This is a genomic window from Lysobacter ciconiae, from assembly GCF_015209725.1.
GTDB classification, from domain to species: domain Bacteria; phylum Pseudomonadota; class Gammaproteobacteria; order Xanthomonadales; family Xanthomonadaceae; genus Novilysobacter; species Novilysobacter ciconiae.
Genome location: NZ_CP063656.1, coordinates 2,492,662 through 2,549,231 on the forward strand (window position 1 = coordinate 2,492,662; position 56,570 = coordinate 2,549,231).

Here is a 56,570-nt window from a genome sequence, read left to right on the forward strand (position 1 = left end):
GGCTCCGTCGCTGATGATCCAGCCTGCTGCATCGGCAGCAATCTGCGCGGCAGCCGCGGCAGCCGCCGCGTTGGTCGCCGTGGACTGAGCGACCGAAGCTGCGGTGCTGACGGTGCTGAGCTGGCCGAAGTTCACCGCGTGGTGGCTGGCGGTGCCACTGGCCACGCCGGTGATCACCTTGCCGCCGGCATCAATCCCTGCGGCGGTCACGCTGGGGCCTGCACTGATGGTGAGGCCGGTGTTGTCAAGCACGACATTGCTGCCGATCGCCACACCGCTGCCATCCACCCGTGTGTCGCCAATCGTGACACTGCCATCGACACCGAGATCAATATCGTCGTCGAGGGTGATCTCAATGACGCCGGCGTCATCGGCTCCCGCCTGCGCGACATGGATGTTGCTGTCGCCTTGGAACGTCACCGTCCCACTATCACCGATCACGGCGCCGTTGCTGCCGTCGGTCACGGTCCAGCTCGGCGCATGCTGGGCAAACGCCGGCATGCCAGCCAATGCCGTCAGACCCAGCACTAATCCGATCGCCAAGGCAAGCGCGCCCGGTCGCCGTCCACTTGCGGCGGTGCCGTCGTGCAACGTGCCTGCACCGCCGCCGCCCTTGGCGAGCTCCGAAGCCACTACCATCCGGCCCAGCTTCCTGCTCCAAACTTTGCTATGGATCTTGTTCAATCTGAATTCCTCTCAGTGATTCGAAATAGGGATGCGAGAGCCCGCTGTACGAAACGCTGCGCCATGCGTGGAGTCGCCGCTGGCCCAACTCAAATGGGAGAGCGGGGCTACCTGGATAAACACCATTACGCTCGCCCTGTTTTCGTCACGGCGCGCACGAAAACGCCCGTCCCGGCGAGCCGGAAGGCCCGCAGAATGTCCGGTAAATAGGGTCGGCTCGGCTGCGCGTGGAAACTACGCGCACTCAAAGTCGCTGCAAAACGCAAACCCACCCGATTGGGGGCGCAGCATATAGACGGGCGTCACGAAAAACACTCGCGCTTCATTGCGAAACACGAAGCGTTGGATATAAAGCGAAAGCTTTTGAAATTAAACGAAAGGCGGTGCCGTTGGGCCCGCTAGCCCAACAGGACGTATCCCACGCCACGAACGTTTTGAAGGGGCAACGACTCTCCCTCCGCGGCAGCCTCGGCTTTGCGACGGAGCCGGAACACCAGCATTTCCAGTCGTTCTTCTTCGAAATCGCTGATCTTCGCCGTTAGGCCCTCGATGATGCGTTTGCGCGGGACGACCTGCCCCGAAGCGTCCAGCAATATCCGTAGCAGCTCGCGCTCGGCAATAGAGAGCTTGACGGTCGAATCGTCGGGCGTGAGCAAACGCCAGCGATCAAGGTCGAATGTCCACCCGCCCACACGGGGCAACTGGGGAACGGTCGGCGTATTGACCGGCTCGGTGAATGCCCGGCGAGCGACGCTCCGCAGCGTGGCCACAAGAACAGCGGGATCCACAGGTTTGGTCAGATATGCGTCCGCGCCCATTTCAAGGCCATGCACCTTATCGGCCGGCGCATGGCGGCCGGTCAGAAGAATCATTCCCGCGTGGGTCACACCGCGTAGATGACGCACGACGTTGAATCCGTTCTCGTCGGGAAGACCCACATCGACAACGAAAAAGTTGAATTGCTGGGTCAGCATGGCGCGGTACATCTCCAACGCGCTTCCCGCCGCAGCGACGTGGAACCCCGCTTGCGTCAGCGCCGGGACAATAACTTGTTCGCGCAGCTCGAGGTCGTCCTCGACGACCATCACCCAGGGTTTGACCGAACTATCCATTCCTTGCTCCAGCCTCTCCCGGGGCGTTCGTGGGCGGGCGCACTACGTTAACAGGCGCGATCGCGCCTAGTTGCAAGATTAATGGGGGCGATGACCTCCCACTAGCGGCGCTCGCGTGGCCGGACGACCGTGGATGCGGCACGGCCGCGTTTGACCCCGATCAAGGCGCACCCCCGCGGCCGTCGATAGCCTGAGCGTCATGTCCAGTCCCCTCCAGTTCGACGCGTCGCTGTTGCAGCGCTACGACCGGCCCGGTCCGCGGTACACCTCGTACCCGACCGCGCCGCAATTCTCCGCTGAGTTCGGTGAGGAGGCGCTGCGCGAGGCCATCCTGGCCAGCAATGGCGATCCGATCCCGCGCCGGCTGTCGTTGTACGTGCACGTGCCGTTCTGCATGAGTCCGTGCTTCTACTGCGGCTGCAACCGGATCATCACCCGCGACCTGGCGCGTGGGGAGACTTACCTGGTCCGGCTGTACCGCGAGATCGCGATGACGGCGGCGATGTTCGACCGCGACCGCGAGGTCATCCAGCTGCACTTCGGCGGTGGCACGCCGAACTTCCTCTCGCCGGCGCAGCTGGGCGAGGTGGTGGACTCGCTGCGCAGCCATTTCCATTTTTCCGACTCGCCCAAGCGCGACCTCTCGATCGAGCTGGACCCGCGCTTCGTCAAGCCCGCCGACATCGCCGAACTGGCCGCGATCGGCTTCAACCGCGCCAGTTTGGGCGTGCAGGACTTCGACCCGGCCGTGCAGCAGGCCGTCAACCGGATCCAGTCGGTCGAGGAGACTGTCGCGATCATCGATGCCTGTCGTCAGAGCGGGATGCGCTCGGTCAACGTCGACCTGATCTACGGCCTGCCCAAGCAGTCGCTGGAGGGCTTCGCCGAAACGCTGGACACGGTCATCACGGTGCGCCCCGACCGGCTGGCCGTGTACAGCTACGCCCACCTGCCCGACCTGTTCAAGGCCCAGGGCCAGATCAATGCCGAGGACCTTCCCTCGCCAGAGGTCAAGCTGGGGCTGCTGCAGCTGGCGATCGAGAAACTCACCGATGCCGGCTATTCCTATGTCGGCATGGACCATTTCGCGCTGCCCGAGGATGACCTGGCCACTGCCCAGGACCGCGGCGGACTGCACCGCAACTTCATGGGCTACACCACCCATTCCGATACCGACCTGATCGGGCTGGGCGTCAGCGCCATCAGCCATATCGGCGACAGCTTCAGTCAGAACCCGCGAGACCTGCCGAGCTGGCAGATCGCCTTGGACGAGGGCCGGCTGCCGGTGTTCCGCGGCATGCGCCTGAGCGAGGACGACCAGCTGCGCGCCGACGTCATCCAGCGCCTGATGTGCCAGGGCGAGATCCCCATCGACCCGCTGGAGCGGCGCTACCTGATCGACTTCCACGACTACTTCGCCGACGCGATCGCCCAGCTGGAGCCACTGGTCGCCGACGGGCTGGTCAAGGTGGAGCCGTCCCGCATCACCGCAACGTCGCGCGGACGCCTGTTGCTGCGTAACATAGCGATGTGCTTCGACCACTACCTGACCCAACCGACCGCCTCGCCCCGCTTCTCCCGCGCCATCTAGACGCGGCGTGGTGGCGCGCGTGAGCCCGACCGCGTTCCCGCGCCAGGACGCGACCACGATGGCGGACGACGGCGATGAGCTGACGTTCTGCTCGACCTGCGCGTTCTCCCAGGCCTGCCTGGCCGAGGGCATGGACAAGCGCTCGCTGATGGACCTGCACGTGCTCGTCGAGCACGTCGGTCCCTTCCACGCCGGCGAGCACATCTTCCGCGAGGGCGACCCCTTCGAGGCGATCGCCGCGGTCCGCGCCGGCACGGTCAAGACCTACATGATCGACCGCGACGGCCGCGAGCACGTGCTCGGCTTCCACCTGCCCGGCGAGGTCATCGGCCTGGACGCGATCGACGGCGAGACCTACCCGTGCAACGCGGTCGCGCTGGATACGGCGATGCTGTGCCGGTTCTCGTTCCCGAAGATCGCGGTGCTGGCGACCAAACTGCCGGGACTGCAGCGCCACCTGTTCCGGCTGCTCAGCCGCGACATCGGCCGCGCCGCGCTGCTGGCCGGCGACTGGTCGGCCGACCAGCGTATGGCGGCGTTCCTGATCGGCCTGTCGCGGCGGCTGGCGGCGCGTGGCTTCTCGGCGCACCGCTTCCAGTTGACGATGGCGCGCACCGACATCGCCAACTACCTGCGCCTGGCACCCGAAACGGTCAGCCGCGTGCTGCGCCGCTTCCAGAAGGACGGCCTGCTGATGGTCGATCGCCGCGAAGTGGAACTGCTGGACCGCGACCAGTTGGCCGCGCTCGCCGACCCGATCCTGCACCGCTGAGGCACCGCCTCCGCGCGTGCGTTTTCCCGAAGTGGATCACGCAACGCAACTGAACCACGCACGCCGGTCGCACTATGCGAGCGGCGGGGTTGCGCCTGCGCCGGCCACACGGCACCGTTGGGCGCGGGAAGAAAGGACGCTGTGCCCGAACTCCCGATCCACGCGCGGTTTTCAATCCGCTGCAACGGGCGTCCGGGCTTGCTGGACGTGAGCGGAGGCGAACGCGCGTGGATCGTGGGTTGGGTGCTTGATCCAGGTCAACGAGACCTGAACTCCGACTGGCCACTATGACGGCCATTATCCGGGAGAAGCATCGATGGAACCAAAGAGCGTGCAGATAACGAGGCGACTATGGCTGGGCCTGGGGGCCCTGCTCATCGTCAGTTTCGGAATCATGTTGTGGATCGGCAAGGACCTGTACCAGACGGCGCCGCCGATGCCCGAGCAGGTGGTCACCGAAAGTGGCGAGGTGCTCTATACCAGGGCTGACATCGAGGCCGGACGACGCGTCTGGCAGGAGATGGGCGGTCAGCAGAGCGGCTCGATCTGGGGCCACGGGGCGCTCGTCGCTCCCGACTGGTCGGCCGAGTGGCTGCACAAGGAAGTCGTGGCGATGCTCGACATCCGCTCGCGGATCGAGTTCGGCATGCCCTACGAGCAGCTCAACGAGAGCGAGCAGGCCAAGCTGCACGCGGAGATCAAGCCCGAGATCCGGGCCAACACCTACGATCCCCAGACCGGCTCCATCGTGGTCAGCGACGAGCGCGCGCAGGCGATCTCGCAGGTCGCCGCGCACTACATGAGCGTGTTCTCCAACGATCCGGCCACGCATGAACTGCGCGAGGCCTATGCGATCCGCGAGAACCCGGTGCCCGACGAGAACAGCCGCCGCCTGATGACCGGCTTCTTCTTCTGGGCCTCGTGGGCGACCGTCACCAACCGGCCCGACGACGTCAAGTCCTACACCAACAACTTCCCGCACGAACCGCTGGTGGGCAACGTGCCCACGTCCAGCAGCTTCATGTGGTCGATGTTCTCGATCCTGTTCATGATCGCCGGCATCGGCTTGCTGTCGTGGCACTACGCCGCGTATCACGGCAAGGAAAAGCCGCTGGCGCCGCCGTCCCAGGATCCCGCGCGGGCGATCGTGGTGACCCCGTCGATGCGCGCCACCGCCAAGTACTTCTGGCTGGTGATGGCGCTGTTCCTGGTGCAGATCCTGATGGGCGCCACCACCGCGCACTACCAGGTCGAGGGCCAGGAGGCCTACGGGTTCGCCCTGTCCGAGTGGCTGCCGTATGCGGTCACCCGCAGCTGGCACACGCAGCTCGCGATCCTGTGGATTGCGACCGCGTGGCTGGCCACCGGCCTGTACCTGGGGCCGGCGATTTCCGGGCATGAGCCGAAATACCAGAAATTCGGCGTCAACTTCCTCTTCATCAGCCTGATCATCATTGTCGTGGGCGCGTTTGCCGGCCAGTGGATGGCGGTGATGGGCAAGCTGGGCAAGATCCCGAACTTCTGGTTCGGCCACCAAGGCTGGGAATACGTCGACATCGGCCGCTTCTGGCAGATCTACCTGTTCATCGGCCTGATGCTGTGGCTGACCCTGGTCGGTCGCGCCCTGTGGCCGGCGATGCGGGCCAAGAACCAGACGTCCTCGATCGCGGGCCTGCTGTTCCTGTCCACCGTGGCCATCGGCATCCTCTACGCCGCCGGCCTGATGTGGAAGGAAAACACCCACATCTCGATCGTCACCTACTGGAAGTTCTGGATCGTCCACCTTTGGGTGGAGGGCTTCTTCGAGGTGTTCGCCGTCGCGGTGATCAGCTTCATCTTCGTCAAGCTCGGCCTGGTGCGCGGGCGCTCGGCGACGATCAACGTGCTGTTTGCGACCATCGTGTTCATGGCCGGCGGCGTGCTGGGCATGTTCCATCACCTGTACTTCGCCGGTGTCACCACCGGGGTGATCGCGCTGGGTGCGAGCATTTCCGCGCTGGAAGTGGTGCCACTGGCCTTGATCGGCCTGGAGGCGCACGAAACCTGGAAGAGCAGCCGCGCCACGCCATGGATGCAACAGTACAAGTGGCCGATCATGTTCTTCCTGGCGGTCAGCTTCTGGAACCTGATCGGTGCGGGCCTGCTGGGCTTCCTGATCAACACCCCGCTGGCGTTGTTCTACATGCAGGGCACCAACCTGACCGCCGCCCACGGCCATACCGCGCTGTTTGGCGTGTACGGCATGCTCGGCATCGGCCTGATGCTGTACTGCCTGCGTGGCCTCAAGCCGGACCTGGTCTGGCGCGAGGGCCTGCTGCGCAGCGGCTTCTGGGCGCTCAACATCGGCCTGCTGCTGATGATGACGCTGACCCTGCTGCCGATGGGCGTGCTGCAGCTGGAAGCCAACCTGGAGAACGGCTACTGGTACGCACGTTCGGCCGAGTTCATGACCCGTCCGATCATCGACGTGCTGGTCTGGCTGCGGGTGCCGGGCGATACGGTCTTCGCTGCCGGTGCCTTCATGATCGCGCTGTTCGTGCTCTCGCTGTGGCTGGGGCCACGGCGGGCACGCGAGCCGATCGCCGGCGTGCTGGAGACCGAGTCGAGCCTCTGACCGGCCCGACTGCTGACAAGTGAAGGGGCGGCTCAGGCCGCCCCTTTTTCATGCGCGTGGTTTCATGCGCCTGCTTGTATCTGCACGCTCATGCAAGCGCGCTCATGCACGCCGCCCGGCTGACCCAGGTCAATAACGCCAGCACCCATCAAAGGCACACTGACGCCCATGGACAATCATCCCGAACCCAGGCCCGCTGCGCTCTCGCCGGGCCGACTTGCCATCGCACCGCACCGCCTGATGTTTTTCATCGGCTCGATGAACCTGCTGATCGCCATGGCGTGGTGGGCGGCCTGGCTGGTGGGTGCCCGTTGGCCCGATCTGGCCATACCGCAGGCACCGCTGCATACCGGCTGGGTGCACGCCTTCGTGATGCAGTACCAGGTGCTGCCGAGCTTCTTCTTCGGCTTCCTGCTGACCACCTTCCCGAAATGGCTGGGCCTGCCGGACATCGACCGCTGGCGCTACGTGCCCGTCGGGCTGGGCATCTTTGGTGGCCAGATCGCGACCCTGCTGGGTGCGCTGGGCTGGGAGGCCGGGATCATCGTCGGGGCCCTGATGACCGCCGCTGGCTGGCTCGCCGGCCTGACGGTGATGGCGCCGCTGCTGTGGCGCGAGAGCGGCACCACCTGGCATGCGCGTTCGTGCTTCGCCGCGCTGTGCCTGGGCTTCCTCGGCGTGCTGGCCTGGGGTGCCTACGTCCTGGGCGCCTCGCCAATCTGGGTTTTCGCCAGCATCAAGATCGGCAGCTTCGGGCTGCTGCTGCCGGTGTATTTCACCGTGGCGCACCGGATGTTCCCGTTCTTCGCCAGCCGGGTCGTGCCCGGTTACCAGCCGTGGCGGCCGATGTGGCTGCTGGCCGCGGCCTGGCCGCTGTTTATCGGCCATTTGCTGCTGGAGCTGTTTCATTTCTACGGCTGGCTGTGGCTGGTCGACCTGCCCCTGCTGGCGCTAACGGCGACAATGGTGTGGCGCTGGTGGCCACGCGGAAAGAATCCGGGCCTGCTGTCGGTGCTGTTTGTCGGCCTGTCGTGGTTGCCGCTGGCATTCGCGCTGTATTCGGCCCAGAGCATCAGCTACGCCATCACCGGCGTGTACTGGCTGGGTCGAGGCCCGGCGCATGCGCTGTTCATCGGATTCTTCGGCAGCATCCTCATCGCGATGGTGACCCGGGTCACCGAGGGGCACGCCGGCCGGCCGTTGACGATGTATCCGGCGGCCTGGTTCGCCTTCGTCGCGATCCAGCTGGTGGCGGTGATCCGCGTCGCAGCAGAGGTTTTTCCCGACAGCACGGCCTGGCAGGCAGTCGCCGCGGTGGGCTGGCTGGCCGCCTTCCTGCCCTGGGTCGCCCATGTGGGGCGGATCTATCTGGCCCCACGCTCCGACGGCCGTCCGGGCTGAGTCACGCACAGGAAACCCCATGATCGAGTTCTACCCGCAAATCAAAAGCATCCACATCGCCATGGCCATCACCAGCGGGCTGATCTTTGCCCTGCGCGGAGCCGGCGTGCTGGCCGGCATGCGCTGGCCGCACTGGCTGCCGGTGCGCTGGACCAGCTACACCGTGGATACCGCGCTGCTGACCGCTGCACTGATGCTGCTGACCATGCTGCCGGGCGCGATGTTCGCCAACGGCTGGTTGACGGTGAAACTGCTGCTGCTCGTCGTCTACATCGTGCTGGGCGTGTTTGCGATCAAGCGCGGCCGCACCCGCCTGGCCAAGGCGGGTTTCTACGTCGCCGCCCTTGTCACCTTTGGCATGGTCTATTCGATCGCGCGCGCGCACAGCCCGTGGGGGTTCCTCAATGCCTTCCTCGGCTGAGCGGGCCGCTGCCGCGGGTTCCGGCAACGCCCTGGCCCTCGCCGCCAGCACCCCCGGGGTCGCCGATCCGGACCGGCCGATGCTCGATGCGTTGTTCCTTGGCCCCTACGGCGAGAACGACACCCTGCTGGAAAAGCTCGTCGTGGAGTTCCTGCGCGACCACGTCTACTGGCGGCGCAACTTCCACCCCGAAGACCCGCCGGCGATCCCGACCCACGCCGCCCAGCATCCCGACTACAAGGCGTTCGAGTCGCGCCTGCGGCGGGAACTGCACCAGCTCTCCGCCTCGCTGAAGCGCTCGGTGCCCTTCCACAGCCCGCGCTACATCGGCCACATGGCCTCCGACCTGCTGCTGCCCGGCCTGGCGGCGCAGATCCTCACCCTGCCCTACAACCCCAACAACGTCAGCGAGGACGCGGCCCCCGTCACCATCGACCTGGAAGTCCAGGTCGGGCTGCAGCTGGCGCGGATGCTCGGCTACCCCGATGACACCGACCGCCCCGACTGCGCGTTCGGCCACCTGACCTCCGGCGGCACCGTCGCCAACTACCAGGCGCTGCGCCTTGCCTTGGCACTGAAGGCGTTTCCGGTCGCCCTGCGTGCCGCCCAGGTGCCGGGTTTGGCGCTGCCGGCCGATGACTGGGAGGCATTCAACCTTGGCCCGGACGCCGGCATCGAGCTGCTCGGCCAGTGGCAGCTCTGGCTGGCCGGGCAACCCGCGCGCGATCGCCGGCGGTGGCGCGACGCGGTGCAGACCCAGCGCCTGGAGCATCTGGGGATGGTGGAGTTCTTCGCCCGCCACCGTGACCTCAAGGTGCCGCTGGTACTGGCCCCGATCACCGCCCACTACTCCTGGAGCAAGGGCCTGAAGCTGCTCGGCCTGGGCCGGGAACAACTGCGCCTGTTGCCGGAAAAAGGCATGCGTCTGGATGCGCAGGCGCTGGAGCAGACCCTGGAGCAGTGCCGGCGCGAGCGCCAGCCGGTGCTGATGACCGTCGCCGTGCTGGGCACGACCGAGTACGGCACCGTCGACCCGGTGGATGCGGTGGTCGACCTGCGCGATCGGTTCCAGACCCTGGGGCTGGGCTTCAGCGTGCACGTCGACGCCGCCTGGGGCGGCTACCTGGCGACCCTGTTCCGCAACCCCGACGGCAGCCTGCGGGGCATCGACGAGGTCCGCGCCGGCTTCGCCCATTTTCCCCAGCCCGAAGTGCACGCCGCGTTCGCCGCACTGGGCCGCACCGACTCGGTCACCGTCGACCCGCACAAGCTGGGCTACCTGCCCTACGGCGCCGGTGCGTTCATCTGCCGCGACCACCGCGCCACCGCGCTGCTGGCGGAGGCTGCCGACTACGTCTTCCACGACACCCGCGCCACCGACTACCTCAGCCGCTACCGCCGACTTGGCCAGTTTGTCCCGGAAGGCTCCAAGTCCGGGGCGGCCGCCGCGGCGGTGTATGTCACCCACAAGGTGCTGCCGCTGGACCACGCCAACTTCGGTCGCCTGCCGCGGCAGACGGTGCTTGCCGCCGAAGCGTTCCACGCCCGCGCCGAACGCCTCGCCGTGGAGCTGGATGGCATCGCCCGCGTCACCGTGCCTTTCGCGCCCGACAGCAACCTGGTGTGCGTGGCCATCAACCCGACCGGCAACGCGGACCTCGCACGGGCCAACGCCTTCGTCCGCCGCCTGCACGATGAGCTGCGCGCCGACGCCAGCCAGCCCCTCCAGCTCAAGCAATTCTTCGGATCGATGACGACCCTGCGCCCGGAGGCCCTCGGCGAGACGGAGATGAACCGGATCCTGACGCAGTTGCAGCTGGACCCTGCGACACTGGTCGATGACGACGAGGACACCGATGCCGATCGGCTGGTGATCCTGCGTCACACCCTGATGAACCCGTATCTGATCGATCACGAGAACGGCATCAGCTACATCGACCTGTATCTGGCACACCTGGGCCGAAGGATCCGGGCGTTGCTGGGGAGCCCAAGCCCATGAGTCCCGACGCATTCCATCCAGGCAATGACTTCCTCCCGGCCAGCGCGGCCAGGCCGCCGGCCACCGTCTGTGACAGCGCGACGATGCGCAGCTGGACCGCGCGGGCCCTGTTGTGCCTGCGCCAGGAGGCGGCGCGTTCGGCGGACACCCACCTGCTGCGGCTGGAGTTTCCCGGCTTCCCGGGCATCGAGTTCTACTTCAAGGACGAGGCGGCGCATCCCACCGGCAGCCTGAAGCATCGGCTGGCCCGCTCGCTGTACCTGTATGCGCTGTGCAATGGCCGGCTCAGCCCGGGCCAGCCGGTGGTGGACGCGTCCTCGGGCAGCACCGCGATCTCCGAGGCGTGGTTCGCACGACTGCTCGGCCTGCCCTTCACCGCGGTGATGCCGACCGCGACCGCACCGCGCAAGATCGCCGACGTGCATGCGCTGGGCGGCCACTGCGACCTGGTCGACGATCCCGCGCAGGTGCACGAGCGCGCCGCCTGGCATGCCGCCAACGGCGCGTGCCACCTGGACCAGTTCGGCCTCGCGGAGCGCGCGACGGACTGGCGCGGCAACAACAACATCGCCGAGTCGATCATCGGCCAGCTGGCCTGCGAGCCGCACCCGCAGCCGGCGTGGATCGTCTGCGGCGTCGGTACCGGCGGCACCTCGGCAACGATCGGGCGCTACATCCGCTACCGCGCGCTGGAGACCGGCCTGTGCGTGGCGGAACCGGCCGGCAGCGCCTTCGTGCACGGCTGGCGCACGCGCAACCGCAGCGCGATCGCCAGCCAGCCGACCGCCGTCGAAGGCATCGGCCGGCCGAGGGTGGAGCCGGGCTTCCTGTTCGAGGTGGTGGACGAGGTGATCGAGGTGGCCGACGCCGCCTCCGTGGCCGCGATGCACCTGCTGGAAGAGCAGCTGGGCCGTCGCTACGGCGGCTCGTCGGGGACCAACCTGGTAGCGTGCCTTGAACTGGCTGCGCGGATGCGCGCCGCCGGCGAGCGCGGCAGCATCGTCAGCCTGTTGTGCGATCCCGGCGAGCGCTACGACCAGACGCTGTACGACCCGGCGTGGCTGGCCGAGAACGGCATCGACCCGGCCCCGGCGCAGGTCGCGTTGCGCGCCACGCTGGCCAGCGGCGAATGGCATCCGACCAGCTGACGGCGGCGCGCCACTATTGGGCCGGTTCAGGCCGGCCCGGGCCGATCAGAGCCCGGGCCGGTGTCGAAGCACTCAGTGCGCGACGTGCTCCCCGCCGGTCTTCGCATCGCTGAATTCCGGATCGTCGAACAGCCGCGGATAGTCCGCCAGCGCCGCGCTCATGTCGGCAACCGGTGCCGGATCGGCCGGATCGGCGTGGAGGGCTTCGGCCCCCGCCATCAGCCGGGCGAGGACGCCGTGCAGGGCCACGTCGGGCTCCGCCTCCAGTTTGCAGTTGGCGAACATGTACGCCGCCGCCTCGTCCACCTGGGTGGCCAGCTGATCGACCTGGGTATCGTTCAGGTGTCCCATCTGGTGGTGATGCAGGCCGGCCATCGCCTCGCGCATGCGGCGCATGCCTTCCATCAGCGGCGCGTCGGGCTCCCATTTGACGTGGTCGGCCGGGATCGGCATCACCGCTGCTTCGGGGTGATGGTCGGCATGGGCGTGGGTGTCGCGCTTTTGGGTGTCGTGCGCGTGGGTGTCTTGCGCGTGGCTGCCATGCGCTTGCGCCGCCGCCGTCTCAGGCTTGGCCTGCTCGTGCTCGGCGTGGCTGTGCGTCTTGTCCTGCGCCTGGGCGGCCGACGGCGCGATTGCCGCGCCGAGTCCGATCGCGGCAGCGAGCGCAACGGCCAAAGTGGTCTGTGTCTTCATACGATCCATCTCCTTGAAAAACGGGGGCGCAATCAGACCCGCGCGAACACGAGGCTGGCGTTGGTACCGCCGAAACCGAAGCTGTTGGACATCACCGTGTCCAGCGTCGCATCGCGGCTTTGCTGCACGATCGGGAAGCCTTCCACGCGCGGGTCCAAGGTGTCGATGTTGGCCGAGCCGGCCATGAAGCCCTCGCGCATCATCAGCAGGCAATAGATCGCCTCATGCACGCTGGCGGCGCCAAGCGAATGGCCGCTGAGCGCCTTGGTCGACGAAAGCGGCGGCACGTCGTCACCGAACACGGTGCGGATCGACTGCAGCTCGACCACGTCGCCGACCGGCGTGGAGGTGCCGTGGGTGTTGAGGTAGTCCACCTTGCCGACCGGGGTGCCGTGGATGCCGGCCATGGCCATCTGCATGCAGCGCACCGCACCCTCGCCCGAGGGGGCGACCATGTCGACGCCGTCGGAGGTCACGCCGTAGCCAACCAGCTCGGCAATGATGTTCGCGCCGCGGGCGACGGCGTGCTCGTACTCCTCCAGCACCAGCATGCCGCCACCACCGGCGATGACGAAGCCATCGCGGTCCGCGTCGTAGGGACGCGAGGCCTTTTCGGGAGTGTCGTTGCGCTTGGTCGACAGTGCGCCCATCGCATCGAACTGCGAGGTCATGCCCCAGTGCAGCTCCTCGCCGCCGCCGGCAATGATGATGTCCTGCGCGCCGTGGCGGATCAGGTCCGCCCCGGCGCCGATGCAGTGCGCTGAGGTCGCGCAGGCAGCGGAGATCGAATAGCTCAGGCCGCGGATACCGAACGCGGTCGACAGCGTCGCCGACACGGTCGAACCCATCGTGCGCGGCACCATGTACGGGCCCACCTTGCGCACGCCGCGGTTGCGCAGCAGGTCGCCGGTCTCGATCTGCCACTGCGGCGATCCGCCACCCGACCCGGCGATCAGCCCGGTGCGCACGTCGCGCACCTGCTCGTCGCTGAGGCCGGCATCGGCAATCGCATCGCGCATCGCGACGTAGGCGAACCCGGCCGCGTCGCCCATGAAGCGCTTCACCTTGCGGTCGATCTCCTCGGTGAGATCGATCTGCGGCTCGCCGGCGACCTGGCTGCGCAGGCCCAGTTCGGCGTACTCGGGAATGAAGCGGATACCCGGGGTGCTGCTGCGCAACGCCGCGGTCACGCTGGTCTGGTCGTTGCCCAGGCAGGACACGATGCCCATGCCGGTCACCACCACGCGCCTGTTTGCCACACCGCCCATGCTCAGAACCCCTCCGTCGAGGTGAACAGTCCCACCCGCAGGTCCGAGGCCACGTAGATCTCGCGCCCGTCCACCAGGGTGCGGCCGTCGGCGATCACCAGTTCCAGCTTGCCGCGCATGACCCGGCGGATGTCCAGTTCGTAGGTCACCAGCTTCGCATCGGGCAGCACCTGGCCGCTGAACTTCACCTGGCCCACGCCCAGCGCGCGACCGCGGCCGGGGGCGCCCAGCCACGGCAGGTAGAACCCGCACAGTTGCCACATGGCGTCCAGCCCAAGGCAGCCGGGCATGACCGGATCGCCCTCGAAGTGGCACGGGAAGAACCACAGGTCCGGGCGGATATCCAGCTCGGCGCGCACGAAACCCTTGCCGTACTTGCCACCCTCGGTGCTGATCTCGGTGATGCGATCGAACATGAGCATCGGCGGCGCCGGCAGTCGCGCGTTGCCGGGGCCGAACATCTCGCCGCGGGCGCAGGACAACAACTGCTCGCGATCAAAGGAAGAAGGTCGATTCATGTAGTCACACAGCGCAGGGGAAACCTTGGATTCTGCCGGTTTGGCGAAACAAATGTGTTGACCGGCATCAATGCACTCCGCCGTACGTATCCGTACGTGACCGCGACGCGGTGCGGCGGAGCGACCGCACCGGCGACATGCGCCCAGCCGGTCCTTGCGGGTCACTTTACGCTCGCGCACCGGGTTTGCCAGCGAAGCGGCGAGGAACACGCTGCCACGTGACCCCGGTCAAGAACCGGGCGGATACGTGCGTCCCACGGGTGCAAATTTGATCCGGATCAAATTACCCGGCGCGCTTGCTGCGACGCTAGCGCGAACCCGGCGTCGAGCCCTCCAACTCCAGCGAACTCGCGACGCCCCATCATCCATCGTCCAGCACAGAGAGCCCTGCATGAAGCGCAAGACCATCTACGTGATACCGCTGCTGGCGGCTCTGGCATTGGCATTGCCAGGCTGCGACCGCTCCGGCCCCGCCACCGACAACGCGTCCGCCGGCGCCAGCCAGGACAGGATCGTCGGCTCGCGCAAGGGCGACTTCGGTCCGCCGCAGGGCGAGCCGGTCAACGCGATCCTGACCAGTCCGCCGATGGTGCCGCCGGCCACCGGGCGCACCGCGCCGGCCAAGGTGATCGTCGAGCTGGACGTGATCGAGAAGGTCATGCCGATCTCCGAGGGCGTGGACTACACCTTCTGGACCTTCGGCGGCACCGTGCCGGGCAGCTTCATCCGCGTGCGCCAGGGCGACACGGTCGAGTTCCACCTGCGCAACATGCCCGACAGCAAGATGCCCCACAACATCGACCTCCACGGCGTCACCGGTCCGGGCGGCGGCGCCGCATCCAGCTTCACCGCGCCCGGCCACCGCACCCAGTTCACCTTCAAGGCGCTCAACGCCGGCCTGTTCGTCTACCACTGCGCAACCGCGCCGGTCGGCATGCATATCGCCAACGGCATGTACGGCATGATCCTGGTCGAGCCGCCGGAGGGCCTGCCCGAGGTCGACCGCGAGTACTACGTGATGCAGGGCGATTTCTACACCACCGGCAAGTACCGCGAGAAGGGCCTGCAGCCCTTCGACATGGAAAAGGCGATCGACGAGAACCCGACCTACGTCCTGTTCAACGGCTCGGAAGGCTCCACCACCGGTGACAACTCCCTGACCGCGAAGGTCGGCGAGACCGTGCGCATGTACGTCGGCAACGGCGGCCCCAACCTGGTGTCGAGCTTCCACGTCATCGGCGAGATCTTCGACAAGGTCTGGTACGAGGGCGGCACCAACTACCAGGAAAACGTGCAGACCACGCTGATCCCGGCGGGCGGCGCGGCGATGATGGAGTTCCACCTGGAAGTCCCCGGCAGCTACGTGCTGGTCGACCACAGCATCTTCCGCGCCTTCAACAAGGGCGCGCTGGCGATCCTCAAGGCCGACGGCCCGGAGAACAAGGCGATCTACTCGGGCCTGGAAGTCGACGAGATGTACATCGGCGATCGCGCCGGCGACAGCCTGGGCGCGGTGGCGGTGGCGGCCAAGGCCGAGGCCAGCGGCGAGCTGACCGTCGAGGAGCAGATGGCGGCGGGCAAGGAACTGTTCATGGGCACCTGCTCGACCTGCCACCAGGGCAACGGCGAGGGCATGGCCGGCGTGTTCCCGCCGATCGCGGCCTCGGACTACATCAAGGCCGATCCGAAATCGCTGCCGCGGGTCATCCTGCACGGCCTGCAGGGCAAGGTCACCGTCAACGGCGAGGACTACGACTCGATCATGCCGCCGATGAATCAGCTCACCGACGACGAGGTGGCCAACATCTCCACCTACGTGCTCAACAGCTGGAACAATCCGGGCGGCAAGATCAGCAAGGAAGAGGTTGCCGAAATCCGCAAGCAGAAGCCGGCCAACGCCTCGGCGGGCCACTGACGTGATCCGCGTGATCGCCGCCGCGGTACTGGTGGCCAGCCCCTTCGTCGGCGCGCTCGCCGGCGAAGGGAGCTACCTGCCGATACCCTCCGGCCGGTTTGCCAGCGCGCTGAACTACGAAGACGCGCCCGGCAAACAGCCGGTCGCGGCCTACTCGATGATGCGCACCCCCGTCACCAACGCCGAGTACCTGGCGTTCGTGAAGGCCAACCCGAAGTGGCAGCGCGGCCGCGCCCCGACCGTCATGGCCGAGAAGCGCTACCTCTCGCACTGGGTCGGTCCGCTGGAGCTGGGCGATACCGCCAAGCCGGACCAGCCTGTGGTGCAGGTCAGCTGGTTCGCCGCCGATGCCTACTGCGCGGCCCAGGGCGCGCGCCTGCCGACGTGGACGGAGTGGGAGTACGCCGCGGCCGCCGATGAGACGCGGCGCGACGCCCGCAGCGACCGCATCTGGCGCGAGCGCATCCTGCGCTGGTACTCGCGTCCCTCCAACACCGCCCTGCCCCGCGCCGGCCTGCAACCGGCCAACGTCTACCGCGTGCAGGACCTGCACGGGCTGGTCTGGGAGTGGACCGAGGATTTCTCATCGATGCTGATGGACGCCGACAACCGCAACCAGGGCGACGCTGACAACGCGCGCTTCTGCGGCGCCGGCGCGCTGTCCATGAACGACCGTGACAACTACGCGGTACTGATGCGCGTGGCGATGCTGTCCTCGCTCAGCGCCGAGGCGACCACCGCCAACCTGGGTTTCCGCTGCGTCAAGGACACACCATGAAATCACTGGCCCTTTCCATCGTGCTTGCCGTGCTCGCTGGCGCTACGGTGGTGACCCCTGATGCGGCCTTTGCCGCCCCACCCGCTGCGCAGAAGGCGCCCCTGCCCGGCAATTCGGTCTACCAGCTGGACGTGCAACTGACCGACCAGGCCGGCCGCACCAGCGCGTGGCGCGACAGGCGCGGCAAGCCCCAGCTCGTGTCGATGTTCTACACCTCCTGCCAGTACATCTGCCCGCTGATCATCGACAGCGGAAAGGCGGTGCAGAAGCAGCTCAGCGACGCGGAGCGCGCTCGGCTCGGCATCACCCTGATCAGCATGGACCCGGCCCGGGACACACCGCAGGCGCTCGCCAAGGTCGCTACCCAGCGCAAGCTCGATCCGGCGCAGTGGACCCTGGCCAGTCCGGCGGCCGAGGACGTGCGATCGGTGGCCGGCGTGCTCAACATCCGCTACCGCGCGCTGGCCGACGGCGAGTTCAACCACACCAGCGCCCTGGTCCTGCTCGATGGAGAAGGCCGGATCCTGGCGCGTACCGAGAAGATGGGCAGCAAGCCGGACCCCGAGTTCGTCGAGGCAGTGCGCAAGGCCCTCAGGTAAACCCCGCGCCACCCGGGCCCGCCGCGGGTGGCGCCTATTTCGCCACAGCCCGCCGCCGCGCGGGGTGCGCGAGGCTGCGCTTCCTCTGCGCGATCATCTACAATGTCCGTACCTGGCCGCGCGCAGCGCTGGTCTCCAGCGGCGGCAGGAAGGCGGGCAGTCAACGCGCCCAGCCGGTCCATCACGGCGATGCGGTATGCGTTCCTCCGTGCTGATGCCGGTGCGCGCCAAGACGTGCCACGGACTCATCGGAAAGTGGTCGGCCCCGGCATCCCGCAGGCACCCCTACCACCGACCACACCCCACCGGATTGATCCAGATCAAGTACCCGACAGCTTGCATTCGGGAAAATAGGTGCTAACGCAAATGAAGGTCCATTCATGACTGTGCATCACGATGCCATGGCAAGGCCGGGCGCTCCCGGCGTGCCCGAGGCTGCCGCTCCGCGCGGCTACTACAACGACAAGGTGGTTCACCAGTTCGTGGTGGCGACAATGTTCTGGGGCATCGTGGGCATGGCGGTCGGCGTGTTCATCGCCGCCCAGCTGTACTGGCCGGCGCTCAACTTCGACACGCCCTGGCTCAGCTACGGCCGGCTGCGTCCGCTGCACACCAACGGGGTGATCTTCGCCTTCGGCGGCTCGGTGCTGTTTGCCACCAGCCTCTACGTGGTCCAGCGCACGTGCCATGTGCGCCTGCTGTCGGACAGGCTCGCCAGCTTCGTCTTCTGGGGCTGGCAGCTGGCCATGGTCAGCGCGGTGATCACCCTGCCGCTGGGCATCACCCAGAGCAAGGAATACGCCGAGCTGGAATGGCCGATCGACATCCTGATCGCGGTCGTCTGGGTGGCGTACGGCTGGCTGTTCTTCGGCACCATCGCCAAGCGCAGGGTCAAGCACATCTATGTCGCCAACTGGTTCTACGGCGCCTACATCATCGGCGTGTGCATGCTGCACATCGTCAACAACCTGGCCATGCCGGCCGGGCTGTTCAAGTCCTACTCACTCTACACCGGCGCCGTGGATGCGATGGCGCAGTGGTGGTACGGGCACAACGCGGTGGCCTTCCTGCTGACCGTGGGCTACCTGGCGATGATGTACTACTTTGTCCCCAAGCAGGCCCAGCGCCCGATCTACTCCTACCGCCTGTCGATCGTGCACTTCTGGGCGCTGATCTCGGTCTACATGTGGGCCGGCCCGCACCATCTGCACTACACCGCCCTGCCCGACTGGGCGCAGTCGGTGGGCATGGTGTTCTCGGTGATCCTGCTGGCTCCCAGCTGGGGCGGCGCGATGAACGGCATCCTGACCCTGTCTGGCGTGTGGCACAAACTGCGCACCGACCCGATCCTCAAGTTCCTCATCGTCGCCATCAGCTTCTACATGATCGCGACCTTTGAAGGCCCGCTGCTGTCGATCAAGACCGTCAACTCGCTCAGCCACTACACCGACTGGACCGTGGGCCACGTCCACGCCGGCACCCTGGGCTGGGTGGCGATGATCTCCTTCGGCTCGCTGTACTCGCTGTATCCGCGCCTGATCGGTGCCAAGGAAATGTTCTCGATCAAGTGGATCGACGCGCACTTCTGGCTGCACACCATCGGCGTGGTGTTCTACATCGCCTCGATGTGGATCGCCGGGATCACCCAGGGCCTGATGTGGCGGGCGACCAACGCCGACGGCACGCTGACCTACAGCTTCGTCGAGTCGCTGGCCGTCACCTACCCCTACTACCTGGGCCGCCTGCTGGGCGGGGTGATGGTGCTGGCGGGCGTCTGCCTGATGTCATGGAACATGTGGCGTACGCGCCAGAGCGTGCAGGTTCCTGCTGCACACCCGGTACTGCCGCCGCATGCGGCCGAGGCACAGGGCTGAGGACGAAAAGATGGCTATCGGACACGAAAAAATCGAGAAAAACGTCGGCCTGCTCGCGGTGCTGGTCGCCGTGGCGGTCTCGCTTGGAGGATTGGCGGAGATCGTGCCGCTGATGTACCAGGCCGAGGCGATCGAGCCGCTGCCCGGCGTGAAGCCCTACCCGGCGCTGCAACTGGCCGGGCGCGACGTGTACGTGCGCGAGGGTTGCTACAACTGCCACTCGCAGATGATCCGCACGCTGCGCTTCGAGACCGAGCGTTATGGGCACTACTCCCTGGCCGGCGAGTCGGTCTACGACCGCCCGTTCCAGTGGGGTTCCAAGCGCACCGGGCCGGACCTGGCCCGGATCGGCGGGCGCTACTCCGACGACTGGCACCGCGTGCACATGGTCGACCCGCGCGCGCTGGTGCCCGAGTCGAACATGCCGGCCTTCCCGTGGCTGGCGAAGAACGAGGTCAGCGGCGCCAAGATCACCCGGCACATGAAGGCGCTGCAGCGTCTGGGCGACCCGTACACCGACGAGGAAGTCGCCAGCGCCGCCGAGGACGTCGCCGGCAAGACCGAACTGGACGCCGTTGTCGCCTACCTGCAGGGCCTCGGCCTGCATGCGCCGCGCGGAGGTTGAGCCATGCTTTCCGGATTCATCACCGTCTTCCTGATGCTGGTCTTCATCGGCGTCTGGATCTGGGCCTGGCGCCCGGAGAACAAGGCGTCGTTTGAGGAGACCGCCCGCCTCGCCCTCGAGGACGAACCGGACGACCTTGGCGTCGCTGCCCACCATGCAAGGAAACAGGACGCATGAGCACCAGTTGGTCGTGGTATGTCATTGCCCTGGCGGCACTCAACCTGATCGGTATCGCGTGGCTGCTGTGGTGGACCTCCAAGCGCCGCCCCGGCGACCCCAAGCCCGAGGAAACCAGCCACTACTGGGACGAGGACATCACCGAGTACAACAAGCCGATGCCGCGCTGGTGGATCCAGGGCTTCTACATCAGCCTGGTGTTCGGTCTGGCCTACTTCTTCTGGTATGGCGGCCTGGGCAAGTACCCCGGCTTCAGCGGCTGGAGCTCGGCCCAGGAACACGCCCAGGACAAGGCCGTCTGGGACGAGACCCTGGCCGAAACCTTCCGTCCCTACGAGGGCCAGCCGATCGACCAGCTTGCCGGTGATCCGGTCGCGCTCAACCTGGGCCGCTCGATCTTCGCCAACACCTGCGCGACCTGCCACGGCTCCTCCGCGCAGGGCGCCATCGGCTACCCGAACCTGACCGACGACATCTGGCACTGGGGCGGCGAGCCGGAGACCATCCTGGAGACCATCCTGGACGGCCGCGAAGGCGTGATGCCCGAGTGGGGCAAGGTGCTGACCGGCATGGGCGGCGAGAACGCGGTCGATTACGTGATCGCCTATGTCCGCGCGCTCGGCACCGCCGACCAGTCAACCCGCAACGACTTCATGGCCGCGCGCGGCAAGAAGCTCTACGACGGTGTCTGCGTCGCCTGCCACGGGGTCGAGGGCAAGGGCAACCAGGCCCTCGGCGCGCCCGATTTGACCGACGACTACTGGATGTACGGCGACAGCAAGGAAAGCCTGTACGAGACGATTGCGAACGGGCGCCATGGCGTGATGCCGGCGCACCGTGACCTGCTGGGCGAGACCCGCACGCGTCTGGTCGCTGCCTACGTGTGGTCGTTGTCCAACAAGCCGGCGGCGACCGCGCCATGAGCCGGTACGCGCAGCCCACGCCGATGGACCACCCGCCACGCCCGATGGCGCAGCGGGTGGGGGCGATCCTGTGGCCGAGCTTTTTCGCCGCCGGAGTCGCCACGATGGTGTTTTTCGCCCTCGTCGATCCCCTGCAGCTGCGCGACATGACCTTTCCGGAGGTGTCCATCACCTCCGGGCTGGGTTACACGATCGGCTTCTTCATGTTCTGGCTGGCGACCGCGTCGTCAAGCCTCTTCACCTGGCTGCTGCTGCGGCCGGCAAGCCGGTTCAACCAGTCGTTACCCCCGAAGTAAATCCAATACAGGCAGTCTGCGGTGAGCAAGAAAATCGACATCGACCTCCTTGACGACGGCAGCGGAAGCTCCGTCTACGTCAAGGAGCGGAAGGTCTATCCGCGCGATGTCACCGGCCGGTTCGACCGCCTGCGCAAGGCCGCGGTGTTCTGGCTGCTGGGCATGTACTACGTGTTTCCGTGGCTGCAGTGGGACGGCCACCAGGCGGTCCTGTTCGACCTGCCGGCGCGCAAGTTCTACGTCTTCGGGCTGACCTTCTGGCCGCAGGATTTCACCTTCCTGGCGATGCTGCTGATCATCCTGGCGATGGTGCTGTTCTTCGTCACCGCCCTGGCCGGACGCATCTGGTGCGGCTACGCCTGCCCGCAAACCGTCTGGACCGAGGTGTTCCTGTGGATGGAGCGCTGGACCGAGGGCGACCGCGCCAAGCGCATGAAGCTTGATGCCGGGCCGTGGAACCGCAACAAGATCCTGCGCAAGGGCAGCAAGCACGCCCTGTGGATCGTGTTCGCGCTGTGGACCGGCTTCACCTTCGTCGGCTTCTTCACCCCGATCGTCAGCCTCGGCCAGCGCATCTGGCCGTTTGGCTGGAACGGCTGGGAGACCTTCTGGGTGTTTTTCTACGCCCTGGCCACGCTGGGCAACGCCGGCTTCCTGCGCGAGCAGGTGTGCCGCTACATGTGCCCGTACGCGCGCTTCCAGAGCGCGATGTTCGACCGCGACACGCTGATCATCGCCTACGACCCGATGCGCGGCGAGCCGCGGGGCCCGCGACGCCGTGGCCTGGGCGACGTGGTCTCGCGCGGCCGCGGGCTGCTCGACAAGGTGCTGGCCTATGAGCTGGTGTTCCGCGCCAGTGGCCACGACGCCGCCGGCAACGCCATGGAAGTGGCGCGCGCCGATGCCGGGCTGCCCAACGACGCGGAATTTGGCGCCAGCCTGGAGGTCGCCCTGCCGCGTCCGGATCCCGAGCTGGCCGGCGACTGCATCGATTGCACCCTGTGCGTGCAGGTCTGCCCTACCGGCATCGATATCCGCAACGGCCTGCAGTACGACTGCATCGCCTGCGGTGCCTGCGTCGATGTGTGCGACGAGGTGATGGACAAGATGGGCTACCCGCGAGGCCTGATCCGCTACTCCACCCAGAACGCGATCGATGGCAAGCCGGCCCGCGTGCTGCGCCCGCGCGTGCTCATCTACGCAACGCTGCTGGTGGTCCTGGTCGGTGCCTGGGCGTGGGGCATCGCCGCGCGCAGTCCGTTGATCGTCGACGTGCTGCGCGACCGCAACGCGCTCTACCGCGTCACCGCCGACGGGGTCGACAACGGCTACACCCTGAAGCTGGTGAACAAGACCGACCTGGAGCAGGCGTACCGCATCACCCTGGAAACCGACACGCCGGGGATCCAGTTGCGCGAGGCGGGTACCGACGTGCACGTGCTCGGCGCGCAGGTGGCGTCGGTGCCGGTGGAGGTGACCGCGCCGTCCAGCGTGCACGGCCGCCACGAGGTGCGGTTCATCATCGAGTCCACCGACGGCAAGATCCGCCAGGTCGCCGACAGCAGCTTCTTTGGACCCAACCCATGAGCAACTCCCCGGAAAAACGCGGCGCGCCGGTCGACGGCGGCGACAAGCCCGAGTCGCCCTGGCGCATGCCGATCGTCTGGCTGGTGATCGCGCTGCCCGCGGTGGTGGTGATTGCCAGCATCGGCCTGATCTTCATCGCCGGCGGCGATGGCAATGACGTGGTCCGCGACGATGTCCAGCGCACCGCGCAGATCCAGACCGCCGACCTGAGCGCGGATGCGGTGGCCGGGGAGCAGAAGCTCAGCGCGATCGTGCGTACCGACCTCGAAGGCGGCTTCATCGAAGTGCTCCCGGTCAGTGGCAACTTCGACCACACCGCACCGCTGCGGCTGACCCTCGCCCACCCGGCCGACTCGGCGCGCGATACCGTGCTGTTGCTCGCCCCGGGCGAGCTGGGCTGGCGGGTCGACGCCAGGCTGGACGACAGCCACGACTGGAAGGTCGAGCTGGGACCGGAAGACGCGCACTGGCGCCTGAAAGGGCGTCTCCCCAAGGGCCAGCAGGCCACCAACCTGCGGCCGTCCCTGCAGGCCGAGTAGCCGTGCGATGGCTGCCGCGATGAGCGCAGGCGCCAGCGGGCGCAGCGATTCGCTGCTCGCGGAGACCGACGGCTGCTACCACTGCGGGGAAGAACTTCCCGTAGCGCCCGCACGCGTCGAACTGGATGGCTCATCGCGCCGGTTCTGCTGCGACGGTTGCGCCGCAGCCGCGCAGTGGATCCGCGAAGCCGACCTGGGCGACTACTACCAGCTGCGCAGCCAGCACGCCGGCCGGGTCGATGCCGATCCCGTCGACCTGGCGGTCTGGGACCGCGACGAGCTGCTCGCTGAACACGCCCACGACATCCCCGGCGGCCGCGAGATCACCCTGCTCACCGACGGCATGCGCTGCGCGGCCTGCGCGTGGCTGATCGACCGCGTGCTGGCACGCGAGGCCGGCGTGCTGGAGGCCGGCGCGAACGCGGTCACCGGCCGCATCCGGGTGGCCTGGGATCCGGCGCAAACCGCGCTGTCGGCACCCCTGCAGCGGCTGGTGGCGCTGGGTTACCGGCCCTATCTGGCCAGTGGCGAGGCGCGTGAGCGCGCGCATCGGCGCCAGCGCAACCGCGACCTGATCCGGATCGGCGTCGCCGGCCTGGGCTCGATGCAGGCGATGATGCTGGCCGGCTCGCTGTACCTGGATACGACCGGCTCGATGCCGATCCCGACCCGCGACTTTTTCCGCTGGCTGACCTTTCTGGTCTCCACGCCGGTGGTGTTCTACGCGGGCTGGCCATTCATCAGCGGGGCCTGGCGCGAGCTGCGCCACCGTCAGCTCGGCATGGACACGTTGATCGCCGGCTCCACCCTGCTGGCGTATTTCGCCAGCGTGGTCGGCACCGTTCGCGGCAGCGAACACGTCTGGTACGACGCCGCGGTGATGTTCGTGTTCCTGCTCTCGATCGCGCGGATGCTGGAGCAACGGGCGCGCAACATCGCCAGCGCCCAGGTCGATGCGCTGGCCCGTGCACGTCCGGCGTTCGCCACGCGCGAGCTGGCCGATGGCAGCCGGGAGTCGATCCCGTTGCCGGCATTGGTGATCGGCGACATCGCGTGCGTGGCGGTGGGCGAGGTCGTTCCCGCCGACGGCCGCCTGCTGGATGCCCACGCACGCTTCGAGGAAGCGCTGCTCACCGGTGAGTCCAGCCCGGTCGACAAGTCCGCGGGCGATCCGGTGTACGCCGGCACCGTCTGCCGCGAACACCCGGCCCGGCTGGCGGTCACCGAAACCGGCAGCGCCACCCGCCTGTCGCAACTGGCGCGGCTGGTCGAACAGGCGCAGGCGCAGCGCCCGGCGCTGGCCCGCACCGCCGAGCGGATCGCCCACTATTTCGTCAGCGGCCTGCTGCTGGCGACGGTCGCGGTGTACGTCGGCTGGCGCGCCTACGACCCGTCGCGCGCCTTCGAGGTCACCCTGGCGCTGTTGGTGATCAGCTGCCCGTGCGCCTTGTCATTGGCCGTGCCCGCGGCGCTGGCGGCAGCGCACGGCGCGCTGGCCAAACTCGGCGTGCTGGCTGTGCGCGAGAATGCCCTGGACCGGCTGGCCGACGCGACCGACATCGTGTTCGACAAGACCGGCACCCTCAGCGACGGCAAGCCCGCGCTGGCCGCGGTCGAGGTATCCGCCGATCTGGATCGCAGCCAGGTGCTGCGCATCGCCGCGGCGCTGGAGCGCGACAGCGGCCATCCGATCGCGCGCGCGTTCGCACGCGTGGAGCACGCGCCGCTGGCCCGCGAGGTACGCGCCGTCCCCGGCCAGGGCATCGAGGGCGTGGTCGACGGCCGGCGGTGGCGCCTGGGGCAGGCGGGCTTCGCCGCCGATGCCAGCGACGACGGCTGGCTGTGGCTCGGCGACGGTGCCCAAGCCGTGGCCCGTTTCCAGCTGGCCGAGTCCGAGCGCGCCGATGCGCGCGTCGCGGTGGCATCGCTGCGCGAGTTGGGACTCTCGGTCCACCTGTCCAGCGGCGACGCCGTCGGCGCGGTGGAGCGCTTCGCGCGCCAGGTCGGCATCGAGGACGCGCATGCGCGGCAGAGCCCGGAGGACAAGCTCGCCTACGCCCGCGCGCTGCAGGCGCAGGGACGCATCGTGGCGATGATCGGCGACGGCCTCAACGACGCGCCCGTGCTCGCCGGCGCGGATGTCTCCCTGGCGATCGGCGAAGGCGCCGCGCTGGCCCAACGCGCCGCCGACCTGGTGCTGACCGGCTCCTCACTGTCGCGCATCCCGGAGGCCATTTCGGTCGCCCGGCGGACGCGTCGCATCATCCACCAGAACATTGCCTGGGCGATCGGCTACAACGTGCTCGCCCTGCCGCTGGCGGCGGCGGGCATGGTCACCCCCTGGATCGCCGCGCTGGGCATGGCGCTGTCCTCGCTGATCGTGACCGCAAACGCACTGCGCCTGACCCGCGCGCCGGCCAGCGCACCGGCGCTGCCGCGTCCCCGACTGACGGCCGCGGAGGGTCGCCCATGAACATCCTGCTGTTCCTGATTCCGGTCAGCATGCTCGGGCTGGGCGTCGCCCTGTGGGCCTTCATCTGGGCGGTCAAGCGCGGCCAGTTCGAGGACATGGACACGCCTGCGCTGGATATCCTGCGCGAGGACGAGCACGACCGGCCGGTTGCTGGTCCGCGCACCGACAAGGTTCATCCGCCGGGCGCCGGGGCGCCTGCCGCGGCGCCGCCTCTGGCCAGTGCCGGTGCCGACGGGGACGCCGCCGCGCAGGACCGGAACGACTGACGATGCCCCTGGATTGGCTGACCCTGGGCGCCGCCCTCCTCACCGGCCTGATGGGCGGCGTCCACTGCGCCGCGATGTGCGGCGGCATCGCCACCGGCTTCTCGGCAATGGGACCGCGGGCGAGCTGGAAATACGCGGTCGAGCCGAACCTCGGCCGCGTCCTTGGCTACACCCTGGCCGGCGCGCTGGTCGGTGGCTTCGGCCACGGCATCCTGGATCTGGCGCGGGTGGAATGGCTCGCGATGGCGCTGCGTGCCGGAGTCGGGCTGGTGCTGGTGGTGGTCGCCATCCGCCTGCTGGATCGCATGGGGCGCCTGGCATTCCTGTCAGGCCCCGGCACGGGGACGTTGTGGTCGAAGCTGCGGCCATTGCAGCGCCGCCTGCTGCCGGCCAACACCAGTGCCAAGCGGATCGGCCTGGGCATGCTGTGGGGCTGGATGCCGTGCGGCCTCAGCACCACCATGCTCGCCGCGGCGTGGCTGCAGGCCGATGCGCGCAACGGCGCCTTGACCATGGCCGCCTTCGGCCTGGGCACGCTGCCGCTGATGGTTTCGCTGACCTGGTCGGGTGCACGGCTGGGCCAGCGTCTGCAGCGCGGCGGATGGCGCATGGGCGCGGGCCTGTTGGTGCTTGCCGCCGGCCTGCTCACCATCGCCTCGCCGTGGTTGATGCAGGTGCCGGCGCTGCACGGGCTGCTGAGCGCGCTCGGCTGCCTGCCGCGCACCGCCTCCTAGCCGTCTGGGACAACGCCCACGCGCAACGCCCGCGCGACGGGGTCGTGCAGTCGATTCAGCCGGTCGCGCCGCGCTTGACCGGGCATGGCAGCTCGCCGCCCTGCGCCAGTCGCTGCAGCTCCGCGGCATCGAGGATTTCCACCTTGCGCCCGACCACGGCGATCACGCCATCGTCCTGCAGCCGGCTGAAGCCGCGGCTGACGGTTTCCAGCGCCAGCCCGAGAAAATGCGCGATGTCCTCGCGGCTCATCGGCAGGCGGAATTGGGTGGCCGATTCGCCGATGTTGCGCAGCCGCTCGCACAGGCCGACCAGGAACAGCGCAATGCGCTCGTTGGCCTGGCGCCGCACCAGCATCTGCAGGTGGTCCTGGTCGCGCGACATGCTGTGGCCGATGACCCGCATCAACTGCTGCTGCAGGCCTGGCACCTGGGCAGCCACGGCAGTCAACTGCTCGAACGGCACCTCGCACACATTGGCCGAGGTCAGGGCCACCGCATCGCAGCGGTGGACCCCCTCGCCCAGCGCATCCAGGCCGATCAGTTCGCCGGCAATATGGAAGCCGACCACCTGCGTGTCGCCCTCCTCGCTGGTGCTGACGGTCTTGAACGCGCCATTACGGGCGACGTACACCGCGCCAAGCCGGTCGCCGGCGCGGAACAGCAACTCCCCGCGCTCGACCGGGCGCCGGCGTTTCACGATTTCGTCCAGCTGCTGCAGGTCGGTGGCGCCGATCCCCGCCGGCAGGCAGAGCTGTCGCAGCGAACACTGGGCGCAACCATGGCGCAGCGAGGCCAGGTCGATGACCGCGGTCGGCTTGGATAGGGTTTCCATGTGCGCTCATCTTGCCACCACACCGGCGCGCGCGACGAATCGCCCTGCTCGCCAGTTCAGCGTGTGGAACCGGGTGCGCGGCGTCCTGCCGATACAATGGCGCCATGAACATCTTCAAGAGCTTCACCCTCGAGGCGGCGCACCGCCTGCCCAACGTGCCGGAAGGCCACAAGTGCGCGCGCCTGCACGGCCACTCCTTCCGTATCGAGATCCACGTGGAAGGCGAGCCCGGCGAGCACACCGGCTGGATCATGGATTTCTCCGACATCAAGGCCGCTTTCCAGCCGCTGTATGACCAGCTCGACCACCACTACCTCAACGAGGTGCCGGGGCTGGAGAACCCGACCAGCGAGCGTCTTGCGTTGTGGATCTGGGACCGCCTGAAGCCGGCGCTGCCCTTGCTTAGTGAAGTGGTCGTGCATGAGACCTGCACCTCGGGCTGTCGTTACCGCGGCTGATCGCTCCCGCGAGTTCGCCGACACCGCTGAAACCCTTGCTGAACGGACCTGAACGCGATATGTTGCATCGCACCATACGTCGCGATATGCTGCAACGCACAAATCGACAAACCTCTTGTCGAGAATCACAGGAGAGTCCGTCATGTACAGCCAATTCAACGAGCAGTTTGCCGCCGCTACCCGCGAGTTCGCCGATGCCGCCGCCCAGGTCAACCGCCTGGCGATCGAAAGCACCGAGTCGATCTTCGCCCTGCAGCTGGCCGCCATACAGGACCGCGCCAACGCCACGTTCGCCTTCCTGGGCGAAGCGGCCGAAGTGCGCGACGCCGACGGCATCAAGAACATCTGGCCCAAGGGCGTGCAGGTGGCGCGCGAGAACCTCGAGCGTGGCGTCGCCGTCAGCCAGAAGATGATGGAGCACAGCAGCAAGACCAACGAGCAGATCGCCGACATCACCAAGTCGCAGCTTGCCTCGGCCGCGCAGACCGCCCAGTCCAGCGCCGAGCAGGTCGCCAACGCGGTCAACGAGAAGAGCCAGTCGTTCGCCAAGGGCGCCGGCAAGGCCTCCAAGGCCAAGTAAGACTGGCCCGCTTCCCGCCCCGGCGGTAAGAACGAACCCGGAAGCGCAAGCCTCCGGGTTTTTTATTGTCAGCTAGACTGGTTGCCATGTTTACAGCCACCACGCTTTCCGGCAGCAAGCCGGAGCAATACGCCGAGCTGGCGTCCCAGGCGCGCTCGCTGCTCGCCGGCGAACGCGACCGTATTGCCAACGCCGCCAACCTGTCCGCGCTGGTCTATCACGCGCTGCCCGCGCTGAACTGGGTCGGGTTCTATTTCTATGACGGGAACGAGCTCGTGGTCGGGCCGTTCCAGGGCCAGCCGGCATGCGTCCGCATTCCGCTGGACAAGGGCGTGTGCGGTGCCGCGGCCAGTACCCGGCAGACCCAGCGCGTTGCGGACGTCGACGCCTTCCCCGGCCATATCGCCTGCGATTCCGCGTCGCGCTCGGAGGTGGTCGTGCCGCTGGTCGCCGGTGGCGAGTTGATCGGCGTGTTCGATATCGACAGTCCACAGCTCAACCGCTTCGACGCCGATGACCAGCACGGGCTGGAGACGCTCGCCGCCGTTTTCGTGGACTCGCTGGCTTGAAGGACAAGCTGCGAAACATCGGCCCCAAGTCTGCTGCGTGGCTGCATCAGGTCGGCCTGCGCAGTCGCGAGGAGCTGGTGGCGACCGGCCCGGTCGAGGCCTTCATGCGGGTCAAGCGCGCGGGTTTCCGGCCCACGCTCAACCTGCTGTATGCGCTGGAAGGGGCGCTGCAGGAGTGCCACTGGCAGGACGTACCGCTGGCACGGCGCAGCGAACTGGTCGCCGCCGCGGAGGCCGCGATCGACGAGCTGCCGCCGCCGCGTCATGCGCAACCCGCCGGTCCGGTTACCACCACGGTGCTGACCGCCGATACCGTCGCCCCGCGCCCCGACGATCACGATCCCGACTGAGCCCGTGCGCGATGGCGTACAATGCGCCCGCTTCGAGGTGACCTGACGGCGTCATGCCAACGGGTTGAAACGGGAAGCCGGTGACGTCGCCAAAGCGGCCATGCCGGCACTGCCCCCGCAACGGTAAGCGAGGGGATCGGCCACATTGGCAGGTCCCGTCACGGCTCACCGCCACTGTGCTCCGGCATGGGAAGGCGCCGTGGTTGGTGTCGTGGTTCTGACGCCCCGCAAGTCCGGAGACCGGCCACGAAGTCGACTGGTTGCGATGCGGAGGGCATGGCGGCGGCGAGATTGCGCCCTGCGCCCGCCTGCTGCCCGGTTCCCGCGTTGCGACTCCCGCAATGCAACGCATCGCCACCCCGGGGACGGAGGGGCATGCGCAAGGAGAACCACCAATGCGATCCACCCCCACCGCGCTTGCCGCAGCCATTGCGGCCGGCCTGGCCGTAGCCGCCTTCGCCACCGCCGCCAACGCGGCACCCACGCCCGCGCCGCTGGCGCAGGCCACCGACCTGGACCAGGTCATCGTCACCGCCACCCGCACCGCCAACCCGGTCGCCGATGTCCTGGCGCCGGCGGAGGTGATCGACCGCGAAGCCATCGAGCGCAGCCAGGCCCGATCCGTGACCGACCTGCTGCGCGGACGCGCGGGCATCTCGATCTCCAACCAGGGCGGTGCCGGCAAGCTGACCAGCCTGTTCCTGCGCGGCGCCGATTCCGACCACACCGTGGTGCTGGTGGATGGCGTGCGCATCGGCTCCTCGACCTCGGGACTTGCGGCCTGGCAGAACCTGCCGGTCGAGCTGATCGAGCGCATCGAGATCGTGCGCGGGCCGCGCTCCAGCCTGTACGGCGCGGACGCGATCGGCGGCGTCATCCAGATCTTCACCCGCCGCGACGGCGACGCCGGCTTCGCCCCGCGCATGCACGTGGGCGGCGGCAGCAACGGCGCCCACGAGTTCGGCACCGGCTTTGGCGGGCGTACCCAGCGCAGCTGGTTCGGCGCGGACTATGCCTTCCAGCGCACCGAGGGCTTCAACGCCTGCGATCCCGCGCCCAGCCCGTTCGGCGGCTGCGGCCTTGCGGCGCCCGAGCCTGACAAGGACGGCTACATCCAGAATGCGATTTCGCTGCGCGGCGGCTACGACTTCAACGACGCCTGGCAGCTGCAACTGCACGCCATGCGCAGCGAAGGGGAGAACGAGTACGACGGCGACTACACCAACTACGCCGAGACCGTGCAGCAGGTCGTCGGCGGCAACGTGTCGTGGAAGGCCAGCGAGCGCGCGAAGCTGAGCCTGACCGCCGGCCGCAACGTGGATTCCTCCGACCAGTACAAGGACGAGGCGTTCATGGGCGGGTTCAGTACCGATCGCGACAGCGCGACACTGCAGGCCGACCTGACCCTCGCCCCCGCCCACGTGCTCACGCTGGGCGCGGACTGGTCACGCGACCAGGTCTCCGGCGACACCGTGTACGAGGTGGACTCGCGGTCAAACCGCGCCGCCTTCGCCCAGTTCCAGTCCCGCCTCGGCGCGCATCGCCTGGAAGCCAGCGTGCGCCGCGATGACAATGACCAGTTCGGCGGCCACACCACTGGCGGCCTGGGCTGGGGCGTGGACATCGCCGGGGGTTGGCGCATCAAGGCCGGCTGGGGCACCGCGTTCAAGGCGCCCAACTTCCTCGATCTCTACTACCCCTACTTCGGCAACCCGGACCTGGTGCCCGAGGAGTCCGAGACGGCCGAGATCGGCCTGGGCTGGAGCGGGCACGGCTGGAACGTGGACCTGGATGCGTTCCACACCAAGGTCGACAACCTGATCGCGTTCGACGGCGCCATCGGTCTGCCCGGCAACGTGGATCGCGCGCGCATGCGTGGCGCCGAGCTGGGCGTCCGCGGCGAGGTCGCCGAGTGGACGGTGGATGCCAGCTTCAGCGTCGTTGATACCGAGAACCGCAGCGGCGGCTTCCAGGATGGCAACGAGCTGCCACGCCGCGCCGGCAAGAGCGCACGGGCCTCGCTGGACCGCGCCTTCGGCGACTTCCGCCTGGGCCTGACCGGGATCGCAGAGGGCTCGCGCTACGACGACGTCGCCAACACCGTGTCGCTGCCGGGCTATGCCACCCTCGACCTGCGCGCCGAGTACGCGCTCACCGACGCGCTGAGCGTGCAGGCGAAGCTGGCCAACGCGTTCGACCGCGATTACCGCACCGCCGCCTACTACAACCAGGCCGGTCGCGAATGGCACCTGACCCTGCGCTGGACCCCGCGCCAGTAAGTGCGCAGGCGCTGCGGCGCCCACACTGATGCAACACCGGAACCGGCGGCACACTCCGCCGGTTTCCTTTTTTGCACAAGCGTGCCGGCTTCCGCGCTCGGGCACGCAGGAGGCGCAAGCTGCCCGGCCAGCGCCACTGGCTCAGGGCCGGACCGAAGGTAGCGCCTCCGCTCCGCCATGCCACCACCGATACAGCACCGGCAGCACCAGCAGGGTAAGCAGGGTCGAGGAGACGATTCCCCCGATCACCACCGTCGCCAACGGTCGTTGCACCTCCGCGCCGGTACCCACGTTGAAGGCCATCGGCACAAAACCCAAGGACGCCACCAGCGCGGTCATCAATACCGGGCGCAGCCGGCCCATGGCGCCGTCGACAATCGCCGCGTCCAGCGACGATCCCGACTCGCGCAGACTGCGGATGAAGGCAATCATGACCAGGCCGTTGAGCACCGCGACGCCCGACAGCGCAATAAAGCCGACACCGGCGGTAATCGACAGGGGAATGCCGCGCAGCGCCAGCGCCAGAACCCCACCGGTAAGCGCCAGCGGAACACCGCTGAAGACGATGGCCGCGTCGCGCAGCGAGCCGAACGCCATGAACAGCAATCCGAAAATCAGCAGCAGGGTCAGCGGCACCACGACAGCGAGACGTCGACTGGCGGATGTGAGCTGCTCAAACGTTCCGCCGTAGGTGATCCAGTAGCCATCAGGCACTGCCACCCGCTGTTGGACCTGCTCCTGCAGGTCACTGACGAACCCGCCCAGGTCGCGATCGCCGACGTTGGCCGTCACCACCACGCGGCGCTTGCCATTCTCCCGATTGACCTGGTTGGGCCCGGTCACGGTCCGGATCGTCGCCACCTCGCGCAGCGGTATGGTCTGCGGTGAGCGGCTCCAGGCATCGCCGGCACCGGCTGCGGCGGGCTCGCCCAGCGGAATAGGCAGGTCCTGCAACGCAGCCGGATCCACGCGCAGCGACTCGGGCAGGCGGACGACGATATCGAAGCGACGGTCGCCCTCATACAGCTGGCTGGCGACCTCCCCGCCCACCGCGGTCGCCACCGTCTGCTGCACGATCCCGGGATTGAGGCCGAACCGGGCCAATGCCTCGCGATCGGGCTCTACGCTCAACATCGGCAGGCCGGCTACCTGCTCGACCTGGACATCGGTCGCGCCGGAGACCTGGCCCGCCACCGCCTCGATCTGCGCGGCGACCCGCGCCAGGGTGTCCAGATCATCGCCGAACACCTTGACCGCCACGTCCGCGCGCACGCCGGAGATCAACTCGTTGAAGCGCATCTCGATGGGCTGGGTGAACTCGTAATTGTTCCCGGGCACCTCCTCGGCGGCGGCACGGATTTCCTCGATCAGCGCCTGCTTGGACTTGCGCGGATCGGGCCAGGCCGCGCGCGGCTTCATCATCAGAAAGGTGTCGGCGACGTTGGGCGGCATCGGGTCATTGGCCACCTCGGCGGTACCGATCTTGCTGAACACGCGCTCGATTTCCGGCACCTGCATCAGCCGCCGCTCCAACGCGAGCTGCATCTTCACCGCCTGCTCGATCCCGGTGCCGGGGATGCGCAGGGCGTGCATGGCGATATCGCCCTCGTCCAGGCTGGGGATGAACTCACCGCCCAGGCGGGTGGCCCCCCAGCCGCTGACCAGCACCAGCACCAAGGCCCCGCCGAGCACCGGTCCGCGGCGGCGCAACGACCACGCCAGCGCCGGGGCATAACGTGCCTTGCACCACGCGATGACCCGACTCTCCCGCTCCTTGACCCGGCCGCCGAGAAAGATCGCAATCGCCGCCGGGACGAAGGTCAGCGCCAGCACCATCGCGCCGGTGATGGCCAACACCACCGTGATCGCCATCGGGTGGAACATCTTGCCCTCGATGCCGGTGAGCGCAAAGATCGGCAGGTAGACGGCGGCGATGATGAACAGCCCGAACAGGCTGGGCCGGATCACCTCGACCGTCGCCGTGGCCGTCAATTCGTTGCGCTCATCAGCGGTCATCACCCGCCCAAGCTTCTGCTGCATCTGGCCGAAGCGCCGCAGGCAGTTCTCGATGATGATCACCGCGCCGTCTACGATCAGCCCGAAATCCAGGGCGCCCAGACTCATCAGGTTGCCCGACACCCCGCCGCGGACCATGCCGGTGATGGTCAGCAGCATCGCCAGCGGAATGACGGCCGCGGTGATCAGCGCCGCGCGGAAATTCCCCAGCAGAAGCAGCAGCACCACGATCACCAGCAAAGCGCCTTCCAGCAGGTTCCTGGAGATGGTCTGCATGGTGCGACCGACCAGCGCGGTGCGGTCATACACTGCGCGCGCCTCCACCCCTTCCGGCAGGCTGCGATTGGCGACCTCCAACTGCTCGGCCGCTTCGCGGGCGACATCGCGGCTGTTGGCCCCGACCAGCATCGCCACGATCCCCAGCACGACCTCTTCGCCGCCCTGTGTGGCTGCCCCGGTGCGCAGCTCGGGCCCTTCGCCCACATCGGCGACGTCGCCAACCCGGATGGACATCCCTTCGCGCCGGTCCAGCACGATGCTGCCGATCTCGTCCAGCAGGTCGGTGCCGGCTTCACCCAGCTGACCCGGCACCCGCACCAGGTACTGCTGGCCGTTGCGCTCGATGTAACCGGCGCCGATGTTCTGGTTGTTGACCGCGACCGCCTCGACGATGTCCTGCAAGGTAAACCCCAGCGCGACCAGCCGGGAGGGGTCCGGGGTGATGTGGATCTGCCGTTCGAATCCGCCCAGCGTGTTCACCTCGGTGGCGCCGGCCGTAGCGAGCATCTGCGGACGGATTACCCAGTCCTGCAGGGTGCGCAGGTCGGTCGCTGTCCAGCGGCGGCCGTCGGGTTTGCGTGCCTCCGGCGCAGCGCCGACGGTGTACATGAAGACCTCGCCCAGACCGGTCGACATGGGTCCCATCTGCGGCTCCAGCCCGGCCGGAACCTGGCCGCGGATCTGCTGCAGGCGTTGCGCGACCTGCTCGCGTGCGAAATACACGTCGGTGCCGTCGTCGAACACCACGGTGACCTGCGACAGTCCATAGCGGGACAGCGACCGGGTGTAGTCCAGGCCCGGCAATCCCGCCAGCGCGGTCTCGATGGGGTAGGTGATCCGCTGTTCGGACTCCAGCGGCGAGTAGCCCGGCGCATGGGTGTTGATCTGCACCTGCACGTTGGTGATGTCCGGGGTGGCATCAATCGAGAGGCGGGAAAAGCTCCATATTCCCAAACCGATCAACGCCAACGTGGCCACCATCATCAGCCAGCGATGGCGGATCGCGAAGCGGACGGTTGCCGCGAGCACGCCCCCGCTTTTGCCCAGGCCGGGCTCAGTGGTCATGTGCCGCACCGGATTTCTCGATGTCCGCCTTGATCAGGTAGCTTTCCCCGACCACGACCAGATCGCCCTCTTCCAGGCCGGACAGGATCTCCACGTTGCGGGCGTCACGCACTCCGGTCTCAACCTCGCGCGAGCGGTAGACCTCGCCTGTCTGGACGAAGACGACCTCTTCTCCTTCCATCGTCTGCAGCGCGGCCAAGGGCACCATCTGCTTCACCGGTTGCCGGTCAACCGTGATCCGCGCCTTGACCGCGGCGCCCGGCCGCCAGAGGCCGTCGTCGTTGTCCAGCGTCGCCCGTGCCACCGCGCTCTGGCTGGCGCTCACCATGCCGGGCAGGACCCGCTCCAGCGTGGTCTGCACCGTCAGGGCGTCGCTGATGCGGGTGACCGACACCGGCACGCCCGGTCCGATGTGGCCCGCATCGGCGCCGAAGATGTGCAGGTCGACCCACAGCTGCGACAGATCGGCGACTTCAAACAGCGCAGCGCCCTCGCCGGCCACGCCGCCCAGCGAGGCATTGCGCGCGGTGATCACTCCGCCGATGGGCGTGCGTACGCTGTAGGTGCTCAAGCTGAGATTGCTGTCCACCGTGGCCAGCACCTGCCCGGCGCGCACGGCGTCGCCGACTTCGCCGCGCAGCGACCGGATCGCGCCGGGAAAGCGCGCGACAACCATCGCCACCCGTCCATCGATCGGACGCACCAGCCCGCGCACCTCGTGCTCGTCGGCGATCACGCCCGCGCCGACGGGCTCTACCCGAATGCCCGATGCGGCCGCGGTCGCTGCGGGAATGGTGGTCTGCCTGATGTCCTCGTGACCGGCGCCGTGCGCGTCACCGGCTGCTGGCGGGTGCGTGTCGGTCGACTCGGGGGCGTGGTCGGCACCGTCGTTCCCGCCCGGTCCACGGCCATCAGGTCCGCGGCTGCAGCCAGCCAATGCGAGCATCACCAGCAGCATCGGCAACAGTGCGTATGGCTTCATTGTTCCGCCCCCGGGGTCGGTGAACCCGACACGGCAAGCAGCGGCTGTCCGGTCAATCGCTGGATCTCAATCAGGGCGAGCTCGCCGCGCAGCACCGCGTCGACCTCCTCCTCGCGCGCGGCGATGTACTCGGCCTGGACCGCGGCCCATTCCAGATAGCTCGCAGCGCCGGCCCGGTAAGCGTGCGCGGTCGCCTGCTCGGCCAGCGCCAGGCGGGGCCGCACTTCGTCGTGCAGGCGCGCCGCCTCGATCCGGGCCACCTGGTAACGGCCGTGTGCCTCGGCCAGGGTCGAGTACAAGGCCAGAGCGGCACTCTCACGCTCTATCTCCAGTCCGGCGAGGCCAGCGCGGGCGGCGTGGATGGCCGGCTGCGCCCGGCGGCTGGCGCCCAGGGCCATCGACGCGCTGGCGATCAGTGCCGCATCGTTGCTGTCGCGGAAGTGGCGTATCCCGAGCTGCCAGTCGATGTCCGCACTGGCTTCTGCGCGGGCCAGCCGCAATCGCGCTTCCCCGATGCGCACTTCATCGGCAAACCTCGCAATCTCCGGCGTGCGCTCCAGCCACTGCTCCAGTTCCGCAAACCCGGCCAGCGCCGGCAGGGTGGATTCATCGGCACTGCCCAGCGTGAACTCCGGTGCGCGCTCGCCCCACAGGGCTGCCAAGTGCTGCCGCCGGGCAGCGGCCTGCGCCTGCGCGCGCGCCTGGCTCATCTCCGCCCGCGCCAGCGCGGCCTGCGCGGAGAACACCACCGATTCGGGCGAGGCACCGGCCTGCAACCGCCTGCGCGCCTCACTGACTGCGCGCTTGCGCTGTGCCACGTCCTCCGTTGCGATCGCGTCCTCGCGCCGGGCTGCAACGGCCAGCGCGTAGCGCCGGGCGACATCGGCCAGCAGGTCCAGACGCTGCGTCTCGCGCTCGATCGCCAGCGCGTCGATCCGGCTCTGCACCAGCGTGCGGCGGGCGTCCAGCTTGCCACCGCGCTCCAGCACCGAGGCCAGGCTGACGGTGAGTTCGGCCTGCTCCACGCCGTTCTGTTCGCCGGTACCCAAGACGTTCTCCACGTCCACTGCCAACTGCATTGGCGGACGCTGGGAGGCGATGTCGCGTTCGGCCGCAAGCACGTCGGCCCGGTTGCCGAACAGGCGCAGCGCCGGATGGGTGGAGGCGACGCGGGTGAACGCGTCCTGGAGGGTCAACAGCTCGGCCGCGTGTGCGGGAATCGCCACCGCAGACACGCCAGCAAGCACGGCCAGGGCCGCGGAAGAAAAACGCATGGGAAAGCTCCGGATGATGCGGGATTGCGGACTGCCGGCGCGAGGCCGGCTGCACAGTCACCCGACGATCGGAGGCTTGAACGGCGAGGACAGTCGCGTTGTGAGCAGCATTGCGGCCGTTCCCAGCGCCAGGTCTTGAGCCTCGGCCGGAGCCATCACGACGCCCTTCAACATCGGCAGCACGGCCACCGCGCCTCCGCAGCAATGGGCCAGATCCAGAAGCAGGTGCAGGGATGGATTCTCCCGCGGCCCGGATGCGCCTTCGGGAGCGGCCACGGGATCCGCGATGACACCGTGCGGGGCATGCGTATGGCTGCCAGAAGGGTCGTGCGCCAGCTCGTGCAGTTCCCCCGCTGCCGCCATCACCGGCTGGACAACCACGCCCAGCGCGAACACCAGCCAGACTAGCAGGCGCAGGGTTCGTCCGGAACGGCGTGAATGAAAGGGCATGCGCATCATCGTGGGATCAGGGTAGCGCACCTGTCGAAACTACGCGGGCTCGCCTCCCGTCGCCTCCGCCGCCCGCTCCCGCCGCCGGATCCAAAGGTTGACCAGTTCCACAAACACCGAGAACGCCATCGCCACATAGACGTAGCCCTTCGGGATGTGCAGCCCGAAGCCGTCGGCGATCAGGACCAGACCGATCATCAGCAGGAAGCTCAGCGCGAGCACCTTGACCGTCGGATGGCGCTCGACGAACTCGCTGATCGGCCGCGCAAAGGCCAGCATGAAGACGATGGAAATCACGATCGCGGTCACCATTACCCAGCGCTGCTCGACCATGCCGACCGCGGTGATGATCGAGTCCAGCGAGAACACGATGTCCAGCACCATGATCTGCGCGAGCACGCCGCCGAACGTCGCTGTGGCTGCCGCCGCAGCGGTGACGTGGGCAGGCGGGCCGTCGACCCGCTGATGGATCTCGTGGGTGGCCTTGGCGATCAGGAAAAAGCCGCCGCCGATCAGGATCAGGTCGCGCCAGGAAAACGCATGGCCGAACACGGTGAACAGGGGCGCGGTCAGGCCGATGATCCAGGCGATGGTGAACAGCAGCCCCAGCCGGGTCACCGCGGCCAGCAGGATTCCCAGCTTGCGCGCGCGATCGCGTTGCTGCACCGGCAAGCGGCCGGCCAGGATCGAGATGAAGATGATGTTGTCGATGCCCAGGACGAGTTCCAAGGCGGTGAGGGTGGCGAGCGCGACCCACACTTCGGGATTGGCGAGCAGTTCCATCGGATTATTCCTTCGCGTTGCCGACCGGCTGGCGGAATGCCAGCGTCTGGTCGGTCGCCGCTGCAAAAGCCGTCAGGCGTCTTGCAGTGACTCGCGAAGGTCTTGCTCACATGGCAATGGATGCCATGCCGCTGCGCCGGAGCCGGGGCTCGTATTGACGGGTACAGCGTGTGGGAGCTACTCCCCTTCGAGCGCGCAGACTAGCACGCGCTTTTATCCATTGAATAGCACTTTTAAGCGGCGCTATTCGACCGTGACGCTCTTGGCCAGGTTGCGCGGCTTGTCGACGTCGGTGCCGCGCACCAGGGCCACGTGGTAGGCCAGCAGCTGGACCGGAATGGTGTGGATGATCGGGCTCAGCACGCCGACGTGGCGCGCGGCCCGGATCACATGCACGCCCTCGCTGGGATGGAAGTTGCTGTCGGCATCGGTGAACACGAACAGCTGGCCACCGCGCGCGCGCACTTCCTGCATGTTGGATTTGACCTTCTCCAGCAGGCTGTCGTTGGGTGCGATCACCACCACCGGCATCTCGTCGGTGACCAGCGCCAGTGGGCCGTGCTTGAGCTCACCCGCCGGGTAGGCCTCGGCGTGGATGTAGGAGATTTCCTTGAGCTTGAGCGCGCCCTCCAGCGCGATCGGGTAATGCACGCCGCGGCCGAGGAACAGCGCGTGCTCCTTGGGCGCGAAGTGCTCCGACCAGGCGGTGATCTGCGGCTCCAGGTTGAGCGCGTGCTGGACGCTGCCGGGCAGCCGGCGCAGTGCGTCGATGTAGTCTGCCTCGCCGGCCTCGTCCAGGCGGCCCTGCAGCTTGGCCAGGGTCGCGGTCAGGGTGAACAGCGCCACCAGCTGGGTCGTGAACGCCTTGGTCGAGGCCACGCCGATCTCGGCGCCGGCGCGGGTGTAGTAGACCAGCCGGCTGGCGCGCGGGATGGCGCTCTCGGGCACGTTGCAGATCGACAGAGTGCGCTCCTGGCCCAGCGACTTGGCGTATTTCAGCGCCTCCATCGTGTCCAGGGTCTCGCCCGACTGCGACAGCGTCACCACCAGCGTCTTCGGATTGGCCACGGCGTCGCGGTAGCGGTACTCGCTGGCGATCTCCACCGAGCAGGGCAGCCCGGCGATGCCCTCGATCCAGTAGCGGGCGGTCATGCCGGCGTAGTAGCTGGTGCCGCAGGCGAGGATCAGCACGCCCTCGATGCCCTCCAGCACCTCCGCCGCATCGGGGCCGAACAGCTCGGCGGAGAACTCGCCGGCATCGATCACGCCCTCGATGGTGTCGGCGACCGCACGCGGCTGCTCGTGGATCTCCTTCTGCATGAAGTGGCTGTAAGGGCCGAGCTCCAGCGAGGCCAGCGAGACGTCGGACTGGTGCATCGCGCGTTCGACCGGCTGGTTGTCCGCGCCAAACACGGTCACGCTGTCGCGGGTGATCTCGGCGGTATCGCCCTCTTCCAGGAAGATGACGTTGCGGGTCGCCTGCAGGATCGCGGACACGTCGCTGGCGATGAAGTTCTCGCCCTCGCCGACGCCGATCAGCAACGGGCAGCCCATGCGCGCGGCAATCAGCTTGCCCGGCTCCTTGCGGCTGACCACGGCCAGCGCATAGGCGCCGTGCAACTCGCGCACCGCGGCCTGCACCGCGGTCAGCAGGTCCGCGCCGTGGGTCAGGAACGAGTGGATCAGGTGGGCGATGACCTCGGTGTCGGTCTGCGACTCGAACTCGTAACCCATGGCCATCAGCTTCTCGCGCTGCTGGTCGTGGTTCTCGATGATGCCGTTGTGGACCAGCGCCACGCCCGCGCTCACATGCGGATGCGCGTTGGCCTCGGTCACGCCGCCGTGGGTGGCCCAGCGCGTGTGGCCGATGCCGAGCCGGGCCTGCAGGCCTTCTGCCAACGCCGCGCTCTCCATCTCGGAGACCCGGCCGGTCCGCCGCACGCGCTGCACCTGCTGGTCGTTGATCACCGCGATGCCGGCGGAATCGTAGCCGCGGTATTCCAGCCGCTTCAGGCCCTCGATCAGGACCGGGACCACATCGCGATCGGCGATCGCACCAACGATTCCACACATGACTCGGACTCCTGCAGGTAGCCCCACAGTTTAGCCGGGAAGGTCAACCGGTTTCGCCTGCCGCCTGATCGCAGTGTCCGGACGGACACCCGGAACCGACCGACGGACGCTCCAGCAGCGACAGGAATTTATGTAAATCAATGGCTTGCGCGTTGGCACGGTTGTTGCTTCGTTCTTCGTGCGCAAATTGATCAGCACAGGACCCCAATGAGCATTCGCGACACCTCTGGCCAGGACCAATCCATCGCCGCGCCATCAGTAAAAGTGCGCCAGCGCCGTCGCTGGCTGCTGGCTGGCGCCATCGCGCTCGGCGTCCTGCTGCTGGGAGGCTGGCTGGTGGCCGGCTGGAGCGCCGGCAGCCGCTCGTTTGCCGGCGACCGGCTGCGCGTGGCGACGGTCACCCGTGGCGATCTGGTCCGTGACATTTCCGCCGACGGCCGGGTGATCGCCGCCAACAGCCCGACCCTGTACGCCATCGCCGGTGGCACGGTCACCCTCAACGTGGTCGCCGGCGATGTGGTGAAAAAGGGCCAGCCGCTGGCGGTGATTGACAGTCCCGAACTGCTCAGCAACCTGGCCCAGGAGCAGGCGACCCTGGCCAGCGCGGAAGCCGAAGCCGGACGCGCGACGCTGGATGCGCAGGTCGCACGCTCCGCTGCACGTCGCGCTCTGGACCAGGCCGGCGTCGACCGCCAGGCGGCGGAGCGCGATCTGCAGCGCTACCGCAGGGGATTTGAAGGCGGCGCGGTCTCGCAGATCGACGTCGCCCGCGCGGAGGACGCGCTGAAGAAGAGCGAGCTCGGCCTCGGCCACGCCCGTCGCGAGTTCTCCCTGCAGGGCCAGGGCGCCACGCTCGACAGCCGCAACAAGCAACTGCTGGCCGATCGCCAGCGCGCGGTGGTCAGCGAACTGCAGCGGCAGGTGGACCTGCTGACCCTGCGCGCGCCGTTCGACGGCCAGGTCGGCCAGGTGCTGGTGGACCAGCGCGCCAACGTCGCGGCAAATGCGCCGGTGCTGGGCGTGGTCGACCTGTCCCGCTTCGAGGTGGAAATCAAGGTGCCCGAGAGCTTCGCGCGCGACCTGGCCATCGGCATGTCCGCCCAGCTCAGCGGCAGCGGAGGTCAACCGCTCGCGGCGACGGTCTCGGCGGTGTCGCCCGAGGTGGTGAACGGCGAGGTCACCGCGCGCCTGCGCTTTGCCGACCAGCAACCGGCTGGCTTGCGCCAGAACCAGCGCATGCGCGCGCGCGTCGTGCTGGATACCCGCGAAAACGTGCTGGTGGTCGAGCGCGGCCCGTTCGTGGAGCAGGGCAGCGGCAACCTGGCCTACGTCATGGACGGCAACGTAGCGGTCCGCAAACGCATCCAGACCGGCGTCAGCAGCATCGGCGCGGTGGAAATCGTCGAAGGCCTCGCGGCCGGTGACCGCATCGTCGTCTCCGGCGCGGACCAGTTCGACGATGCAGAGCGGGTGCGTATCAGTGGCCTGTGAGCCGCGTACCCGAAGCCCTTTGCCAATCGCGCCACCCGGATTTTCATCGCCACGCATCCAGCCACATCCCCATTCGTAGCCACGGCTGAGCACCGGCCGACCACACCACGGAGTTCCCATGTTGCACATGCAAGCCGTCACCAAGGTCTACCGCACCGAACTGGTCGAGACCCACGCCCTGCGCGCACTCGACCTGCACGTGCGCGAAGGCGAGTTCGTCGCCGTCACCGGCCCGTCAGGCTCGGGCAAGACCACCTTCCTCAACATCGCCGGCCTGCTGGAAACCTTCACTGGCGGCGTCTACAAGCTCGAGGGCGAGGATGTCAGCACGCTGTCCGACGACGCCCGCTCGAAACTGCGCAACCGCAAGATCGGCTTCATCTTCCAGAGCTTCAACCTGATTCCCGACCTCAACCTGTTCGACAACGTCGATGTGCCGTTGCGCTACCGCGGGATGTCGGCGGCAGAGCGCAAGCAGCGCATTGAAGGCGCGCTGTCGCGGGTCGGCCTGGGTTCACGCATGAAGCACTACCCGGCCGAGCTGTCCGGCGGCCAGCAGCAACGTGCGGCGATCGCCCGTGCGCTGGCGGGCAGCCCGCGCCTGCTGCTGGCCGATGAGCCGACCGGCAACCTGGACTCGCAGATGGCCCGCGGGGTGCTGGAGATGCTCGAGGAGATCAACGCCGAGGGCACCACGATCGTGATGGTCACCCACGACCCGGAACTGGCCGCGCGCGCGCAGCGCGACGTGCACATCGTCGATGGCATGGCGACGGATCTGGCCACCGGGGCATCGCTGTTGCAGCCGCGCGACGAGGCCGCCACAGCGGCCACCCCCTGACGCCTACGGAGCCCTGCCATGTTCGGCTACTACCTCGACCTCGCCCTGCGCAGCTTCCGCCGCAACAAGGTCCTCACCGCGCTGATGGTGCTGGCAATCGCGTTGGGCATCGGCGCCAGCATGACCACGTTGACGGTGTTCCATGTGCTCTCCGGCGACCCGCTGCCGGGCAAGAGCCAGGCGCTCTTCTATCCGCAACTGGATCCCCGGGGAAAGGCCGGCCATATCCCCGGCGAGGAACCAGACGAGCAACTCACCCGCTTCGATGCCGAGGCGCTGCTGGCCGCGGGCAAGGGCGACCGCCAGGCGATCATGGTCGGCGGCAGCGTGTCGGTGGAGCCGCAGCGCGACGGCCTGAAGCCGTTCAACGCCGACGCGCGCTACACCACGGGCGACTTCTTCCCGATGTTCGAGGTGCCCTTCGCCCACGGCAACGGCTGGACCGCGGCGCAAGACCAGTCCCGCGACCGCGTGGCGGTGATCTCCAAGGCACTCAACGACAAGCTGTTCGACGGCGGCAACAGCGTCGGCCAGTCCATCCGGCTGGAGCAGGCCACGTTCCAGGTGGTCGGGGTGATCGACGACTGGCGGCTGACCCCGCGCTTCTACGACCTCAACACCAGCCGTTTCGGCGATCTGGAGCAGGTGTTCCTGCCGTTCTGGACCGCGCGCGACATGAAGCTCGGCCACAGCGGCACGATGAACTGCTGGGGCGATTCGCGCGAAATGGACGAAGGCCAGTACGACCTCAACGCGCCGTGCACCTGGCTGCAGTACTGGGTGCAGCTCGACAGCCCGGCCAAGGCCGAGGACTACCGCCGTTACCTGGAGAACTACTCCGACCAGCAGCGCGCCGCCGGCCGCTTCGAGCGCCCGACCAACGTGCGCCTGCGCAATGTCATGCAATGGCTGGATTTCAAGCGCGTGGTGCCCAACGACGTGCGCCTGCAGACCTGGCTGGCGTTCGGTTTCCTTCTGGTGTGCTTGGTCAACACGGTCGGCCTGCTGCTGGCCAAGTTCCTGCGCCGCTCCAGCGAGATCGGCGTGCGCCGTGCGCTGGGTGCATCGCGGCGGGCGATCTTCGCCCAATGTCTGGTGGAGGCGGGAACGGTCGGCCTGGCCGGTGGCGTGCTCGGTCTCGGGCTGGCCCTGCTCGGCCTGTGGGCGGTGCGCCAGCAGCCTGCCAGCTATGCCGAGCTGGCCCGCCTCGACCCGACGATGTTGCTGACCACCTTCGTGCTCGCGATCGTCGCCAGCCTGCTCGCCGGCGCCTTGCCGGCCTGGCGCGCCTGCCAGGTCACACCCGCCATCCAGCTCAAGAGCCAGTGAGGCCACCCCATGTTTGATATCCGCCCCATCCTGTCGACGCTGCGCCGGCACAAGACCGCATCGGCGCTGATCGTGCTGGAGATCGCGCTGAGCTGCGCGATCATCTGCAACGCCGTGTTCCTGATCGGCTCCCGCATCGAGCGCATCGAGCGCCCGAGCGGCGTGGCCGAATCGGAGCTCGTCCGCATCCAGCTCACCGGCATCGGCAAGGACGACAATGCCGAGGCGCTCAGCCGCGAGGACATCGCCGCGCTGCAGGCGATTCCCGGGGTCAAGGCCGTTGCATTGACGAATCAGATCCCGTTCGGCAACTCCTCCTCAAACACCTCGATCAACCTCAAGCCCGACCAGGAGGTTCCGACGATGAGCGCGGGCATGTACCTGGGTGACGAGCAGTTGCTGGAAACCCTCGGCCTGAAACTGATGGCCGGACGGGACTTCAATAGCGACGAATACGTCGATTACTCCGCACTGAGGTCTCCCGATACGGCACCCGGCATCCCGGCGGTGATCCTGACCCGGGCGACGGCCGAGAAACTGTTCCCCGGCGCGAGCGCGATCGGCCAATCGATCTACGCCATGGGCGAGGAGCCGAACAAAGTCGTCGGCGTGGTCGAGACCCTGATCCGACCCGGCAACGCGGGTCCGGCGGAACTGCACCACTCGATGATCCTGCCGGTCCGGGTGACCTACGACACCGGCAGCAACTACCTGCTGCGCACCGATCCCGAGCGCCGCGAGGAAGTGCTGCAGGCGGCGATCAGTAAACTCGACCAGCTCAACCCGAACCGCATCCTGCTGAAAAACGAGACCTTCGAAGTCCTGCGCGACAAGTTCTACGCCCAAGACCGGGCTATGGTCTGGCTGCTGGTGGCGGTGATCGTCGGCCTGCTGGTGGTGACCGCGCTGGGCATCGTCGGCCTGGCCAGTTTCTGGGTGCAGCAGCGTACCAAGCAGATCGGCGTGCGCCGCGCGCTGGGCGCGACCCGCGGCCAGATCCTGCGCTACTTTCAGACCGAGAACTTCCTGCTGGCCACGGTCGGCATCGCGTTGGGCATGGCGCTCGCCTACGGCATCAACCTGTTGCTGATGGAGCACTACGAGCTCGCCCGCCTGCCGGCGCTGTACCTGCCTGTCGGGGCGGTGGCCTTGTGGGTGTTGGGCCAGGTCGCGGTGTTCGGACCGGCGCGCCGCGCCGCCGCCGTGCCGCCCGCCGTCGCCACGCGCAGCGTGTAGAGTTTTCCGGATGCCCACGGTCCTCGTCATCGATGACAACCCCTCCGTCGCCACTGCGCTGGAGGTGCTGTTCTCGCTGCACGACATCGACACGCGCACTGCGGCCAGCCCGGAGGCCGGCCTCACCGCGCTGGAAAGCGGGGACATCGACCTGGTCGTGCAGGACATGAACTTCCGCGCCGACACCACCTCCGGCGCGGAGGGCATGGCGCTGTTCGGCCAGATCCGCGCGCGGCACCCGGACCTGCCGGTGATCCTGCTGACCGCCTGGACCCACCTGGAGTCGGCGGTCGACCTGGTCAGGGCCGGCGCTGCCGATTACCTGGCCAAACCCTGGGACGACCGCAAGCTGCTGGTCACGGTGAACAACCTGCTGGAGCTGTCGCAGGCGCGGCGCGAGCTGGAGCGGCACCGCCAAGGCGAGCGTCGCCGGCGCGATGCGCTGGCGCGCGAGTACGACCTGTGCGGGCTGGTCTACGCCGACCCCTCCAGCGAGAGCGTGCTGGTGCTGGCCTGCCAGGTGGCGCGTTCGGATTTGCCGGTACTGATTACCGGGCCCAACGGCACCGGCAAGGAGAAGTTCGCCCAGATCGTGCATGCCAATTCGGCGGTACGCGACGGTCCGTTTGTCGCCCTCAACTGCGGCGCGCTGCCCGCCGAGCTGATCGAGGCGGAGTTGTTCGGCGCCGAGGCCGGAGCCTACACCGGCGCGACGCGCGCGCGCGAGGGCAAATTCGAGGCCGCCGACCGCGGCACCCTGTTCCTGGACGAGGTCGGCACGCTGTCCCCGGCCGGCCAGGTCAAGCTGCTTCGCGTGCTGGAAACCGGCCGCTTCGAGCGCCTGGGCGGCAATCGCGAGCGCAGCGTGCAGGTGCGCATCATCAGCGCGACCAACGCCGACCTGCCGGCGCTGATCGCCGACGGGCGCTTCCGCGAGGACCTGTATTACCGCTTGAATGCGATCGAGCTGAAACTGCCCGCCCTGGCCGACCGGCCCGGGGACATCCTGCCGCTGGCACGCCACTTCCTGCCGCCGGGCAAGCAGCTTGATGGCGCGGCCGAGCGCGCGCTGCTCGCCCACGCCTGGCCGGGCAATGTGCGCGAACTGCGCAACACCCTGCAACGCGCCGCGTTGCTGGGTCGCGGCGAGCAGATCGGCGCCGCCGACCTCGGCCTGCCACCGGCGTCGACCGGCGCCGTGGCACGCCTGCCGGCCGCCGGCGCGGTCGATGAGCCCGACCGCGAGCGCATCGAAGCCGCCCTGCACCGCCACGGCGGCGTGCTGGCGCAGGCGGCGAGCGAGCTGGGCCTGTCGCGCCAGGCCTTGTACCGGCGTCTGGACCGCCTCGGCATCAAGCGCGACTGACGGCATGAGCTGGCTGCGCCGACTGCCGATCAGTCTCGTATTCACTGCGCTGGCCCTGCTGCACGTCGCTGGTGTCGCGGCGCTGGCGCTGGCGCTGAGCCAATGGCTGGCGCAGCCATGGATGGCCTGGGCGGCTGCGGTCGCGATCGACCTGCCGCTGCTCGTCTATCACGTGCAGCGCCTGCTGGCGCCGATGCGCTCGCTGTTCCGCGCCTTGGCCGGCACGGTCGCCAGTTACCGCGATGGCGACTACAACTTCGGACTCTCGTCCAACGTGCACGGGGAACTGGCCGAACTGGTGGCCGCGCACAACCGCCTGGGCGACACCCTGCGCGAGCAGCGTCAGGCCCTGGTGGAGCGCGAGTTGCTGCTCGACACGATGGTCCAGAACACGCCCGTGGCGATGGTCCTGATCGACCCGTCGCAGCGGATCGTCCACGCCAACCTGGCCGCCCGCAGCATGCTGGGCGGCGGGCGCCGGCTGGAGGGCCAGTCCTTCGAGCAGCTGGTCGACAACTCTCCGGCGGCGATGCGCGAAGCGCTGGACCGGGGCGGCGATGGCTTGTTCACCGTCGGCGACGCCAACGACATCGAGCACGGCATCGAGGACACCTACCACCTGTCGCGGCGCCAGTTCCGCCTCAACGGGCGCCGCCACGAGCTGGTCCTGCTGCGCCTGCTCACCGCCGAGTTGCGCCGCCAGGAAGTGCAGACCTGGAAGAAGGTGATCCGCGTCATCAGCCATGAACTCAACAATTCCCTGGCGCCGATCGCCTCGCTGGCGCACTCCAGCGCCGCGTTGCTGCGGCGTGGCCAGCTCGAGCGACTGCCTGTTGCGCTGTCCACCATCGAGGAGCGTGCCCGCCATCTGGAAGGCTTCATCCGCGACTACGCGCGCTTCGCCAAGCTGCCGGCGCCGCGGCTGCAGCCGGTGGCGTGGTCATCGTTCGTGGAACGCTTGCGCTCCCAGGTCGAGTTCGTTGCCGAGGACATCCCGGCCGACGACACCGTCAGGTGCGATGCCGCGCAGATGGAGCAGTGCCTGATCAACCTGCTCAAGAACGCCCACGAGTCGGGATCGCCCGCAGATGGTGTGGGCCTGGCGGTACGCCGCCTGCCGCAGCATTGGCGGATCGACATCCTCGACCGCGGCACCGGCATGAACGAGGCCGTGCTGGCCAACGCGTTGCTGCCGTTCTACTCGACCAAGCGTCACGGCACCGGACTGGGCCTGGCGCTGGCACGCGAGATCGCCGAGGCTCACGGCGGCCGCATTGCGCTGCTCAACCGTGAAGGCGGCGGGTTGTGCGTGAGCATGGTGCTGCCCCGCTGAGGGCGTGAGGTCCGACCCGCAGCGGTAGCGCTCAGCTGCGCGGCTTTTTGACCGGCCGCTGCCAGCCCTCGACCACCGACTGGCGCGAGCGCGCGACGCTCAACCGGCCCTCCGGCGCGGGCCGGGTAATCACCGAGCCCGCCGCGATCGTCGCATCCCTGCCGATGCTGACCGGCGCCACCAGCGAGCTGTTGGAGCCGATGAACGCGCCATCCTCGATCGTGGTGCGCGCCTTGTTGACCCCGTCGTAGTTACAGGTGATCGTGCCGGCGCCGATGTTCACCCCGCTGCCGATGACCGCGTCGCCCAGGTAGCTCAGGTGGCTGGCCTTGCTGCCCACCCCGATGCGGGTGTTCTTGATCTCGACGAAGTTGCCCACGTGCGCGCCATCGGCCAGCACCGTGCCCGGTCGCAGGCGTGCGTAGGGACCAATCGCGGCGGCGCCTTCGACCACCACGCCGTCCAGGTCGCAGTGCGCACGCACCTCGGTGCCCGCGCCCAGGGTGACGTCGCGCAGGCGGCAGAACGGGCCGATCCGGACGCCGTCACCCAGGTCCACGCGGCCCTCAAGGACGACGTTGGCGTCGATCTCCACATCGCGGCCGACGGTGACCTGGCCGCGGATATCGACCCGTGCCGGGTCGGCCAAGCGCGCTCCGGCGACGGTCAGTGCCCGGGCCGCGCGCAGTTGAAAGGCGCGCTCGAGCTGGGCGAGCTGCCACGGGTCATTGGCGCCCTCGACCTCGACCGGATCCTCGACGTGGACCATGCCAGCCGGCGCAAACTCCGCTGCGGCGGAGGCGAAGATATCGGTCAGGTAGTACTCGCCCTGGGCGTTGTTGTTCTCCAGCCGCTCCAGCCAGCGTCGCAGCGGTTCGCCGTCGGCGACCAGGATGCCGGTATTGACCGTGCGGATCGCGCGTTCCTGCTCGCTGGCATCCTTCTGCTCGATGATGCGCGCGACCATGCCCTGCGCATCGCGCAGCACGCGCCCGTACCCGGTGGGATCCTCCAGGTCGGCGACCAGCACGCCCACCCGGCCGTTGGACTCGAGCAACCGTTGCAGCGTCTCGGCCCGGATGAGGGGCACATCGCCGTAGAGCACCAGCAGACGCGCGTCCTGCGGCACCGCCGGCATCGCCTGGCGCACCGCATGGCCGGTCCCGAGCCGCTCGGTCTGCTCGGTCCACAGCAGGTCGGAATGGTCGCGGAACGCATCGCGCACCTGCTCGCCGCCGTGCCCGTAGACGATGTGGATGCCGGCCGGCTCCAGCGCGCGCGCGGTAGCCAATACGTGGCCCAGCATCGGGACCCCGGCGATCTTCTGCAGCACCTTGGGCAAGGCTGACTTCATACGCTTGCCCTCGCCGGCGGCGAGGATGACGACGTGCAGGGGGGCGGGCATGCGGACTCCGGCGACAAAACAGGATGGGCGCGGGCGAGCTCGGGGAACTTGCTCTCGCGCCAGTGATTCTAGATTGTTCCTGAAAGCACGGGGAATCCAGGACTCGATAGGTCCACCGGTCGTTGCGTTTCAACTGCCAATTGACGATTCCCGGCTCCCGGCCATCTGCTAGGATTCCGCGGTGCCTCACCCTGCTGCCTCTTCGCGCAGTCCAATGCTTGCCCAAGCGCTGATCTGGGCGGCCGCGGGTGTTTGTTTCTTCGGCCTCGAGTTGACTGCCGACGAGGGTCAGTGGTGGCGCATCCCACGCGAAGCAGCGGCGTCGTCACCATGAGCCTGCCCCGACAGGGACAGCACTACCTGGTCATCGGGCTCGGTCAGTGGCTGCTGGACTGGGCGGTGATGGTCGCGCTGAGCCACTACGGGCTGTCGGTCGAGTTGGCCAACATCGCCGGCCGGGTCAGTGGCGCGCTGATCGGCTTCTGGTTGAACGGGCGCATCACGTTTGCCGGCGACGACACCGTGATCGGCCGCCGCCAGTTGCTGCGCTTTGTGCTGATGTGGGCGTTGACCACGGCGATCAGCACGTGGGCCATGGGCGCGATCAACCACCTCGGCGGCCTGAAGTGGGCGTGGCTGGCAAAGCCGGCGGTGGAAATCGCCCTGGGCGGCGTCGGCTTCGTGCTGTCGCGCCACTGGGTATACCGGCGCTGACGCGCCCGCCTCGACACCACAGCGATGGAAGGCGCAGATACGACAACGCCGGCGCGGGGCCGGCGTCGTCGGTGCCGCGTGTGCGCAGCGTACGTCAGTGCTTCATGTTCCGGCGCAGACGCTCCAGCGCCTGCAGCTGCACGGTCACCTCGGCCAGGCGCGCCTGCGCTTCGGCCACTTCCATCGGCTCGGCACGACGGGCGAGGATGCGCTCGGCCTCTTCCTTGGCGGCGCGCACCGCGGCCTCATCGATGTCCTGGGCACGGATCGCGGTGTCGGCCAGGATGGTCACCACCTGGGGCTGCACCTCGAGGATGCCGCCGGTGACGGCGAAGTCGAGCTGCTCGCCATTGGGCAGGGTCACCACGATCTTGCCCGGCTTCAGGCGGGTGATCAGCGGGGCGTGCTTGGGCGCGATGCCCAGCTCGCCCATCTCGCCGGTCGCCACCAGCATGGTGGCGTCGCCGCGGAAGATTTCCTCTTCGGCGCTGACGATGTCGCAACGGAAGGTGCTAGCCATAGAATTCTCTGCGTGGATCGAAGGTGGGGCGCCCTTCTTCCGCCAACGGAAGAAGAAGCGGGATCAGGCGGCCTCGCCGATGATCTTCTTGCCCTTCTCGACCGCGTCCTCGATGCTGCCGACCATGTAGAACGCCTGCTCGGGCAGGTGGTCGTACTCGCCGTCCACGATGCCCTTGAAGCCGCGGATGGTGTCCTTCAGCGGCACGTACTTGCCCGGCGAGCCGGTGAACACCTCGGCCACGTGGAAGGGCTGGCTGAAGAAGCGCTCGATCTTGCGCGCCCGCGACACGGCCTGCTTGTCCTCTTCGGACAGCTCGTCCATGCCCAGGATCGCGATGATGTCCTTGAGCTCCTTGTACTTCTGCAGCGTGGCCTGGACCTTGCGCGCGGTGTCGTAGTGCTCGTGGCCGATCACGTTGGGATCCAGCAGGCGCGAGGTCGAATCCAGCGGATCCACCGCCGGGTAGATGCCCAGCGAGGCGATATCACGCGACAGCACCACGGTCGCGTCCAGATGGGCGAAGGTGGTCGCCGGCGACGGATCGGTCAGATCGTCCGCGGGCACGTACACCGCCTGCACGGAGGTGATCGAGCCGGTCTTGGTGGAGGTGATGCGCTCCTGCAGCACGCCCATTTCCTCGGCCAGGGTCGGCTGGTAACCCACCGCCGACGGCATGCGGCCGAGCAGCGCGGACACCTCGGTACCGGCCAGGGTGTAGCGGTAGATGTTGTCGACGAAGAACAGCACGTCGCGGCCCTTGCCGCTCTCGTCCTTCTCGTCGCGGAAGTACTCGGCCATGGTCAGGCCGGTCAGCGCAACGCGCAGGCGGTTGCCCGGCGGCTCGTTCATCTGGCCGTACACCATCGCGACCTTGTCGAGGACGTTGGAGTCCTTCATCTCGTGGTAGAAGTCGTTGCCCTCGCGGGTACGCTCGCCCACGCCGGCGAACACCGACAGGCCTTCATGCGCCTTGGCGATGTTGTTGATCAGTTCCATCATGTTGACGGTCTTGCCGACGCCGGCGCCGCCGAACAGGCCGACCTTGCCGCCCTTGGCGAACGGGCACATCAGGTCGATGACCTTGATGCCGGTTTCCAGCAGCGCGTTGGCCGCGGCCTGCTCTTCATAGCTCGGCGACTCGCGGTGGATTTCCCACTGCGCGGTGGCCTCGACCGGGCCGGCCTCGTCGATCGGGCGACCCAGCACGTCCATGATGCGGCCCAGCGTGCCACGACCGACCGGCACCGAGATGCCCTTGCCGGTGTTGCTGGCCACCAGGTTGCGCTTGAGGCCGTCGGTGGAGCCCAGCGCGATCGTACGCACCACGCCGTCGCCCAGCTGCTGCTGCACTTCCAGCGTGATCTCGGTGTTGTCGACCTTCAGCGCGTCGTAAATGCGCGGGACCGCGTCGCGCGGAAACTCGACGTCGACGACGGCGCCGATGATCTGAACGATCTTGCCCTGGCTCATGATGTTTCCTCGTATCTCTGAAGCTGCTTGCGGATCGCACATCGCGGCCGCGGGATTGGGGTGTGGAGTTCCGGACGGAAGCCGGCGGTGCCGCGGTCAGACCGCAGACGCGCCGCCGACAATCTCGGAAATTTCCTGGGTGATCGCGGCCTGGCGGGCCTTGTTGTAGACCAGCTGCAGGTCACCGATCAGGTTGTTGGCGTTGTCGGAGGCGGACTTCATCGCGACCATGCGCGCGGCATGCTCGGAGGCCACGTTCTCCAGCACCGCCTGGTAGACCAGCGACTCGATGTAGCGCGTCATCACGTGATCCAGGACGGTTTCGGCGTCCGGCTCATAGATGTAGTCCCAGTCGTGGCGCGACATCGCCTCCTCGGACGGCGGCAGCGGCAGCAACTGGTCGAACGCGGCGCGCTGGACCATGGTGTTGATGAAATCGTTGTAGCAGATGAACACGCGGTCGATGTTGCCGGCGCTGTAGCCATCCAGCACGACCTTGATCACCCCGATCAGCTGCTCCACCCGGGGCTGGTCGCCCAGGTGGGTCACGGTGGCGAGCATGTTGACCTTGATCCGGCGGAAGAACACCGAGGCCTTCTGGCCGATGGTGACCACGTCGACCTCGACGCCCTGCTGCTGCCACTTGTGGATCTCGCCCAGCAGCTTGCGGAACAGGTTGTTGTTGAGCCCGCCGGCCAGGCCCCGGTCGGAGGACACGATGACGTAGGCCACGCGCTTGGGATCGGCGCGCTCGATCATGTACGGATGCTGGTAGTCGGAGTTGGCCTGGGCCAGGTGTCCGATGACCTGCCTCATCACCCGCGCATACGGGCGCGAGACCTTCATCCGCTCCTGCGCCTTGCGGATCTTGGAAGCCGAGACCATCTCGAGCGCGCGCGTCACCTTGCGGGTGTTCTGCACACTCTTGATCTTGGTTTTGATTTCACGTCCGCCTGCCATCGTCTTTTCCGCCTTACCAGGTGCCGGTCTGCTTGAACTCTGCGATTCCCTGCTTGAACGCCGCCTCGATCTCGTCGTTCCACGCGCCGCTGCTGTTGATCTTGCCGATCAGCTCGCCCTGGGTATTGGCGAAGTGTGCGTGCAGGCCTTCCTCGAACGCGAGGATCTTGGCCACGGCCACGTCGTCCAGGAAACCTTCGTTGACCGCGTAGATCGACAACGCCTGGTCGGCGATGGACATCGGGCTGTACTGCTTCTGCTTCATCAGCTCGGTCACGCGCTGGCCGCGCTCGAGCTGCTTGCGGGTCGCCTCGTCCAGATCGGACGCGAACTGGGCAAACGCCGCCAGCTCGCGGTACTGCGCCAGCGAGATACGGATACCGCCCGAGAGCTTCTTGATGATCTTGGTCTGCGCCGAACCACCCACGCGCGACACCGAGATGCCCGCGTTCACCGCAGGCCGGATGCCGGCGTTGAACAGGTCGGTTTCCAGGAAGATCTGGCCGTCGGTGATGGAGATCACGTTGGTCGGCACAAAGGCGGACACGTCGCCGGCTTGGGTCTCGATGATCGGCAGCGCGGTCAGCGAGCCGGTCCTGCCGGTCACCTCGCCGTTGGTGAACTTCTCCACGTAGTCCGCGGACACGCGCGCGGCGCGCTCCAGCAGGCGGGAGTGCAGGTAGAACACGTCGCCCGGGTACGCTTCGCGGCCCGGCGGGCGGCGCAGCAGCAGGGAGATCTGGCGGTAGGCCACGGCCTGCTTGGACAGGTCGTCATAGACGATCAGCGCATCTTCGCCGCGGTCCATGAAGTACTCGCCCATGGTGCAGCCGGCGTAGGCACTGATGTACTGCATCGCCGCCGACTCGGACGCGGTCGCGGCAACCACGATGGTGTGGGCCAGCGCGCCGTTCTCTTCCAGCTTGCGCACGATGTTGGCCACGGTCGAGGCCTTCTGGCCGATCGCCACGTACACGCACTTGATGCCGGTGTTTTTCTGGTTGATCACCGCGTCGATCGCCATCGCGGTCTTGCCGGTCTGGCGGTCGCCGATGATCAGCTCGCGCTGGCCGCGGCCGATCGGGATCATCGCATCGACGGACTTGTAGCCGGTCTGCACCGGCTGGTCGACCGACTGGCGCCAGATCACGCCGGGAGCGACGCGCTCCACCGGAGCGGTCAGCTTGGCGTCGATCGGGCCCTTGCCGTCGATCGGCTCGCCCAGTGCGTTGACCACGCGGCCCAGCAGCTCATTGCCGATCGGCACTTCCAGGATGCGGCCGGTGGTCTTGGCCACGTCGCCTTCGCGCAGGTTCTCGTAGCCGCCCAGCACCACGGCACCGACCGAGTCGCGCTCCAGGTTCAGGGCCAGCGCGAAGATGCTGTTGGGCAGTTCGATCATCTCGCCCTGCATCACATCGGCCAGGCCGTGGATGCGCACGATGCCGTCGGCCACCGAGGTCACGGTGCCTTCGTTGCGCGACTCTGCGGACAGCTTGACCTTCTCGATGCGGGTCTTGATCAGTTCACTGATTTCGGACGGGTTGAGCGTGGTTTGCATGGGTGTTTCCCTGGTACCCGGCGCGGGCGCCGGAAGTAGATGATTCGGATCGTCGGTTGGAGCCGGTCAGCCGGCCAGCGCCGACTGCATGCGCGAGAGCTTGCTCTTCAGCGAGCCGTCGATGACCACGTCGCCGGCATCGATCACCGCGCCACCGATCAGCGACTCGTCGATCGCGGTTTCCAGCTCGACCTCGCGGCCGAAGCGGCGCTTGAGGCCAACGCGGATCGACTCCAGCTCGGCGGCCGGCATTTCGCTGGCGGAGGTGACGCGCGCCTTGACCACGTGCTCGGCTTCCGCGCGCAACTGCTCGAACATGCCGGCGATCTCGGCCAGCAACGGCAGGCGGCGGTTGGACGCCAGCAGCTCGATGAAGCGGCCGAAGTCCTCGCCGGCACCGTCGACGGCCAGCAGCGACGCGGCCTCGGCGGTCGACAGCTGCGGATGCTTCAGCAGCGCCTCCACCTTCGGATCGGCGGCAAGGCGGGCGGCAAGCGCAAGCGCCTGCGACCAGCTGGCCACCTGGCCGGCCCCGCTCGCCGCTGCGAACGCGGCGCGGGCGTAGGGTCGGGCGAGGGTCATGGTCTGGCTCATTGCTCAGGGCATCCGGTCGTTGGCTGGATCAAAGCTGGGCGGCGAGTTCATCGAGCAGCGCCTTGTGGGCGTTGGCGTCGATTTCCCGGCGCAGCAGCTTCTCGGCACCGCTGACGGCCAGCGCGGACACCTGCTTGCGCAGATCCTCGCGGGCACGGTTCTGCGATGCGACGATTTCGGCATCGGCCATCGCCTTCTGGCGGGTGGCTTCCACCATGGCGTCGGTCTTGGCCTGCTCGATGATCTGGTTGGCGCGCTGGTGCGCCTGGTCGATCACTTCGTTGGCCTTGGTCCGCGCTTCGCGCATCGCGGCGTCCACGCTCTGCTGGGCCTGGGCCAGGTCGTGCTGGCTGCGCTCGGCAGCCGCCAGTCCGTCGGCGATCTTCTTCTGGCGTTCTTCAATCGCCCGGTTCATGGGCGGCCAGATGAACTTCATGGTGAACCAGATGAGCAACGCGAACGAGATCATCTGACCAAAGAAGGTCATGTTGATATTCATGACAGCTCCGTATGCGGGCTGCGGGCGCGGGCGCCCGGGAAGCGCGCCCGGAACTCCGGGCACGCGGATTCAAGCAGGTCGATCAACCGGCGTTCAGTGCGGCAAGCAGCGGGTTGCCGAAGGCGAACAGCAGGCCGACGGCCAACGCGATGATGAACGCGGCGTCGATCAGGCCGGCCAGCAGGAACATGCGGCCCTGCAGCATCGGCACCAGCTCGGGCTGACGCGCGGCCGACTCGAGGAACTTGGCG

52 protein-coding genes and 1 riboswitch (2 of these 53 only partly in view) are annotated in these 56,570 nt (G+C 67.8%); of the genes, 32 read left to right on the forward strand and 20 right to left on the reverse strand.

Going from position 1 to position 56,570, the window contains the following annotated elements; genetic code table 11:
* Positions 1-684, reverse strand: the beginning of a protein-coding gene (locus INQ41_RS11245) for an ESPR-type extended signal peptide-containing protein (RefSeq protein ID WP_193984526.1). The gene continues 5,361 nt to the left of window position 1, outside the view; 684 of the gene's 6,045 nt are visible here — the first part of the coding sequence; its start codon is at positions 682-684; its stop codon lies off the left edge, out of view.
* A 398-nt stretch (positions 685-1,082) separates the two neighbouring features.
* The gene (locus tag INQ41_RS11250; protein ID WP_193984528.1) at positions 1,083-1,796 is read right to left on the reverse strand and encodes a response regulator transcription factor; all 714 of its coding nucleotides are present in this window, start codon (positions 1,794-1,796) and stop codon (positions 1,083-1,085) included.
* Between the two features lie 199 nt (positions 1,797-1,995).
* On the opposite strand from INQ41_RS11250, the gene hemN reads away from it, so the two are divergent.
* From hemN to INQ41_RS11285, 7 genes are all read left to right on the forward strand, one after another.
* Positions 1,996-3,387: an oxygen-independent coproporphyrinogen III oxidase gene (gene hemN, locus INQ41_RS11255; RefSeq protein WP_193984530.1), complete on the forward strand. Its 1,392-nt coding sequence runs from the start codon at positions 1,996-1,998 to the stop codon at positions 3,385-3,387.
* Between the two features lie 58 nt (positions 3,388-3,445).
* Positions 3,446-4,159, forward strand: a complete 714-nt coding sequence (locus INQ41_RS11260) for a helix-turn-helix domain-containing protein (RefSeq protein WP_193987357.1) — start codon at positions 3,446-3,448, stop codon at positions 4,157-4,159.
* Between the two features lie 316 nt (positions 4,160-4,475).
* The gene (locus tag INQ41_RS11265; RefSeq protein ID WP_228076593.1) at positions 4,476-6,773 is read left to right on the forward strand and encodes a nitric-oxide reductase large subunit; all 2,298 of its coding nucleotides are present in this window, start codon (positions 4,476-4,478) and stop codon (positions 6,771-6,773) included.
* Between the two features lie 168 nt (positions 6,774-6,941).
* Positions 6,942-8,174, forward strand: coding sequence for an NnrS family protein (locus tag INQ41_RS11270; protein WP_193984532.1), 1,233 nt, complete (start codon positions 6,942-6,944; stop codon positions 8,172-8,174).
* A gap of 19 nt (positions 8,175-8,193) precedes the next feature.
* Positions 8,194-8,595: a SirB2 family protein gene (locus tag INQ41_RS11275; protein ID WP_193984534.1), complete on the forward strand. Its 402-nt coding sequence runs from the start codon at positions 8,194-8,196 to the stop codon at positions 8,593-8,595.
* Positions 8,579-10,594 (forward strand): pyridoxal phosphate-dependent decarboxylase family protein, encoded by a 2,016-nt coding sequence (locus INQ41_RS11280; RefSeq protein ID WP_228076594.1) that lies wholly within the window; start codon positions 8,579-8,581, stop codon positions 10,592-10,594. Before INQ41_RS11275 ends, INQ41_RS11280 begins: the two co-directional genes overlap by 17 nt.
* 83 nt (positions 10,595-10,677) lie before the next feature.
* Positions 10,678-11,742, forward strand: coding sequence for a PLP-dependent cysteine synthase family protein (locus INQ41_RS11285; protein ID WP_193987360.1), 1,065 nt, complete (start codon positions 10,678-10,680; stop codon positions 11,740-11,742).
* Positions 11,743-11,814: 72 nt separating this feature from the next.
* Here the strand turns inward: INQ41_RS11285 and INQ41_RS11290 are convergent, their stop codons facing one another.
* Genes INQ41_RS11290 through fabA form a run of 3 tightly spaced genes read right to left on the reverse strand, consistent with a single transcriptional unit; the run spans position 11,815 to position 14,221 of the window.
* Positions 11,815-12,435: a hypothetical protein gene (locus INQ41_RS11290; RefSeq protein WP_193984536.1), complete on the reverse strand. Its 621-nt coding sequence runs from the start codon at positions 12,433-12,435 to the stop codon at positions 11,815-11,817.
* A 32-nt stretch (positions 12,436-12,467) separates the two neighbouring features.
* Positions 12,468-13,664: a beta-ketoacyl-ACP synthase I gene (fabB, locus tag INQ41_RS11295; RefSeq protein ID WP_248285377.1), complete on the reverse strand. Its 1,197-nt coding sequence runs from the start codon at positions 13,662-13,664 to the stop codon at positions 12,468-12,470.
* A gap of 41 nt (positions 13,665-13,705) precedes the next feature.
* Positions 13,706-14,221, reverse strand: a complete 516-nt coding sequence (gene fabA, locus INQ41_RS11300; RefSeq protein WP_193984540.1) for a 3-hydroxyacyl-[acyl-carrier-protein] dehydratase FabA — start codon at positions 14,219-14,221, stop codon at positions 13,706-13,708.
* A 391-nt stretch (positions 14,222-14,612) separates the two neighbouring features.
* On the opposite strand from fabA, the gene nirK reads away from it, so the two are divergent.
* From nirK to INQ41_RS11365, 13 genes are all read left to right on the forward strand, one after another.
* Positions 14,613-16,136, forward strand: coding sequence for a copper-containing nitrite reductase (gene nirK, locus INQ41_RS11305; protein WP_193984542.1), 1,524 nt, complete (start codon positions 14,613-14,615; stop codon positions 16,134-16,136).
* A gap of 1 nt (position 16,137) precedes the next feature.
* Entirely contained in the window at positions 16,138-16,914 is a 777-nt protein-coding gene (locus INQ41_RS11310) for a formylglycine-generating enzyme family protein (RefSeq protein WP_228076596.1), read from the forward strand.
* Positions 16,911-17,513, forward strand: coding sequence for an SCO family protein (locus INQ41_RS11315; RefSeq protein WP_193984546.1), 603 nt, complete (start codon positions 16,911-16,913; stop codon positions 17,511-17,513). The genes INQ41_RS11310 and INQ41_RS11315 overlap by 4 nt, the downstream gene beginning before the upstream one ends.
* Positions 17,514-17,914: 401 nt before the next feature.
* Positions 17,915-19,387, forward strand: coding sequence for a cytochrome-c oxidase, cbb3-type subunit I (ccoN, locus tag INQ41_RS11320; RefSeq protein WP_193987361.1), 1,473 nt, complete (start codon positions 17,915-17,917; stop codon positions 19,385-19,387).
* Positions 19,388-19,397: 10 nt separating this feature from the next.
* A complete protein-coding gene (ccoO, locus tag INQ41_RS11325) occupies positions 19,398-20,012 on the forward strand; it encodes a cytochrome-c oxidase, cbb3-type subunit II (RefSeq protein ID WP_193984548.1) in 615 nt (204 codons plus the stop codon).
* A 3-nt stretch (positions 20,013-20,015) separates the two neighbouring features.
* A complete protein-coding gene (locus INQ41_RS11330) occupies positions 20,016-20,189 on the forward strand; it encodes a cbb3-type cytochrome oxidase subunit 3 (RefSeq protein ID WP_193984550.1) in 174 nt (57 codons plus the stop codon).
* On the forward strand, positions 20,186-21,112 hold the full coding sequence (ccoP, locus tag INQ41_RS11335) for a cytochrome-c oxidase, cbb3-type subunit III (RefSeq protein ID WP_193984552.1): 927 nt from the start codon (positions 20,186-20,188) through the stop codon (positions 21,110-21,112). The genes INQ41_RS11330 and ccoP overlap by 4 nt, the downstream gene beginning before the upstream one ends.
* Positions 21,109-21,408 carry a hypothetical protein gene (locus INQ41_RS11340; protein WP_407074234.1) on the forward strand — a complete coding sequence of 100 codons (300 nt, stop codon included), beginning with the start codon at positions 21,109-21,111 and terminating at the stop codon, positions 21,406-21,408. Before ccoP ends, INQ41_RS11340 begins: the two co-directional genes overlap by 4 nt.
* A 21-nt stretch (positions 21,409-21,429) precedes the next feature.
* Entirely contained in the window at positions 21,430-22,995 is a 1,566-nt protein-coding gene (locus INQ41_RS11345; RefSeq protein ID WP_193984554.1) for a 4Fe-4S dicluster domain-containing protein, read from the forward strand.
* Positions 22,992-23,534 (forward strand): FixH family protein, encoded by a 543-nt coding sequence (locus INQ41_RS11350; RefSeq protein ID WP_193984556.1) that lies wholly within the window; start codon positions 22,992-22,994, stop codon positions 23,532-23,534. Before INQ41_RS11345 ends, INQ41_RS11350 begins: the two co-directional genes overlap by 4 nt.
* 19 nt (positions 23,535-23,553) lie before the next feature.
* On the forward strand, positions 23,554-26,007 hold the full coding sequence (locus tag INQ41_RS11355; RefSeq protein WP_228076597.1) for a heavy metal translocating P-type ATPase: 2,454 nt from the start codon (positions 23,554-23,556) through the stop codon (positions 26,005-26,007).
* Entirely contained in the window at positions 26,004-26,273 is a 270-nt protein-coding gene (gene ccoS, locus INQ41_RS13385; RefSeq protein WP_193984560.1) for a cbb3-type cytochrome oxidase assembly protein CcoS, read from the forward strand. The genes INQ41_RS11355 and ccoS overlap by 4 nt, the downstream gene beginning before the upstream one ends.
* A 2-nt stretch (positions 26,274-26,275) precedes the next feature.
* On the forward strand, positions 26,276-27,007 hold the full coding sequence (locus INQ41_RS11365) for a sulfite exporter TauE/SafE family protein (protein ID WP_193984563.1): 732 nt from the start codon (positions 26,276-26,278) through the stop codon (positions 27,005-27,007).
* A 55-nt stretch (positions 27,008-27,062) separates the two neighbouring features.
* Here INQ41_RS11365 and fnr read toward each other — a convergent pair whose 3' ends face one another.
* Positions 27,063-27,839 carry a fumarate/nitrate reduction transcriptional regulator Fnr gene (gene fnr, locus INQ41_RS11370; protein ID WP_193984565.1) on the reverse strand — a complete coding sequence of 259 codons (777 nt, stop codon included), beginning with the start codon at positions 27,837-27,839 and terminating at the stop codon, positions 27,063-27,065.
* Positions 27,840-27,943: 104 nt separating this feature from the next.
* On the opposite strand from fnr, the gene queD reads away from it, so the two are divergent.
* The 5 genes from queD to btuB all read left to right on the forward strand — a co-directional run bounded on the left by queD (position 27,944) and on the right by btuB (position 32,075).
* Positions 27,944-28,297 carry a 6-carboxytetrahydropterin synthase QueD gene (gene queD / locus INQ41_RS11375; protein ID WP_193984567.1) on the forward strand — a complete coding sequence of 118 codons (354 nt, stop codon included), beginning with the start codon at positions 27,944-27,946 and terminating at the stop codon, positions 28,295-28,297.
* Between the two features lie 142 nt (positions 28,298-28,439).
* A complete protein-coding gene (locus tag INQ41_RS11380) occupies positions 28,440-28,877 on the forward strand; it encodes a phasin family protein (protein WP_193984569.1) in 438 nt (145 codons plus the stop codon).
* Positions 28,878-28,963: 86 nt separating this feature from the next.
* Positions 28,964-29,446, forward strand: coding sequence for a GAF domain-containing protein (locus tag INQ41_RS11385; protein ID WP_193984571.1), 483 nt, complete (start codon positions 28,964-28,966; stop codon positions 29,444-29,446).
* On the forward strand, positions 29,443-29,796 hold the full coding sequence (locus tag INQ41_RS11390; RefSeq protein WP_193984573.1) for a TfoX/Sxy family protein: 354 nt from the start codon (positions 29,443-29,445) through the stop codon (positions 29,794-29,796). Before INQ41_RS11385 ends, INQ41_RS11390 begins: the two co-directional genes overlap by 4 nt.
* An 18-nt stretch (positions 29,797-29,814) precedes the next feature.
* A riboswitch (cobalamin riboswitch) is annotated at positions 29,815-30,059 on the forward strand.
* 132 nt (positions 30,060-30,191) lie between these two features.
* Complete coding sequence (btuB, locus tag INQ41_RS11395; RefSeq protein ID WP_193984575.1) at positions 30,192-32,075, forward strand: TonB-dependent vitamin B12 receptor; 1,884 nt, start codon at positions 30,192-30,194, stop codon at positions 32,073-32,075.
* A gap of 141 nt (positions 32,076-32,216) precedes the next feature.
* On the opposite strand, the gene INQ41_RS11400 is transcribed toward btuB, so the two are convergent.
* From INQ41_RS11400 to glmS, 6 genes are all read right to left on the reverse strand, one after another.
* Positions 32,217-35,435, reverse strand: a complete 3,219-nt coding sequence (locus INQ41_RS11400) for an efflux RND transporter permease subunit (RefSeq protein ID WP_193984577.1) — start codon at positions 35,433-35,435, stop codon at positions 32,217-32,219.
* Positions 35,425-36,417 (reverse strand): efflux RND transporter periplasmic adaptor subunit, encoded by a 993-nt coding sequence (locus tag INQ41_RS11405; protein ID WP_193984579.1) that lies wholly within the window; start codon positions 36,415-36,417, stop codon positions 35,425-35,427. The genes INQ41_RS11400 and INQ41_RS11405 overlap by 11 nt, the downstream gene beginning before the upstream one ends.
* Positions 36,414-37,691: a TolC family protein gene (locus INQ41_RS11410; RefSeq protein WP_193984581.1), complete on the reverse strand. Its 1,278-nt coding sequence runs from the start codon at positions 37,689-37,691 to the stop codon at positions 36,414-36,416. Before INQ41_RS11410 ends, INQ41_RS11405 begins: the two co-directional genes overlap by 4 nt.
* A gap of 57 nt (positions 37,692-37,748) precedes the next feature.
* Positions 37,749-38,141, reverse strand: coding sequence for a hypothetical protein (locus INQ41_RS11415; RefSeq protein ID WP_193984583.1), 393 nt, complete (start codon positions 38,139-38,141; stop codon positions 37,749-37,751).
* A 39-nt stretch (positions 38,142-38,180) separates the two neighbouring features.
* The gene (locus INQ41_RS11420) at positions 38,181-38,924 is read right to left on the reverse strand and encodes a TerC family protein (RefSeq protein WP_193984585.1); all 744 of its coding nucleotides are present in this window, start codon (positions 38,922-38,924) and stop codon (positions 38,181-38,183) included.
* A gap of 243 nt (positions 38,925-39,167) precedes the next feature.
* Positions 39,168-40,997: a glutamine--fructose-6-phosphate transaminase (isomerizing) gene (gene glmS, locus INQ41_RS11425; RefSeq protein WP_193984587.1), complete on the reverse strand. Its 1,830-nt coding sequence runs from the start codon at positions 40,995-40,997 to the stop codon at positions 39,168-39,170.
* A 207-nt stretch (positions 40,998-41,204) separates the two neighbouring features.
* Between glmS and INQ41_RS11430 the strand changes: the two genes are divergently transcribed.
* From INQ41_RS11430 to INQ41_RS11455, 6 genes are all read left to right on the forward strand, one after another.
* Positions 41,205-42,488 carry an efflux RND transporter periplasmic adaptor subunit gene (locus INQ41_RS11430; RefSeq protein ID WP_193984588.1) on the forward strand — a complete coding sequence of 428 codons (1,284 nt, stop codon included), beginning with the start codon at positions 41,205-41,207 and terminating at the stop codon, positions 42,486-42,488.
* 118 nt (positions 42,489-42,606) lie between these two features.
* On the forward strand, positions 42,607-43,329 hold the full coding sequence (locus INQ41_RS11435; RefSeq protein WP_193984590.1) for an ABC transporter ATP-binding protein: 723 nt from the start codon (positions 42,607-42,609) through the stop codon (positions 43,327-43,329).
* 18 nt (positions 43,330-43,347) lie between these two features.
* Complete coding sequence (locus tag INQ41_RS11440) at positions 43,348-44,658, forward strand: ABC transporter permease (protein ID WP_193984592.1); 1,311 nt, start codon at positions 43,348-43,350, stop codon at positions 44,656-44,658.
* A gap of 9 nt (positions 44,659-44,667) precedes the next feature.
* Positions 44,668-45,894 carry an ABC transporter permease gene (locus tag INQ41_RS11445; RefSeq protein ID WP_193984594.1) on the forward strand — a complete coding sequence of 409 codons (1,227 nt, stop codon included), beginning with the start codon at positions 44,668-44,670 and terminating at the stop codon, positions 45,892-45,894.
* A 10-nt stretch (positions 45,895-45,904) separates the two neighbouring features.
* Positions 45,905-47,260, forward strand: coding sequence for a sigma-54-dependent transcriptional regulator (locus tag INQ41_RS11450; RefSeq protein ID WP_193984596.1), 1,356 nt, complete (start codon positions 45,905-45,907; stop codon positions 47,258-47,260).
* A 4-nt stretch (positions 47,261-47,264) separates the two neighbouring features.
* A complete protein-coding gene (locus INQ41_RS11455) occupies positions 47,265-48,593 on the forward strand; it encodes a sensor histidine kinase (RefSeq protein WP_228076598.1) in 1,329 nt (442 codons plus the stop codon).
* Positions 48,594-48,624: 31 nt separating this feature from the next.
* Here INQ41_RS11455 and glmU read toward each other — a convergent pair whose 3' ends face one another.
* Positions 48,625-49,998 (reverse strand): bifunctional UDP-N-acetylglucosamine diphosphorylase/glucosamine-1-phosphate N-acetyltransferase GlmU, encoded by a 1,374-nt coding sequence (glmU, locus tag INQ41_RS11460; RefSeq protein WP_193984598.1) that lies wholly within the window; start codon positions 49,996-49,998, stop codon positions 48,625-48,627.
* Between the two features lie 330 nt (positions 49,999-50,328).
* Between glmU and INQ41_RS11465 the strand changes: the two genes are divergently transcribed.
* Positions 50,329-50,712, forward strand: a complete 384-nt coding sequence (locus tag INQ41_RS11465; RefSeq protein WP_193984600.1) for a GtrA family protein — start codon at positions 50,329-50,331, stop codon at positions 50,710-50,712.
* 94 nt (positions 50,713-50,806) lie between these two features.
* Here the strand turns inward: INQ41_RS11465 and INQ41_RS11470 are convergent, their stop codons facing one another.
* From INQ41_RS11470 to atpE, 7 genes are all read right to left on the reverse strand, one after another.
* Entirely contained in the window at positions 50,807-51,232 is a 426-nt protein-coding gene (locus tag INQ41_RS11470; RefSeq protein ID WP_193984602.1) for a F0F1 ATP synthase subunit epsilon, read from the reverse strand.
* A 63-nt stretch (positions 51,233-51,295) separates the two neighbouring features.
* Positions 51,296-52,705, reverse strand: coding sequence for a F0F1 ATP synthase subunit beta (gene atpD / locus INQ41_RS11475; RefSeq protein WP_193984604.1), 1,410 nt, complete (start codon positions 52,703-52,705; stop codon positions 51,296-51,298).
* A 96-nt stretch (positions 52,706-52,801) separates the two neighbouring features.
* Positions 52,802-53,665 (reverse strand): F0F1 ATP synthase subunit gamma, encoded by an 864-nt coding sequence (gene atpG, locus INQ41_RS11480; RefSeq protein WP_193984606.1) that lies wholly within the window; start codon positions 53,663-53,665, stop codon positions 52,802-52,804.
* Positions 53,666-53,678: 13 nt separating this feature from the next.
* A complete protein-coding gene (gene atpA / locus INQ41_RS11485; RefSeq protein WP_193984608.1) occupies positions 53,679-55,226 on the reverse strand; it encodes a F0F1 ATP synthase subunit alpha in 1,548 nt (515 codons plus the stop codon).
* A gap of 66 nt (positions 55,227-55,292) precedes the next feature.
* Positions 55,293-55,820, reverse strand: coding sequence for a F0F1 ATP synthase subunit delta (locus INQ41_RS11490; RefSeq protein ID WP_193984610.1), 528 nt, complete (start codon positions 55,818-55,820; stop codon positions 55,293-55,295).
* A gap of 28 nt (positions 55,821-55,848) precedes the next feature.
* Entirely contained in the window at positions 55,849-56,319 is a 471-nt protein-coding gene (locus tag INQ41_RS11495; protein ID WP_043957968.1) for a F0F1 ATP synthase subunit B, read from the reverse strand.
* An 82-nt stretch (positions 56,320-56,401) separates the two neighbouring features.
* Positions 56,402-56,570, reverse strand: partial view of a F0F1 ATP synthase subunit C gene (gene atpE / locus INQ41_RS11500; RefSeq protein ID WP_193984612.1) — the 3' portion only. The gene runs 101 nt beyond the window's last position; the window shows 169 of its 270 coding nt (coding positions 102-270); the start codon falls outside the window, past its right edge; the stop codon is at positions 56,402-56,404.

Bases quoted from the DNA above. Each gene is read 5' to 3' on its own strand.
- INQ41_RS11250 (WP_193984528.1), bottom strand. From the start codon at position 1,796: ATGGATAGTTCGGTCAAACCCTGGGTGATGGTCGTCGAGGACGACCTC.
- hemN (WP_193984530.1), top strand. From the start codon at position 1,996: ATGTCCAGTCCCCTCCAGTTCGACGCGTCGCTGTTGCAGCGCTACGAC.
- INQ41_RS11260 (WP_193987357.1), top strand. From the start codon at position 3,446: ATGGCGGACGACGGCGATGAGCTGACGTTCTGCTCGACCTGCGCGTTC.
- INQ41_RS11265 (WP_228076593.1), top strand. From the start codon at position 4,476: ATGGAACCAAAGAGCGTGCAGATAACGAGGCGACTATGGCTGGGCCTG.
- INQ41_RS11270 (WP_193984532.1), top strand. From the start codon at position 6,942: ATGGACAATCATCCCGAACCCAGGCCCGCTGCGCTCTCGCCGGGCCGA.
- INQ41_RS11275 (WP_193984534.1), top strand. From the start codon at position 8,194: ATGATCGAGTTCTACCCGCAAATCAAAAGCATCCACATCGCCATGGCC.
- INQ41_RS11280 (WP_228076594.1), top strand. From the start codon at position 8,579: ATGCCTTCCTCGGCTGAGCGGGCCGCTGCCGCGGGTTCCGGCAACGCC.
- INQ41_RS11285 (WP_193987360.1), top strand. From the start codon at position 10,678: ATGCGCAGCTGGACCGCGCGGGCCCTGTTGTGCCTGCGCCAGGAGGCG.
- INQ41_RS11290 (WP_193984536.1), bottom strand. From the start codon at position 12,435: ATGAAGACACAGACCACTTTGGCCGTTGCGCTCGCTGCCGCGATCGGA.
- fabB (WP_248285377.1), bottom strand. From the start codon at position 13,664: ATGGGCATCGTGTCCTGCCTGGGCAACGACCAGACCAGCGTGACCGCG.
- fabA (WP_193984540.1), bottom strand. From the start codon at position 14,221: ATGAATCGACCTTCTTCCTTTGATCGCGAGCAGTTGTTGTCCTGCGCC.
- nirK (WP_193984542.1), top strand. From the start codon at position 14,613: ATGAAGCGCAAGACCATCTACGTGATACCGCTGCTGGCGGCTCTGGCA.
- INQ41_RS11315 (WP_193984546.1), top strand. From the start codon at position 16,911: ATGAAATCACTGGCCCTTTCCATCGTGCTTGCCGTGCTCGCTGGCGCT.
- ccoN (WP_193987361.1), top strand. From the start codon at position 17,915: ATGGCAAGGCCGGGCGCTCCCGGCGTGCCCGAGGCTGCCGCTCCGCGC.
- ccoO (WP_193984548.1), top strand. From the start codon at position 19,398: ATGGCTATCGGACACGAAAAAATCGAGAAAAACGTCGGCCTGCTCGCG.
- INQ41_RS11330 (WP_193984550.1), top strand. From the start codon at position 20,016: ATGCTTTCCGGATTCATCACCGTCTTCCTGATGCTGGTCTTCATCGGC.
- ccoP (WP_193984552.1), top strand. From the start codon at position 20,186: ATGAGCACCAGTTGGTCGTGGTATGTCATTGCCCTGGCGGCACTCAAC.
- INQ41_RS11340 (WP_407074234.1), top strand. From the start codon at position 21,109: ATGAGCCGGTACGCGCAGCCCACGCCGATGGACCACCCGCCACGCCCG.
- INQ41_RS11350 (WP_193984556.1), top strand. From the start codon at position 22,992: ATGAGCAACTCCCCGGAAAAACGCGGCGCGCCGGTCGACGGCGGCGAC.
- INQ41_RS11355 (WP_228076597.1), top strand. From the start codon at position 23,554: ATGAGCGCAGGCGCCAGCGGGCGCAGCGATTCGCTGCTCGCGGAGACC.
- ccoS (WP_193984560.1), top strand. From the start codon at position 26,004: ATGAACATCCTGCTGTTCCTGATTCCGGTCAGCATGCTCGGGCTGGGC.
- INQ41_RS11365 (WP_193984563.1), top strand. From the start codon at position 26,276: ATGCCCCTGGATTGGCTGACCCTGGGCGCCGCCCTCCTCACCGGCCTG.
- fnr (WP_193984565.1), bottom strand. From the start codon at position 27,839: ATGGAAACCCTATCCAAGCCGACCGCGGTCATCGACCTGGCCTCGCTG.
- queD (WP_193984567.1), top strand. From the start codon at position 27,944: ATGAACATCTTCAAGAGCTTCACCCTCGAGGCGGCGCACCGCCTGCCC.
- INQ41_RS11380 (WP_193984569.1), top strand. From the start codon at position 28,440: ATGTACAGCCAATTCAACGAGCAGTTTGCCGCCGCTACCCGCGAGTTC.
- INQ41_RS11385 (WP_193984571.1), top strand. From the start codon at position 28,964: ATGTTTACAGCCACCACGCTTTCCGGCAGCAAGCCGGAGCAATACGCC.
- btuB (WP_193984575.1), top strand. From the start codon at position 30,192: ATGCGATCCACCCCCACCGCGCTTGCCGCAGCCATTGCGGCCGGCCTG.
- INQ41_RS11400 (WP_193984577.1), bottom strand. From the start codon at position 35,435: ATGACCACTGAGCCCGGCCTGGGCAAAAGCGGGGGCGTGCTCGCGGCA.
- INQ41_RS11405 (WP_193984579.1), bottom strand. From the start codon at position 36,417: ATGAAGCCATACGCACTGTTGCCGATGCTGCTGGTGATGCTCGCATTG.
- INQ41_RS11410 (WP_193984581.1), bottom strand. From the start codon at position 37,691: ATGCGTTTTTCTTCCGCGGCCCTGGCCGTGCTTGCTGGCGTGTCTGCG.
- INQ41_RS11415 (WP_193984583.1), bottom strand. From the start codon at position 38,141: ATGCCCTTTCATTCACGCCGTTCCGGACGAACCCTGCGCCTGCTAGTC.
- INQ41_RS11420 (WP_193984585.1), bottom strand. From the start codon at position 38,924: ATGGAACTGCTCGCCAATCCCGAAGTGTGGGTCGCGCTCGCCACCCTC.
- glmS (WP_193984587.1), bottom strand. From the start codon at position 40,997: ATGTGTGGAATCGTTGGTGCGATCGCCGATCGCGATGTGGTCCCGGTC.
- INQ41_RS11430 (WP_193984588.1), top strand. From the start codon at position 41,205: ATGAGCATTCGCGACACCTCTGGCCAGGACCAATCCATCGCCGCGCCA.
- INQ41_RS11435 (WP_193984590.1), top strand. From the start codon at position 42,607: ATGTTGCACATGCAAGCCGTCACCAAGGTCTACCGCACCGAACTGGTC.
- INQ41_RS11440 (WP_193984592.1), top strand. From the start codon at position 43,348: ATGTTCGGCTACTACCTCGACCTCGCCCTGCGCAGCTTCCGCCGCAAC.
- INQ41_RS11445 (WP_193984594.1), top strand. From the start codon at position 44,668: ATGTTTGATATCCGCCCCATCCTGTCGACGCTGCGCCGGCACAAGACC.
- INQ41_RS11450 (WP_193984596.1), top strand. From the start codon at position 45,905: ATGCCCACGGTCCTCGTCATCGATGACAACCCCTCCGTCGCCACTGCG.
- INQ41_RS11455 (WP_228076598.1), top strand. From the start codon at position 47,265: ATGAGCTGGCTGCGCCGACTGCCGATCAGTCTCGTATTCACTGCGCTG.
- glmU (WP_193984598.1), bottom strand. From the start codon at position 49,998: ATGCCCGCCCCCCTGCACGTCGTCATCCTCGCCGCCGGCGAGGGCAAG.
- INQ41_RS11465 (WP_193984600.1), top strand. From the start codon at position 50,329: ATGAGCCTGCCCCGACAGGGACAGCACTACCTGGTCATCGGGCTCGGT.
- INQ41_RS11470 (WP_193984602.1), bottom strand. From the start codon at position 51,232: ATGGCTAGCACCTTCCGTTGCGACATCGTCAGCGCCGAAGAGGAAATC.
- atpD (WP_193984604.1), bottom strand. From the start codon at position 52,705: ATGAGCCAGGGCAAGATCGTTCAGATCATCGGCGCCGTCGTCGACGTC.
- atpG (WP_193984606.1), bottom strand. From the start codon at position 53,665: ATGGCAGGCGGACGTGAAATCAAAACCAAGATCAAGAGTGTGCAGAAC.
- atpA (WP_193984608.1), bottom strand. From the start codon at position 55,226: ATGCAAACCACGCTCAACCCGTCCGAAATCAGTGAACTGATCAAGACC.
- INQ41_RS11490 (WP_193984610.1), bottom strand. From the start codon at position 55,820: ATGAGCCAGACCATGACCCTCGCCCGACCCTACGCCCGCGCCGCGTTC.
- INQ41_RS11495 (WP_043957968.1), bottom strand. From the start codon at position 56,319: ATGAATATCAACATGACCTTCTTTGGTCAGATGATCTCGTTCGCGTTG.